The sequence below is a fragment of the Rhizobium sp. CFBP 8762 genome (assembly GCF_014841565.1).
Lineage (GTDB): Bacteria > Pseudomonadota > Alphaproteobacteria > Rhizobiales > Rhizobiaceae > CFBP-8762.
This window is the reverse complement of record NZ_JACYUD010000006.1, coordinates 1-57671: the sequence shown is the minus strand read 5'-3', so window position 1 is coordinate 57671 and position 57671 is coordinate 1. Positions and strand designations below refer to the sequence as shown.

At 53.5% G+C, this 57671-nt stretch carries 52 protein-coding genes, 3 tRNA genes and 1 pseudogene (1 of these 56 running past the window's edge); 38 read left to right on the top strand and 18 right to left on the bottom strand.

From position 1 onward, the window contains the following. The 17 genes from IFT84_RS14330 to IFT84_RS14250 all read left to right on the top strand — a co-directional run. Positions 1-103: the final stretch of an NAD-dependent epimerase/dehydratase family protein gene (locus IFT84_RS14330; RefSeq protein WP_192120534.1), read on the top strand. Its footprint begins 887 nt before the window's first position; only the last 103 of its 990 coding nucleotides appear in the window; its start codon lies beyond the left edge, outside the window; it ends in the stop codon at positions 101-103. Positions 104-106: 3 nt separating this feature from the next. Continuing rightward, a complete protein-coding gene (locus tag IFT84_RS14325) occupies positions 107-1537 on the top strand; it encodes an aspartate aminotransferase family protein (RefSeq protein WP_192120532.1) in 1431 nt (476 codons plus the stop codon). A gap of 57 nt (positions 1538-1594) precedes the next feature. Further along, positions 1595-2365, top strand: coding sequence for a triose-phosphate isomerase (gene tpiA, locus IFT84_RS14320; RefSeq protein ID WP_192120523.1), 771 nt, complete (start codon positions 1595-1597; stop codon positions 2363-2365). Positions 2366-2461: 96 nt separating this feature from the next. Next, positions 2462-2884: a preprotein translocase subunit SecG gene (gene secG / locus IFT84_RS14315; protein WP_192120521.1), complete on the top strand. Its 423-nt coding sequence runs from the start codon at positions 2462-2464 to the stop codon at positions 2882-2884. 145 nt (positions 2885-3029) lie between these two features. Beyond that, positions 3030-4658, top strand: a complete 1629-nt coding sequence (locus IFT84_RS14310) for a CTP synthase (protein WP_192120519.1) — start codon at positions 3030-3032, stop codon at positions 4656-4658. Between the two features lie 91 nt (positions 4659-4749). Continuing rightward, positions 4750-5607 (top strand): VOC family protein, encoded by an 858-nt coding sequence (locus tag IFT84_RS14305; protein WP_192120517.1) that lies wholly within the window; start codon positions 4750-4752, stop codon positions 5605-5607. A 3-nt stretch (positions 5608-5610) separates the two neighbouring features. Beyond that, on the top strand, positions 5611-6450 hold the full coding sequence (gene kdsA / locus IFT84_RS14300) for a 3-deoxy-8-phosphooctulonate synthase (protein ID WP_192120515.1): 840 nt from the start codon (positions 5611-5613) through the stop codon (positions 6448-6450). 92 nt (positions 6451-6542) lie between these two features. Further along, a complete protein-coding gene (eno, locus tag IFT84_RS14295; protein ID WP_192120513.1) occupies positions 6543-7820 on the top strand; it encodes a phosphopyruvate hydratase in 1278 nt (425 codons plus the stop codon). Between the two features lie 133 nt (positions 7821-7953). After that, positions 7954-8262 (top strand): FtsB family cell division protein, encoded by a 309-nt coding sequence (locus IFT84_RS14290; RefSeq protein WP_192120510.1) that lies wholly within the window; start codon positions 7954-7956, stop codon positions 8260-8262. 146 nt (positions 8263-8408) lie between these two features. Continuing rightward, complete coding sequence (gene pdhA, locus IFT84_RS14285; RefSeq protein ID WP_192120508.1) at positions 8409-9452, top strand: pyruvate dehydrogenase (acetyl-transferring) E1 component subunit alpha; 1044 nt, start codon at positions 8409-8411, stop codon at positions 9450-9452. Between the two features lie 18 nt (positions 9453-9470). Next, a complete protein-coding gene (locus IFT84_RS14280; RefSeq protein ID WP_192120506.1) occupies positions 9471-10868 on the top strand; it encodes a pyruvate dehydrogenase complex E1 component subunit beta in 1398 nt (465 codons plus the stop codon). Between the two features lie 13 nt (positions 10869-10881). Beyond that, positions 10882-12240, top strand: a complete 1359-nt coding sequence (locus IFT84_RS14275) for a pyruvate dehydrogenase complex dihydrolipoamide acetyltransferase (RefSeq protein WP_192120504.1) — start codon at positions 10882-10884, stop codon at positions 12238-12240. 63 nt (positions 12241-12303) lie between these two features. After that, the gene (locus IFT84_RS14270; protein WP_192120502.1) at positions 12304-12951 is read left to right on the top strand and encodes an SGNH/GDSL hydrolase family protein; all 648 of its coding nucleotides are present in this window, start codon (positions 12304-12306) and stop codon (positions 12949-12951) included. Between the two features lie 74 nt (positions 12952-13025). Beyond that, positions 13026-14471, top strand: a complete 1446-nt coding sequence (gene lpdA / locus IFT84_RS14265) for a dihydrolipoyl dehydrogenase (RefSeq protein WP_192120500.1) — start codon at positions 13026-13028, stop codon at positions 14469-14471. A gap of 83 nt (positions 14472-14554) precedes the next feature. Next, positions 14555-14806, top strand: coding sequence for a GlsB/YeaQ/YmgE family stress response membrane protein (locus IFT84_RS14260; protein ID WP_192120498.1), 252 nt, complete (start codon positions 14555-14557; stop codon positions 14804-14806). 118 nt (positions 14807-14924) lie between these two features. Continuing rightward, on the top strand, positions 14925-15893 hold the full coding sequence (gene lipA / locus IFT84_RS14255; protein WP_192120496.1) for a lipoyl synthase: 969 nt from the start codon (positions 14925-14927) through the stop codon (positions 15891-15893). Positions 15894-15989: 96 nt separating this feature from the next. Further along, entirely contained in the window at positions 15990-16439 is a 450-nt protein-coding gene (locus tag IFT84_RS14250; RefSeq protein ID WP_192120951.1) for a type II toxin-antitoxin system RatA family toxin, read from the top strand. Here IFT84_RS14250 and IFT84_RS14245 read toward each other — a convergent pair. Next, positions 16427-16927, bottom strand: coding sequence for a CinA family protein (locus IFT84_RS14245; protein WP_192120494.1), 501 nt, complete (start codon positions 16925-16927; stop codon positions 16427-16429). The genes IFT84_RS14250 and IFT84_RS14245 overlap by 13 nt on opposite strands. Continuing rightward, complete coding sequence (locus IFT84_RS14240) at positions 16927-18129, bottom strand: bifunctional 2-C-methyl-D-erythritol 4-phosphate cytidylyltransferase/2-C-methyl-D-erythritol 2,4-cyclodiphosphate synthase (RefSeq protein ID WP_192120492.1); 1203 nt, start codon at positions 18127-18129, stop codon at positions 16927-16929. The genes IFT84_RS14245 and IFT84_RS14240 overlap by 1 nt, the downstream gene beginning before the upstream one ends. A gap of 126 nt (positions 18130-18255) precedes the next feature. On the opposite strand from IFT84_RS14240, the gene dusB reads away from it, so the two are divergent. From dusB to hflX, 8 genes are all read left to right on the top strand, one after another. Next, positions 18256-19296: a tRNA dihydrouridine synthase DusB gene (gene dusB, locus IFT84_RS14235; RefSeq protein ID WP_446737604.1), complete on the top strand. Its 1041-nt coding sequence runs from the start codon at positions 18256-18258 to the stop codon at positions 19294-19296. After that, entirely contained in the window at positions 19293-20432 is a 1140-nt protein-coding gene (locus tag IFT84_RS14230) for a two-component system sensor histidine kinase NtrB (protein WP_192120490.1), read from the top strand. The genes dusB and IFT84_RS14230 overlap by 4 nt, the downstream gene beginning before the upstream one ends. A 5-nt stretch (positions 20433-20437) precedes the next feature. Beyond that, on the top strand, positions 20438-21892 hold the full coding sequence (gene ntrC / locus IFT84_RS14225; protein WP_192120488.1) for a nitrogen regulation protein NR(I): 1455 nt from the start codon (positions 20438-20440) through the stop codon (positions 21890-21892). 94 nt (positions 21893-21986) lie between these two features. Further along, entirely contained in the window at positions 21987-24260 is a 2274-nt protein-coding gene (locus IFT84_RS14220; protein WP_192120486.1) for a sensor histidine kinase NtrY-like, read from the top strand. After that, a complete protein-coding gene (gene ntrX / locus IFT84_RS14215; protein ID WP_192120484.1) occupies positions 24250-25614 on the top strand; it encodes a nitrogen assimilation response regulator NtrX in 1365 nt (454 codons plus the stop codon). Before IFT84_RS14220 ends, ntrX begins: the two co-directional genes overlap by 11 nt. 2 nt (positions 25615-25616) lie before the next feature. Continuing rightward, a complete protein-coding gene (gene trkA, locus IFT84_RS14210) occupies positions 25617-26993 on the top strand; it encodes a Trk system potassium transporter TrkA (protein WP_192120483.1) in 1377 nt (458 codons plus the stop codon). Between the two features lie 183 nt (positions 26994-27176). Further along, positions 27177-27416: an RNA chaperone Hfq gene (gene hfq, locus IFT84_RS14205; protein WP_192120480.1), complete on the top strand. Its 240-nt coding sequence runs from the start codon at positions 27177-27179 to the stop codon at positions 27414-27416. A gap of 160 nt (positions 27417-27576) precedes the next feature. Continuing rightward, complete coding sequence (hflX, locus tag IFT84_RS14200; protein ID WP_244651229.1) at positions 27577-28899, top strand: GTPase HflX; 1323 nt, start codon at positions 27577-27579, stop codon at positions 28897-28899. Between the two features lie 19 nt (positions 28900-28918). Here hflX and mazG read toward each other — a convergent pair whose 3' ends face one another. Further along, positions 28919-29752 carry a nucleoside triphosphate pyrophosphohydrolase gene (gene mazG, locus IFT84_RS14195; protein WP_192120478.1) on the bottom strand — a complete coding sequence of 278 codons (834 nt, stop codon included), beginning with the start codon at positions 29750-29752 and terminating at the stop codon, positions 28919-28921. 234 nt (positions 29753-29986) lie between these two features. Here mazG and cysG point away from each other — a divergent pair, with 234 nt between their 5' ends. The 5 genes from cysG to IFT84_RS14170 all read left to right on the top strand — a co-directional run bounded on the left by cysG (position 29987) and on the right by IFT84_RS14170 (position 34832). Beyond that, the gene (gene cysG, locus IFT84_RS14190; RefSeq protein WP_192120476.1) at positions 29987-31414 is read left to right on the top strand and encodes a siroheme synthase CysG; all 1428 of its coding nucleotides are present in this window, start codon (positions 29987-29989) and stop codon (positions 31412-31414) included. Position 31415: 1 nt separating this feature from the next. Next, positions 31416-31730 carry a DUF2849 domain-containing protein gene (locus IFT84_RS14185; RefSeq protein WP_192120474.1) on the top strand — a complete coding sequence of 105 codons (315 nt, stop codon included), beginning with the start codon at positions 31416-31418 and terminating at the stop codon, positions 31728-31730. A gap of 9 nt (positions 31731-31739) precedes the next feature. Beyond that, a complete protein-coding gene (locus IFT84_RS14180; RefSeq protein WP_192120471.1) occupies positions 31740-33413 on the top strand; it encodes a nitrite/sulfite reductase in 1674 nt (557 codons plus the stop codon). Then, the gene (locus tag IFT84_RS14175; RefSeq protein ID WP_192120469.1) at positions 33413-33925 is read left to right on the top strand and encodes a DUF934 domain-containing protein; all 513 of its coding nucleotides are present in this window, start codon (positions 33413-33415) and stop codon (positions 33923-33925) included. The genes IFT84_RS14180 and IFT84_RS14175 overlap by 1 nt, the downstream gene beginning before the upstream one ends. A 94-nt stretch (positions 33926-34019) precedes the next feature. After that, positions 34020-34832, top strand: a complete 813-nt coding sequence (locus IFT84_RS14170; protein WP_192120467.1) for a ferredoxin--NADP reductase — start codon at positions 34020-34022, stop codon at positions 34830-34832. Positions 34833-35010: 178 nt separating this feature from the next. Here the strand turns inward: IFT84_RS14170 and IFT84_RS14165 are convergent, their stop codons facing one another. From IFT84_RS14165 to IFT84_RS14150, 4 genes are all read right to left on the bottom strand, one after another. Next, a complete protein-coding gene (locus IFT84_RS14165) occupies positions 35011-35649 on the bottom strand; it encodes a GntR family transcriptional regulator (protein ID WP_192120464.1) in 639 nt (212 codons plus the stop codon). A 461-nt stretch (positions 35650-36110) separates the two neighbouring features. Beyond that, positions 36111-36185, bottom strand: a tRNA-Glu gene (locus IFT84_RS14160). Positions 36186-36341: 156 nt separating this feature from the next. After that, positions 36342-37541, bottom strand: coding sequence for a D-Ala-D-Ala carboxypeptidase family metallohydrolase (locus IFT84_RS14155; protein WP_192120462.1), 1200 nt, complete (start codon positions 37539-37541; stop codon positions 36342-36344). A 326-nt stretch (positions 37542-37867) separates the two neighbouring features. Next, complete coding sequence (locus IFT84_RS14150; RefSeq protein WP_192120460.1) at positions 37868-38308, bottom strand: VOC family protein; 441 nt, start codon at positions 38306-38308, stop codon at positions 37868-37870. A gap of 194 nt (positions 38309-38502) precedes the next feature. On the opposite strand from IFT84_RS14150, the gene IFT84_RS14145 reads away from it, so the two are divergent. The 6 genes from IFT84_RS14145 to IFT84_RS14120 all read left to right on the top strand — a co-directional run bounded on the left by IFT84_RS14145 (position 38503) and on the right by IFT84_RS14120 (position 42870). Next, positions 38503-39081 (top strand): cold-shock protein, encoded by a 579-nt coding sequence (locus tag IFT84_RS14145; protein WP_192120458.1) that lies wholly within the window; start codon positions 38503-38505, stop codon positions 39079-39081. Beyond that, a complete protein-coding gene (locus IFT84_RS14140; protein WP_192120456.1) occupies positions 39082-39564 on the top strand; it encodes a DUF192 domain-containing protein in 483 nt (160 codons plus the stop codon). Positions 39565-39637: 73 nt separating this feature from the next. Beyond that, positions 39638-39714, top strand: a tRNA-Pro gene (locus tag IFT84_RS14135). Between the two features lie 164 nt (positions 39715-39878). Continuing rightward, a complete protein-coding gene (locus IFT84_RS14130) occupies positions 39879-40184 on the top strand; it encodes an NADH dehydrogenase ubiquinone Fe-S protein 4 (RefSeq protein ID WP_192120454.1) in 306 nt (101 codons plus the stop codon). 44 nt (positions 40185-40228) lie between these two features. After that, positions 40229-40305 (top strand) — tRNA-Arg (locus IFT84_RS14125). Between the two features lie 612 nt (positions 40306-40917). After that, positions 40918-42870, top strand: a complete 1953-nt coding sequence (locus IFT84_RS14120; RefSeq protein ID WP_192120452.1) for a hypothetical protein — start codon at positions 40918-40920, stop codon at positions 42868-42870. On the opposite strand, the gene IFT84_RS14115 is transcribed toward IFT84_RS14120, so the two are convergent. The 5 genes and pseudogenes from IFT84_RS14115 to IFT84_RS14095 form a co-directional block, all read right to left on the bottom strand. Further along, a complete protein-coding gene (locus IFT84_RS14115) occupies positions 42845-44035 on the bottom strand; it encodes a hypothetical protein (protein WP_192120450.1) in 1191 nt (396 codons plus the stop codon). The genes IFT84_RS14120 and IFT84_RS14115 overlap by 26 nt on opposite strands. Positions 44036-44088: 53 nt before the next feature. After that, the gene (locus tag IFT84_RS14110; RefSeq protein ID WP_192120448.1) at positions 44089-45165 is read right to left on the bottom strand and encodes a hypothetical protein; all 1077 of its coding nucleotides are present in this window, start codon (positions 45163-45165) and stop codon (positions 44089-44091) included. Next, positions 45146-45853 (bottom strand): GDSL-type esterase/lipase family protein, encoded by a 708-nt coding sequence (locus tag IFT84_RS14105; RefSeq protein ID WP_192120446.1) that lies wholly within the window; start codon positions 45851-45853, stop codon positions 45146-45148. Before IFT84_RS14105 ends, IFT84_RS14110 begins: the two co-directional genes overlap by 20 nt. A gap of 11 nt (positions 45854-45864) precedes the next feature. Further along, a pseudogene (locus tag IFT84_RS14100) lies at positions 45865-46501 on the bottom strand (SOS response-associated peptidase). Positions 46502-46564: 63 nt separating this feature from the next. After that, entirely contained in the window at positions 46565-48217 is a 1653-nt protein-coding gene (locus IFT84_RS14095; RefSeq protein ID WP_192120444.1) for a glycosyltransferase family 61 protein, read from the bottom strand. An 88-nt stretch (positions 48218-48305) separates the two neighbouring features. Between IFT84_RS14095 and IFT84_RS14090 the strand changes: the two genes are divergently transcribed. Next, on the top strand, positions 48306-50159 hold the full coding sequence (locus tag IFT84_RS14090) for a polysaccharide pyruvyl transferase family protein (RefSeq protein ID WP_192120442.1): 1854 nt from the start codon (positions 48306-48308) through the stop codon (positions 50157-50159). A gap of 652 nt (positions 50160-50811) precedes the next feature. On the opposite strand, the gene IFT84_RS14085 is transcribed toward IFT84_RS14090, so the two are convergent. From IFT84_RS14085 to IFT84_RS14060, 6 genes are read right to left on the bottom strand one after another with little or no spacing between them, the layout of a single operon-like run. Further along, a complete protein-coding gene (locus tag IFT84_RS14085; RefSeq protein WP_192120440.1) occupies positions 50812-51561 on the bottom strand; it encodes an ABC transporter ATP-binding protein in 750 nt (249 codons plus the stop codon). A gap of 2 nt (positions 51562-51563) precedes the next feature. Further along, positions 51564-52412: an ABC transporter permease gene (locus IFT84_RS14080; RefSeq protein WP_192120438.1), complete on the bottom strand. Its 849-nt coding sequence runs from the start codon at positions 52410-52412 to the stop codon at positions 51564-51566. 2 nt (positions 52413-52414) lie between these two features. Beyond that, a complete protein-coding gene (locus tag IFT84_RS14075) occupies positions 52415-53422 on the bottom strand; it encodes a WavE lipopolysaccharide synthesis family protein (RefSeq protein ID WP_192120437.1) in 1008 nt (335 codons plus the stop codon). A 32-nt stretch (positions 53423-53454) separates the two neighbouring features. Next, a complete protein-coding gene (locus IFT84_RS14070) occupies positions 53455-54465 on the bottom strand; it encodes a hypothetical protein (protein WP_192120435.1) in 1011 nt (336 codons plus the stop codon). A 56-nt stretch (positions 54466-54521) separates the two neighbouring features. After that, the gene (locus IFT84_RS14065) at positions 54522-55412 is read right to left on the bottom strand and encodes a phosphotransferase (RefSeq protein ID WP_192120433.1); all 891 of its coding nucleotides are present in this window, start codon (positions 55410-55412) and stop codon (positions 54522-54524) included. A 5-nt stretch (positions 55413-55417) separates the two neighbouring features. Further along, positions 55418-56416 carry a WavE lipopolysaccharide synthesis family protein gene (locus IFT84_RS14060; RefSeq protein WP_192120431.1) on the bottom strand — a complete coding sequence of 333 codons (999 nt, stop codon included), beginning with the start codon at positions 56414-56416 and terminating at the stop codon, positions 55418-55420. Positions 56417-57316: 900 nt separating this feature from the next. Here IFT84_RS14060 and IFT84_RS14050 point away from each other — a divergent pair. After that, positions 57317-57631 carry a hypothetical protein gene (locus tag IFT84_RS14050; protein ID WP_192120427.1) on the top strand — a complete coding sequence of 105 codons (315 nt, stop codon included), beginning with the start codon at positions 57317-57319 and terminating at the stop codon, positions 57629-57631. The last annotated feature ends 40 nt before the right edge of the window (positions 57632-57671 follow it).

Genomic DNA, 57671 nt, shown 5'->3' with positions numbered 1-57671 from the left:
AAATGATCTCGGCTGGACGCCGCGTTTCAACGATGGCGATATGCTGATCGCGGCCTATGATGAGTACAAGGCCGCTGGCAATTTGAACACAAAGGCGGCGTGAAGAATGGCTTTGACGGACACACAGGTTTCACCTTCGCCCCGAAAGCCCGATCTTCTGACCGTCGAGCAGGCCAAGGCGATGACGCTGGCCGATATGACGTCGTTGTTCAAAGACCATTTGAACCCTGGCCAGTTGCATTTCATGAAGCTGCTCGGCTTTGCCAAGGTCAAGATCGAAACAGCTGAGGGAATGTATTACACCGACCAGAATGGTCGGAAAATTCTGGATTTCTTCGGTGGCTTCGGGTCATTGGCGTTCGGCCACAATCATCCCCGTATTCTGGCCGCCAGAAAGCTGTTTCAGGATGAGCACCGCCATGAGATTGCAATTGCGTTCATGTCGCAATATGCGGCAGCCCTAGCCAAAAATCTGGCTGCAATTGCACCGGATGATCTGGATATGGTGTTTTTGGGCTCGTCTGGCTCCGAGGCCATGGAGGCGGCAGTCAAGGTGGCCGAGCGGGCAGCGGGACCAAAAAAGCCAAAGATCGTCTATGCTGAAAACTCCTTTCACGGAAAGACAAAGGGGGTTCTGTCGCTGACGGACTCACCGCTTTACCGGGGGGAGTTTCAGCTCGTTGAAAACAATATTCGCATACCCTTCGGTGACGCTGCGGCGCTGGAGCTTCTGTTGAAAGCTGACCCTGAAATCGGCGTTCTGGTTCTGGAAACCATACAGGGAGGCGGGGGCATCATAACGGCGCCGCCGCAATACTGGCAGGCCGTGCGCACACTCTGTGATCGCTATGGCGTGTTGTGGGTTGCAGACGAGGTGCAGTGTGGCATGGGCCGTTCCGGCCGCTTTTTTGCGTTTGAACATGCCGGTGTGGTTCCGGATGTCACCGCGCTTGCCAAGTCTCTTGGCGGAGGAAAAAGCGCGATGGCCGCCATGATTGCGCGCCGTTCGGTCTACATGAAAGCCTATGGTACGCCGAAGACGGCGCTCATTCATGGTCCCGCAACATTCGGCGGCATTGGCGAGGCGTCTATCACCGCTATCGAAGCCCTGAACATCATGTACGATGAAAACCTCATCGAGAATGCAGCGATACAAGGTAAGTATCTGCTGGATCGTCTGCGGGACCTGCAATCGAAATATCCGAAAATCATCAAGGATGTGCGCGGGCAGGGGCTTATGGTGGGTCTTGAATTTGATGATTTCAGCCAGACCCTGCCGATGGTCGTGCGGCCACTGGTCGCCATGCTGGACGAGAAATTGAAGGGTTCGCTTTCCGGTTTCATCGGCGCGTTGTTGCTGCGCAATTATAACGTGCTGGTGGCCTTCACCGAATATAACCGCAATGTCATCCGGCTTGAGCCGCCTTTGATCTGCGAGGCAAAACATGTGGACCAGTTTATTGATGCGCTCGATGATCTTCTGTCGCGGGGCATTGTGCGCATTGTAAAGGATTTTGTCGGCAGTCAGCTCGGCTAATGCTTTTCCTCACCACGTATTTTTGTTAGGCCTCTCTCACAAAAGTGGAGGATGATCATGACACCGGAAATACGACCGCTTGTCGCGGGCAACTGGAAAATGAACGGGACCCGCGCGTCTCTCGATCAGATCAAGGCAATTGCAGAGGGCGTGAAAGGGGAGCTCTCAGCGAAGGTCGATAGCTTGCTATGCCCGCCCGCAACGCTCACCTATGTGGCAACCGCGTTGGCGGATGACAGTCCATTGCAAATCGGTGGTCAGGATTGCCATGAGAAGGCATCAGGCGCGCATACGGGCGATATCTCAGCCGAAATGCTGGCGGATTGCTTCGCAACCTTTGTCATCGTCGGCCATTCGGAGCGCCGAGTGGATCACAAGGAACCGGACGCGCTGATCCGAGCAAAAGCTGAACAAGCATGGGACAACGAGCTGACAGCGATTATCTGCATCGGTGAAACAGGCGATGAGCGGAAGGGCAACCAGACTTTGGATGTGCTGAAACGTCAGCTTGCGCAGTCCATTCCTGATGGGGCAACAGCCCAAAATACGGTTATCGCGTACGAACCTGTTTGGGCGATCGGCACGGGCCTCACCCCCACGGTTGCGGATGTAGAAGAAGCGCACGCCTTTATCCGAAGCGAGCTGGTGGAGCGATTTGGCACTAAGGGTGCCTCCATGCGGCTGCTCTATGGTGGTTCGGTCAAGCCATCGAACGCGAAGGAATTGATGGGAGTGACCAACGTTGATGGCGCGCTGATTGGTGGTGCGAGCTTGAAAGCCGACGATTTCCTTGCCATTTATGGCGCCTATGAAGGTTTGATAGACTGAGGTAGGGGCTTGGAATACGCCTGAGCTTGGTATAAACAGCCGCAAACCTATCCTCTTGCGGCCTGCATCTCAGGTACGCGCAGAACTGGACACCAGATGCACACCGTATTGATTGTCGTTCACCTCATGATCGTTCTGGCGCTTGTCGGCGTCGTTCTTATCCAGCGCTCAGAAGGCGGTGGCCTGGGCATTGGTGGTGGCTCCGGCTTCATGTCAGCGCGCGGCGCAGCCAATGCGCTGACCCGGACGACAGCGATTCTGGCAGCTTTGTTCTTCGCCACATCGCTTGGTATGGGCATTCTCGCCCGTTACCAGAGCAGCCCGACCGATATCCTGGATCGTATTCCCGGCACCACGAACAATGGCAATGGCGTGCTTGATTCTCTGGGCGGCGCGCCGACGCCTGCTCCCGCCGTGCCGACAACCGGCGCTCCTGCGGCACCTGCTACCGGTGCAGCCACACCTGCAGCGCCTGCTCAGCCAGCTACGCCTTCAACAGACGTTCCAAGCGGCCAGTAATCGACAAATATCCATGAACAGGCCCATCTCACGCGTTGAGATGGGCCTGTTCTTTTGCATGACTTTCGCAATGCCCGTGAAAAGCTGAGGACAGCTTGTTTTTTTGCTGGCGGAATCAAACTTATAACTGTATCCGGTGAAGCCCATGGCGCGATATGTATTCATCACTGGCGGCGTGGTTTCTTCTCTCGGAAAAGGAATTGCAGCCGCCGCTCTCGGAGCGTTGTTGCAGGCCCGTGGTTATCGGGTGCGGCTTCGTAAACTTGACCCCTATCTGAACGTTGATCCGGGCACTATGAGCCCAACGCAGCATGGTGAAGTGTTTGTGACGGATGACGGCGCGGAGACCGATCTTGATCTCGGTCATTACGAGCGCTTCACCGGCCGTTCAGCAACCAAAACCGACAACATAACCACCGGTCGGATTTACAAGAACATCATCGACAAGGAACGGCGCGGGGATTATCTCGGCGCAACGGTTCAGGTCATTCCGCACGTTACCAATGAGATCAAGTCCTTCATTGTTGAAGGCAATGATGAGTATGATTTCGTTCTGTGCGAAATCGGCGGCACAGTCGGCGACATCGAAGCGATGCCGTTCATGGAAGCCATTCGTCAGCTTGGTAACGATTTGCCGCGCAATTCGGCTGTCTACGTTCATTTGACCCTGATGCCGTTCATTCCGTCTGCGGGCGAATTGAAGACCAAGCCCACCCAGCACTCCGTCAAGGAGTTGCAGGCCATGGGTATTGCACCCGATATTCTGCTGGTGCGCGCCGACCGGGAAATTCCGGAGGCTGAACGCCGCAAATTGTCTCTGTTCTGCAATGTTCGGCCATCCGCCGTCATACAGGCGCTGGACGTTGCCAGCATTTACGATGTTCCGGTCGCCTACCACAAGGAAGGTCTGGACTCGGAGGTTCTGGCTGCATTCGGTATCGAGCCTGCGCCCAAGCCCAAGCTTGAGGACTGGGAAGAGGTCGGCAATCGCATTGATACGCCGGAAGGCGAGGTGACCATTGCCATCGTCGGAAAATATACCGGCCTTAAGGACGCTTACAAGTCGCTGATCGAAGCCCTCAACCACGGCGGCATTGCCAACCGGGTCAAGGTCAAGCTGGAGTGGATTGAGTCGGAAATCTTCGAAAAGGAAGATCCTTCGCCCTATCTTGAAAAAGTCGATGGCATTCTGGTGCCCGGTGGCTTTGGTGAGCGGGGCGCCGAGGGCAAGATTCAGGCCGTGCGTTTTGCGCGGGAGCGTAAAGTGCCGTATTTCGGCATCTGCTTCGGCATGCAAATGGCGGTGGTGGAAGCCGCCCGTAATCTTGCAGGCATTGAAAAAGCGTCGTCGACGGAATTCGGTCCAACATCCGAGCCGGTTGTTGGCCTTATGACAGAATGGGTCCGCGGCAACATGCTGGAAAAGCGCGCTGCAAGCGGCGATCTTGGCGGCACTATGCGCTTGGGCGCTTATAAGGCAACGTTAAAGGGCGGAACCCGCATTGCCGACATCTATGGCTCCGGCGATATTTCCGAGCGTCACCGTCACCGTTATGAGGTGAATATCGACTACAAGGATAAGCTTGAAGCGGCAGGTATGGTGTTTTCCGGCACATCACCGGACGGTGTCTTGCCGGAGACGGTCGAGTATCCAGATCATCCGTGGTTCATCGGTGTGCAGTATCACCCGGAACTGAAAAGTCGTCCACTCGATCCGCATCCCTTGTTTGCGAGTTTTATCGAAGCGGCACTTGAACAGTCTCGATTGGTTTGAAATTGAAATGGCGAGGTTTTCCTCGCCATTTTTCTTGAAAAGGATCAGGAAAACGCGCACAGAACCAACATCCAGATCATTAGGATCCAGCATGTCCGCGCGCCTTCGTTTTCCGGGGATCGTCGATCATCTTGTTCTCCCGGTCAATAGCCTGAGAACAGCCCGCAAGAGGCTGACACAGTTGGGCTTTACTGTCGCGGCCGATGCGCAGCATCCGTTCGGTACAGAAAATGCCTGTGTCTTTTTCGCTGACCAGACGTATCTGGAGCCGCTCGCCATCGCAAGCAAACCCATCTACGAACACGCAGCCTCAAATGGAAACGCTTTCGTTGCACTGGACGCGATGTTTCGAGACTGTCGGGACGAGGGGCTCTCGTCTATAGCCTTTGCCAGTCAAGACGCTGTTGCCGATCATCAATGGTTTTCCCAACAGGGCATCTCCGCAGGGGATCTCTTCGAGTTTGCCCGCATGATGGTTCTGCCGGATGGCCGTCAGGGCGAGGGACGTTTTCGTCTTGCCTTTGCCAAAGACGAGAATATGGCGCAGTTCTTTTCCTTTACTTGCCAGCGCGTCCAGCCATTGCCATCAGATCGCGGCTCGCTCGAACGTCATGCAAACGGCGTCACGGGCCTTGCGAAGATAGACTTCAGAGCCGCAAAACCTTCGCTGTTCGCGGGCTATTTTGAAAGGATTTGCGGGCCGGTGCAGACCGAAGAGGTTGGATTAAGTGTTGAGGCGCAGAATCTTCATCTTACCATCCGCGCCGCACCGGCCACCGAACCTTCAGATGGTGGACTGATTGCCTCCCGGCTTGTATTCAAGGTCGAAGATCTCGACATGGCGCAAACACTCTTGCGCACCAACGGTGTTGATTACACACATAAGGACCGGCAGTTGCTGGTACGCCAAGCGCCCGGACAAGGCGTTGATTTTGCTTTTGAGGAGTAGACCGTGAAGACAAATGCATCCGTGGTTGTGGGAGATGCCAGCGCGTCCGTCACCTTTTCCAATTCGGCAAAACTATCGCTGATCGCCGGACCGTGCCAGATGGAAAGCCGCGAACACGCTTTCATGATTGCCGGCAAGCTGGTGGACATGTGCAGTGCGCTCGGCATCGGACTGGTCTATAAATCATCTTTCGACAAGGCCAACCGCACATCCCTGTCCGGTAAGCGCGGCATCGGGCTGGAGCAGGCATTGCAGGTGTTTGCCGACCTGAAAGCGGAATTCGGCTTTCCCGTGCTGACCGACATTCATACGGAAGACGATTGCGCTGCCGTTGCCCCGGTGGTGGATGTGTTACAGATCCCGGCATTTCTTTGCCGCCAGACCGACCTTCTCGTGGCTGCGGCCAAAACAGGGCGGGTGATCAATGTGAAAAAAGGACAGTTTCTGGCACCCTGGGATATGAAGAACGTTCTGGCCAAACTGAACGACAGCGGTAATCCGAACGTGCTGCTCTGCGAGCGCGGCGCTTCGTTCGGGTACAATACACTGGTGTCCGATATGCGATCCCTGCCGATCATGGCGGATATGGGTGCGCCTGTTGTATTCGATGCCACGCATTCGGTTCAGCAGCCCGGCGGACAGGGCGGCTCGACGGGCGGGGAGCGTCGGTTCGTCTCCACGCTGGCGCGTGCTGCCGTTGCCGTTGGTGTATCCGGTGTCTTCATCGAAACGCATGAGGATCCCGATAATGCTCCGTCCGACGGACCGAACATGGTTGCGCTGGAAGACATGCCGGAGTTGCTGGAAAAGCTTCTGGCGTTTGACGCCGTTGCCAAAGCTTAAATAAACCTTGGCCTTTGGGCCGCCATTGTAATTTCCGTGTCATGGATTACAGACATGCTCGGACAGTTTGAAACAGCAAGTAGGATGGGACAATGACCGCAATCATCGACATTATCGGCCGTGAGATTTTGGACAGCCGTGGAAATCCAACCATCGAAGTGGATGTTCATCTCGAAGACGGTGCCTTTGGTCGTGCGGCTGTTCCGTCCGGCGCATCGACCGGCGCACATGAAGCGGTCGAACTGCGTGACGGCGGCTCCCGCTATCTGGGTAAAGGCGTGGAACGCGCTGTTGAAGCCGTCAACACGGAAATTTTTGAAGCCGTGGGTGGCCTTGACGCCGAAAACCAGATCGAAATCGACCGTACGATGATCGAACTGGACGGTACGCCGAACAAGTCGCGCATCGGCGCAAACGCCATTCTTGGTGTATCGTTGGCAGTGGCTCGCGCAGCAGCCGAATCCGCCGGTCTTCCGCTGTATCGCTATGTTGGTGGTGCTAATGCCCATTTGCTACCAGTGCCGATGATGAACATCATCAATGGCGGCGCGCACGCGGACAACCCCATCGATTTCCAGGAATTCATGATCATGCCCGTTGGCGCTGAAACGCTCCGCGATGCCGTGCGCATGGGCTCGGAAGTCTTCCACACCTTAAAGAAGCAGCTGTCTGCCGAAGGCTTCAACACCAATGTCGGCGACGAAGGTGGTTTTGCGCCAGGTCTGGAAAGCGCACCGGCTGCTTTGGACTTCATCATGAAGTCCATCGAGAAGGCGGGCTACCGTCCCGGTGAAGACATGTATATCGGTCTGGATTGTGCATCTACGGAGTTCTTCAAGGACGGCAAATACGTGCTGGAAGGTGAGGGCCGCACGCTTGAGCCCGGTGCGATGGCAGAATACCTCAACGATCTGGTTAATCGCTACCCCATTATTTCGGTTGAAGACGGTATGGCGGAAGACGATTGGGATGGCTGGAAGGCGCTGACCGATCTTGCTGGCAAGCGTTGCCAGCTGGTGGGTGACGACCTGTTCGTGACCAACTCGGCACGTCTGCGCGATGGCATTAAAATGGGCGTGGCCAACTCTCTTCTGGTAAAGGTCAACCAGATCGGCACGCTTTCGGAAACACTCGATGCCGTAGAGACCGCGCATAAGGCTGGCTACACCGCCGTCATGTCGCACCGCTCCGGTGAAACCGAAGACTCCACGATCGCAGACCTTGCTGTTGCAACCAATTGCGGCCAGATCAAAACCGGTTCGCTTGCCCGTTCTGACCGGCTTGCAAAGTATAACCAGTTGATTCGTATTGAAGAGCAGTTGGGTCCACAGGCCCGTTACGCAGGCCGCAGCATTTTACGCGCGTCTTAAGCATTTATACCTGAAAAAAAGACCAGCCCGCATCCGGAAACGGATGCGGGTTTTTTTATCCCCGCGCGTATGGTCAACCGTCGGTTAATGAATGCGGACTATGCTGGCTCCAGTAATGCGTTGCGAGGCTTGCATGTGGACCAGACATCATAAGAAACGTAGACTTGGCCGGCTGACGCTGCCTTTGATTACAATCGCGTTTCTCTCTTATTTCAGCTATCATTCTGTTCACGGCGATTATGGATTGATCGCGACGAAGGAATTCGACCGGCAACGCATTGAGCGTCAGGGCCGGTTGGACAAGCTTGTGGCCGCACGTCAGACGCTGGAAAAAGAAGTGGAGTTGTTGTCGGACGGTTCGCTGGAGCGTGATATGCTGGACGAGAAAGCCCGATTTGCGCTGAACATGTCCAGGGCAGACGAGATCGTTATCTTTAACTAAACTCAATTAACCGAAATCTGGTTAACTGTTTTTTGTTTTGTAGATTCAATGGTTTGCACAGAATGCAAGCTATGCAAATAATTCATTGCTGAAACCGGATTCCTGCCTTATGGTGCGTTCAAATTTCGAACCTTAGGGAGGATTGAATGGCTCCGCGACCAAACGCGCCCGTTTCAAACCGTAAGACGTCCGGCAAAGCCGTAAAGAACTTCAACGGCGAGACCTTCGTCGAGTTCGACCGTGATACGGAACTTAAAGCTTACCGCGAAATGCTGCTCATCCGCCGCTTCGAAGAAAAAGCTGGCCAACTCTATGGTATGGGCTTCATTGGTGGCTTCTGTCACCTTTACATCGGACAGGAAGCCGTCGTCGTCGGTATGCAGATGGCTCTTAAAGAAGGCGATCAGGTTATCACCGGTTACCGCGATCACGGCCATATGCTGGCCTGTGGTATGAGCGCGCGTGGTGTGATGGCCGAACTCACCGGTCGTCGTGGTGGCTTGTCCAAGGGTAAGGGCGGCTCTATGCATATGTTCTCGAAAGAGAAGCATTTTTACGGCGGTCACGGTATCGTGGGCGCGCAAGTGTCGCTCGGCACGGGCCTTGCCTTTGCCAACCGGTATCGCGGCAATGACAATGTCAGCCTTGCCTATTTCGGCGATGGCGCCGCAAACCAGGGCCAGGTCTATGAGAGTTTCAACATGGCGGCGTTGTGGAAGCTGCCTGTGATCTACATCATTGAGAACAACCGCTACGCTATGGGTACATCTGTTGCCCGCGCCTCGGCGCAGGCAGACTTTTCGCAGCGCGGTGCATCTATCGGTATTCCGGGCTTCCAGGTCGATGGCATGGATGTGCGCGCGGTCAAGGCTGCGGGTGATGAGGCCGTCGAATACGCCCGGTCCGGAAAAGGCCCGATCATTCTGGAAATGCAGACCTACCGCTATCGTGGTCACTCCATGTCGGATCCTGCGAAGTACCGTAGCAAGGACGAAGTGCAGAAAATGCGCTCCGATCACGATCCGATCGAACAGGTTCGCGCGCGCCTTCTGGAAAAGTCCTGGGCCAGCGAAGATGAACTGAAAGCCATCGACAAGGATGTCCGTGACATTGTTGCCGATAGCGCGGATTTTGCGCAGAACGATCCAGAGCCGGATGCATCCGAGCTCTACACCGATATTCTGCTCTGATCCGGGAAGGGACCGAACATGCCCATAGAAATTCTCATGCCTGCCCTTTCTCCAACCATGGAAGAGGGCACACTTAGCAAATGGCTGAAAAACGAAGGTGACAAGGTTACCTCCGGCGACGTGATCGCGGAAATTGAAACCGACAAGGCGACAATGGAAGTGGAAGCTGTTGACGAAGGCGTCATCGGCAAGATTCTGATTCCGGCTGGAACGGAAGCCGTAAAAGTGAACACGGCCATCGCTGTGCTTCTACAGGATGGCGAGACACAAGCTGATATGGCGGCCCCAAAGCCTGCAGAAGCTCAGTCGACATCCGGCGAGACGGCTGCTCCCAAGGTGGAAGAGGCTGAAAAGCCAACATCCGGTGCAACCGCTCCGGCGCAACCGCGCGCCGTTGAAGTCGCTCCTGATCCGGATATCCCAGAAGGCACGGAAATGGTGCCGACTACGGTGCGCGAAGCGTTGCGCGACGCTATGGCTGAGGAAATGCGTGCCAGTGACGACGTTTTTGTCATGGGTGAAGAGGTTGCCGAGTATCAGGGTGCCTACAAGATCACTCAGGGCTTGCTTCAAGAGTTCGGTGCGCGCCGCGTTGTCGATACGCCGATCACGGAGCACGGATTTGCCGGTATCGGTGTAGGTGCTGCCATGGCGGGTCTGCGTCCCATTGTGGAGTTCATGACGTTCAACTTCGCCATGCAGGCCATTGACCAAATCATCAACTCTGCTGCTAAGACATTGTACATGTCCGGTGGTCAGATGGGTGCGCCCATTGTGTTCCGTGGTCCAAGCGGTGCTGCCGCACGCGTGGGCGCACAGCATTCGCAGTGCTTTGCGGCCTGGTACAGCAACATTCCCGGACTGAAGGTTGTCATGCCGTACACAGCGGCGGACGCCAAGGGTCTGTTGCGGGCAGCGATCCGTGATCCAAATCCCGTGATTTTCCTAGAGAACGAAATTCTCTATGGACAGACCTTCGATGTACCGAAGATTGACGATTTTGTTCTCCCAATCGGTAAGGCGCGGATTCATCGTCAGGGCAAGGATGCAACGATTGTGTCTTTCGGCATCGGTATGACTTATGCGGTCAAGGCAGCCGATGAACTGGCCGGTCTGGGCATCGATGTGGAAATCATCGATCTTCGCACGATTCGTCCAATGGACCTGCCGACGGTTATCGAGTCGGTCAAGAAGACCGGTCGTCTGGTGACGGTTGAAGAGGGCTATCCACAGTCGTCGGTTGGTACGGAAATCGCCACACGCGTTATGCAGCAGGCATTCGATTACCTCGATGCGCCGATTATGACGATTGCCGGTAAAGACGTGCCAATGCCATACGCAGCCAACCTTGAAAAGCTGGCGCTTCCAAATGTCGGTGAAGTTGTCGAGGCGGTGAAAGCCGTCTGCTACAAGTAAGCGGGGCCGTACCATGCCAATCAACATCACCATGCCTGCGCTTTCACCAACCATGGAAGAGGGCAATCTCGCCAAGTGGCTGGTCAAAGAGGGCGACAAGGTCGGTCCCGGAGATGTCATCGCTGAGATTGAAACCGATAAGGCAACCATGGAAGTGGAAGCCGTCGATGAAGGCACGGTTGCCAAGATCGTCGTTCCGGCTGGCACTGACGGGGTCAAGGTCAATGCGCTAATCGCCATTCTGGCTGCTGAAGGCGAAGATGTCACTGCTGCGGCTGCCGGTGGCGCACCGTCGCCGGAAAAGGCAGAAGCACCCAAGGCTGAACCTGCAGCGGCGGCACCCGCGGTTCCAGCACCGAAGGAGCCCGTTGCCGAGCAAACAAAGGCACCAGCGGTCGCGCAAGCCCCTGCGGGTGATGCAGGCGAGCGTGTGTTCGCTTCTCCGCTGGCACGTCGTCTGGCGAAGGAAGCTGGCGTTGATCTCGCATCGGTTTCCGGCTCGGGACCGCACGGGCGGGTGGTGAAGAATGATATCGAAGCCTTTGTCTCGAGCGGTGCGAAGGCTCCAGTCGAGCAGCCAGGCCAGAAGCCAGCCGAGGCAGCGCCTGCTGCTCCAGCAAGCGCACCAAAGGGCATGTCCGAAGACGCGGTTTTGAAACTCTTTGCAGAAGGGTCGTACGAACTCGTTCCACACGACGGCATGCGTAAGACCATTGCCAAGCGCCTTCAGGAATCCAAGCAGACCATTCCGCATTTCTACGTCACGGTGGATTGCGAACTGGACGCCCTGATGGCATTGCGCGCGCAGTTGAACTCTGCGGCTCCTCAAAAAGACGGGAAGGCTGCCTACAAGCTTTCCGTCAACGATCTGGTGATCAAGGCACTGGCCTTGTCGTTGCGTGATGTTCCGGATGCAAACGTGTCGTGGACAGACAACAATATGGTGAAGCACAAACATGCCGATGTTGGCGTGGCCGTGTCTATTCCCGGTGGTTTGATCACTCCGATTGTGCGTCAGGCAGAGCTGAAAAGCCTGTCGGCTATCTCGAACGAGATGAAGGACCTCGGCAAGCGCGCCAAGGAGCGCAAGCTCAAGCCGGAAGAGTATCAGGGCGGCACCACAGCTGTGTCCAATATGGGCATGATGGGTGTGAAGAATTTCGCGGCGGTCGTTAATCCTCCACACGCCACCATTCTGGCTGTTGGCGCTGGCGAACAGCGCGTTATTGCAAGGAACGGCGAAATGGTCATTGCAACGGTGATGTCCGTCACGCTTTCGACAGACCATCGTTGCGTCGATGGCGCGCTGGGTGCCGAGTTGATTGGAGCGTTCAAGCGCTATATCGAAAACCCGATGGGCATGCTCGTTTAATACGGTCAGGGCCGGGAATGATCTCGGCCCGATCACAGATCAAGCCTTTCCGGGGTTGAATTCATGACAAAAACAATAGTTTGCTATGGAGACAGCCTCACTTGGGGTTTTGATGCTGCGACGCCGGGCGGTCGTCATTCGTTGCGTGACCGCTGGCCAAAGGTTTTGGCCGATGCGTTGGGTTCGGACGTCGACGTTATCGTCGAGGGTCTGAATGGTCGAACAACTGCCTATGACGACTATCTTGCCCCGTGTGATCGAAATGGTGCGAGAATTCTATCGACCGTGCTGCACAGCCATTCGCCTCTGGATCTCATTATCATCATGCTGGGTACGAATGATCTGAAGCCGGTTGTGGCCGGTACAGCATTCGCCGCATGTCAGGGGATGGAACGGCTGGTCGAGATCATACGCCACCATCCGTGGACCGATGGGAACGCACCGAAGCCCGAAATTTTGATTGTTGCGCCACCCGTTATCTGTGAAACGGCCAACGCACAGTTTGCGGCGATGTTTGCCGGTGGCGTCGAGCAGTCTGCCTTGCTGGCGCCGCTGTATGCGGATCTGGCAGATGAACTGCAATGCGGTTTCTTCGATGCAGGCTCGGTTGCCAGAACAACGTCGCTGGATGGTGTGCATCTGGATGCAGCCAATACCGTGGCTATCGGTCGTGGGCTTGAGCCGATGGCACGTTTGATGCTGGGTCTGTAACGGGCGGCTTAAGTAGAATTAAACGCCTGTGGCGATTGTTTGCGCGCCGGGGCGATTGAAAGAACGGAAAAGCAATGGCTGAAAATTATGACGTCATCATCATCGGTTCCGGCCCGGGCGGTTATGTGTCCGCTATCCGGTCTGCCCAGCTTGGCTTGAAAACGGCCATTATCGAGCGCGAGCATCTCGGTGGTATCTGCCTGAATTGGGGGTGTATCCCCACCAAAGCCTTGCTGAGATCAGCGGAAATCCTGGATCATGCCAACCACGCGAAAGACTATGGTCTGACTTTAGACGGCAAGATGACAGCCAATGTGAAGGATGTCGTTGCGCGTTCACGCGGCGTATCGGCACGCCTGAATGGCGGTGTCGCGTATTTGATGAAAAAGAACAAGATCGATGTCATTTGGGGCGAAGCAAAGCTCAGCAAGCCGAATGAGGTGATCGTTTCAAAAAACACCAAGCCGGTTGTTGAGCCTCAAAACCCCGTACCTAAGGGCGTGAAGGGTGAGGGCACCTATACGGCAAAGCACATTATTGTTGCGACTGGCGCACGGCCCCGTGCACTGCCGGGCATTGAGCCCGATGGAAAGCTGATCTGGACCTATTTCGAGGCGATGAAGCCGTCCGAAATGCCGAAGTCGCTTGTGGTGATGGGGTCCGGGGCCATCGGTATCGAATTTGCGAGTTTCTACCGCTCCATGGGCGTGGACGTGACGGTCATCGAGTTGCTGGCGAATATCATGCCGGTTGAAGATGTCGAAATCTCGGCCATCGCCCGGAAGGCGCTGGAGAAGCGCGGGCTTAAAATAATCACCGAAGCCAAAGTCTCCAAGGTTGAAAAAGGTGCCAATGACATCACGGCTTTTGTCGAAACCAAGGATGGCAAGGTTACGCAAATCACAGCCGACCGATTGATTTCTGCAGTGGGCGTGCAGGGAAATATTGAGAACCTCGGTCTGGAGGCGCTCGGCGTGAAGACGGATCGAGGCTGCGCGGTGATCGATGGTTACGGCCGAACCAATGTCGAAGGCCTTTATGCTATTGGTGACGTCGCCGGTCCGCCGATGCTCGCACACAAGGCGGAGCATGAAGGTGTTATCTGCATCGAGAAGATTGCAGGGCTTCCCAATGTCCACACCATGGACCGGCTGAAAATACCGGGCTGCACCTATTGCAACCCGCAGGTTGCTTCCGTTGGTTTGACAGAGGCAAAGGCGCGGGAGCAGGGGCGTGATATTCGGGTCGGGCGCTATGCGTTCAACGCGAACGGCAAGGCCATTGCGCTTGGTGAGGACAATGGTCTGGTGAAGACCATTTTCGACAGCAAGACCGGCGAACTGATCGGTGCGCACATGGTGGGTGCCGAAGTGACCGAGTTGATCCAGGGATTTGTTGTTGCGATGAACCTGGAAACAACCGAGGAGGAACTGATGCATACGATCTTCCCGCACCCAACTTTGTCGGAAATGATGAAAGAAAGCGTGCTGGATGCCTATGGTCGGGTTCTAAACGCCTAAATTTTGCGGTTCATGGAACCTTTTGGCCTCCAATTCATTGATATGTATGCGGAATTAGCATCCAGTCAGGATCGGAGAGCAAAATGGACTTGAACGGCGTTGGTTTTCTAGCCGCCATCATCATTGGCGGATTTGCAGGGTGGCTTGCTGAGCAGTTTATGAAGAGCAATATGGGTCTCTTCATGAACATCTTTTTGGGGATCGTTGGCGCAGTGGTGCTGAACTTCCTCTTGGGGTTGCTCGGCGTGGGTTACACGGGTTGGTTGGCCTATCTCATCGTTGGCTTTATCGGGGCGTGTATCCTGATTGCCGTCGGACGCGCGATACGCCGTTAAACCTCCAACTCCTGTTATTCCCGTCAGGTCACCCCGTGAAAATGGTGGCCTGACTTTTTTGTCTGGTCGTTTATAAGCGCTGCAATAGCTTCTGTTGGTGACCAGGGAATAACGCGATATGGTAACTATCCTCGATAGAACAACGCTGGATCCAAAGCGCGTTCGGCATCCGGAAAAGGCCCATCGCCCAGATACCGAGGTCCTGCGCAAACCTGAATGGATACGCGTTCGGGCACCGGTTTCCAAAGGTTATCAGGAAACGCGCGAGATCGTGAAAAGTAACCGTCTTGTGACGGTCTGCGAAGAAGCGGGATGTCCCAACATCGGTGAATGTTGGGATAAGAAACACGCGACATTCATGATCATGGGTGAGATTTGCACACGTGCCTGTGCGTTCTGCAACGTGTCGACCGGCAAGCCGAATGCGCTGGATATGGCGGAGCCAGAGAACGTGGCTAAGGCCGTTAAACAAATGGGCTTGTCGCATGTTGTGATCACCTCGGTTGACCGCGATGATCTTGCCGATGGTGGGGCGGAGCATTTCGAAAAGGTGATTTGGGCCATTCGAGCAGCGTCGCCTCTGACGACGATCGAGATTTTGACACCGGATTTCCTGCGCAAACCTGGCGCCTTGGAGCGCGTTGTTGCCGCCAAGCCCGACGTGTTCAATCACAATCTGGAAACCGTGCCATCCAACTACCTGACGGTCCGACCCGGCGCGCGATACTTCCATTCGATCCGTCTTCTTCAACGCGTGAAAGAGCTGGATCCGACGATGTTTACAAAATCGGGCATCATGGTCGGCCTTGGGGAAGAGCGTAACGAAGTGTTGCAGCTCATGGATGATCTGCGTACGGCCGAGGTGGACTTCATCACCATCGGTCAGTATTTGCAGCCAACGCGCAAGCATCACAAGGTCGTCAAATTCGTAACGCCGGATGAGTTTGCCTCGTATGAGACGGTCGCCTATACGAAGGGCTTTCTGATGGTGGCATCCAGCCCACTGACCCGGTCGTCTCATCACGCCGGTGATGATTTTGCGCAGTTGAAACAGGCACGGGAACGCAAACTTTTGCTGGCATCCTGAGCGACCTATAAAAGATCAGGACAAATCAGGGGACAGCTGTTGTTTACGAGCAGCCTGTCCCTTGATGTTAGTCAACGGGAATATTACCTCCAGACCATGCCAAAGTTTGAAACCCGCCGCATCGTTCCCCACACCCCCCGCCAGATGTACGAACTGGTTGCAGATGTAGAACGATACCCTGAATTTTTGCCCTTGTGCGAAGCTTTGGTGATCCGCTCCAGCAAGGAGCGGGACGGCAAGACCTTGCTGATTGCCGATATGAGTGTCGGCTACAAGGCCATTCGGGAAACGTTCACCACGCAGGTTCTCTTGAACGATGCGGAGAATGCCATCGACGTAAAGTATGTCGACGGACCGTTCCGCTATCTCAACAATGAATGGCGGTTTGAGCCGGTCGACGAAAACAGCTGCTCGGTGAACTTCTTCATCGATTATGAGTTCAAGAACCGTATTCTAGGCGCTTTAATGGGATCGATGTTTGATCGCGCATTTCGGATGTTCACGGACGCATTCGAAAAGCGCGCAAAAACAATTTACAAGTCCTGAAGTGCTTCCGAAAGAAGATCCAGCGCCGTTTCCACGGTCGCAAGACGAACGTTCAGGCGACCGCTATCGCCAAAACGCCTTTCTTTGTGAAGCAGGGTTCCAGACCGCGTAAACGCAGCAAAGTGAACCAGTCCCACGGGCTTTTCGGCGGATCCACCTGTCGGCCCGGCGACGCCGGTAACTGCGACGGATACATGGGCCCGAGAGTGGGACAAAGCGCCCCGTGCCATTTCTTCCGCGACCTCTTTGGATACGGCACCGTGTCTTTCAAGGATCGAACGGTCAACCCAGACCAGTTCCATTTTGGCCTCGTTCGAGTAAGTAACGAAACCGCGCTCGACCACAGCGGAAGAGCCGGAAATTTCCGTCAGAGCAGCGGCGATAAGCCCTCCGGTGCAGGATTCAGCTGTAACCAGTTTCACGTTGTTCTGTTTGAACTGCTCGATAACGCGCTTGGACTTTTGTTCAATTGTTTCCGGCCAAAACATCAATCCATTCCCTTATAAATAACTGACGCCGTCGCGATGGCGGCGATACCTTCGCGGCGACCGATAAAACCAATTGTCTCGTTTGTGGTGGCTTTCACTGAGCACCGATCTAGAGAGATTTCCATCAGGTCTGCAAGGTTTTGCCGCATCTCCAATCGGTGTGGACCGATTTTTGGAGCCTCGGCGATCAGCGTCACGTCTGCGTTCAAGATCGTACCGCCATGTTCGCGGACAATTTGAACGGCGTGTTTCAGAAAGATCCCGGAGGCTGCGCCTTTCCACTGCATATCGGAGGGGGGGAAATGATCCCCGATATCGCCAGCACCACAGGTGGCGAGCAACGCATCGGTCAAAGCATGAAGAGCAACGTCCGCATCGGAATGGCCGGATAGCTTCTGGTCATGAGGAATGTATATGCCACAAAGAGTTACCCCATCGCCCTCAACCAGCTGATGAACGTCGTAGCCGTTGCCGGTTCGCACATCAGGCAAGGTTTGGATTAGCTTTTCGTCGGCCATGGCAATGTCTTTCTTCAATGTCAGCTTTACATTTTCGGCTGAACCTTCGACCAGCGTAACCGGTATACCGGCCCATTCGGCAATTGAGGCGTCGTCAGTGAGATCGGAAACGTTCTCACGGTCTGCATCGCTGTGGGCCTTCAATATTTGACGATAACCGAAAGCTTGGGGCGTTTGCGCTGCATATAATGCGGCGCGGGAAACCGTCTCCAGCACAAAGCCGCCATTACCGCGTTTCAGCGTATCGGTAACGGGCATTACAGGAAGGACACCCTCTGCGCCGTTCTGTAGGGTCTCCACAACCCGCTGCAAAAGATCATTCGACAGAAAAGGGCGCACGCTATCTTGAATCAACACATGGCTGACGCCGGTGTCTTGCAACGCGCGCAGTCCTTCAAGCACGGAGCGCTGTCGCGTTGTACTCCCGAAAACATATGAAACTCTACGCGGTGGACTGAGCTGCGAACACGCATCTTCAAACAAAGCTTCGTCATCCGGGTGAATGACCACGACCAACGGGGAGTCCGGCATAGCATCAACGAAGCGCTGCAATGTGTGGGTGAGGACGGGTTTGCCACCGATGGTTCGATATTGTTTGGGTCCGGCCTCCGGGTCGCCCGCCCGCTCACCTCGTCCTGCCGCGACGATGACGACACCACACAGGATATGATCGTTAATCTTCATGCATTTGGTCCGGTTACCGCTATGGAGTGTCTCTAGCGGTAATGCTACGGGAATTCCAGCTTTCGCGTTATTTTACGGAAGCCGCATCAATATGCTTGGCAAATGCGCCGATACTGGCTAAAAATAATGCAGTTTAATTCTTGCCTGAAAGATATGCGTTTGACTGGTGTTGATCTTTCGCAAGCGCTTGGCCTAGGCAGCGTCGGACTGCGAAACCGGGTGGTTCTTGCGCCGATGTCCGGCGTGACGGATTTGCCGTTCCGGCAGCTTGCTTGGCGATATGGTGCCGGGCTCGTGGTTACGGAGATGGTGGCAAGCCGTGAACTGGTTGGCAATGCCAGTGAATCCTGGGCGCGTTTGCGCAACGCCGGAATCAGCCCCCATATGGTGCAGCTTGCCGGTCGTGAAGCCTATTGGATGGGTGAGGCGGCGCGTGTGGCTGTCGATAACGGCGCTGATATAGTCGACATTAATATGGGGTGTCCGGCCAAAAAAGTGATTGGCGGGTATTCCGGCTCAGCATTGATGCGCGATCCCGACCATGCCCTGTCGTTGATCGAGGCGACGGTGAAAGCTGTCGACGTTCCCGTCACGCTGAAAATGCGGTTGGGCTGGGATGACGACAGCATCAACGCGCCGGAAATTGCAAAACGGGCGGAAGAAGCTGGCGTCCGAATGATCACCATTCATGGACGCACCCGCATGCAGTTTTACAAAGGGCGGGCGGATTGGGCCGCAATCGCGGCAGTGCGCGATGCTATAACCATTCCATTGATTGCCAATGGCGATGTGGAAACGCATGACGATGTGACGCGGATACTGGCACTGTCCGGGGCAGATGCGGTGATGGTGGGGCGCGGAGCCTATGGCCGCCCTTGGCATCCGGGCTACCTGGCGGGTGCAGTTGCGCATCCTGCAATGGCGGAGATCGCTGAAATCGTGCGTGAGCATTATGATATGATGCTGGAGTTCTACGGCATAGATATTGCTGTGCGCCACGCACGCAAACATATCGGCTGGTATCTGGAGCGTTTTGCGCCGCATCTACAGGCTGAGGAAAAAGCGTCCATCATGACGTCGCTCAACCCGGACGACGTTATCAACAGAACTGTCAGCGCGTTGCGCGACAGCGATAGCCAGGAAGCCCGAAAGGTAATAGCTGCATGACGGGCGACCGAAACCGACCTTCCGCAGACATGAGCGAGCTTGCCATGTCTGTACTGAACGCAATCCAGAACCCCGTTCTCATGGTGGATGCGGATGGCTATGTTGTGTTTGCCAACTGGGAAGCTGAAGCGTTTTTGGCCAGCAGTGCCGTTTCGCTTGCCAAACATCGGATCGACTATTTCATACCGTTCGGCAGTCCGCTGTTGACGCTGATCGATCAGGTACGGGAACGCCGCGCGCCGGTGAACGAATATCGCGTCGATCTGAGCTCACCCCGGTTGGGGGCGGATAAGCTTGTGGATCTCTACGTGGCGCCGGTGGCAGTAGCGCCGGGGTCGGTGGTCGTCGTGTTTCAGGAGCGGACGATCGCCGACAAGATTGACCGGCAGTTGACACACCGTGCTGCGGCCCGCTCGGTTACAGGGCTTGCCTCCATGCTGGCCCATGAGATCAAAAACCCGCTTTCCGGGATCCGCGGAGCGGCGCAACTACTTGAAACCTCGGTTGAGGGCGACGACCGTGCTCTGACACAGTTGATTTGCGACGAAACGGACCGCATCGTATCGCTGGTTGATCGTATGGAAGTATTCTCCGACGAGCGACCGGTGGATCGCATAGCGGTCAATATTCACTCGGTGCTGGATCATGTGAAGGCGGTCGCAAAAGCGGGATTTGCCCGCCACATCAAGATCACGGAAAATTACGACCCGTCGCTGCCACTGGTGTATGCCAATCGGGATCAACTGGTTCAGGTGTTCTTGAATCTGATCAAGAATGCGGCCGAAGCCGTGAACGACAGGCCGGATAGCGAGATTGTTCTCACCACAGCTTACCGACCCGGCATCAAGCTTTCGGTAGCAGGGACGAGAGAAAAGATATCGCTTCCGCTGGAATTCTGTGTTGTCGACAACGGGCCAGGTGTTCCGCTCGACCTGCTGCCGCATCTCTTCGATCCGTTTGTCACAACCAAAACCAATGGCTCTGGACTTGGTCTTGCGCTGGTCGCCAAAATCATTGGCGCGCATGGCGGTATTATCGAATGCGATAGCCAGACAAACCGCACCATATTTCGTGTTCTCATGCCAGTGTCCAAGGGCATGATCGACGATTCAGAAACCTCAACGACAAGAGGATAAGAACGATGACAGCCGCAACCATTCTTGTCGCCGACGATGATGCCGCTATTCGCACAGTTCTCAATCAGGCTTTGACCCGCGCCGGATATGATGTGCGCATCACATCGAACGCCGCCACGTTGTGGCGGTGGATCGCAGCCGGTGAGGGCGATCTGGTGGTGACGGACGTGATCATGCCGGATGAAAACGCGTTCGATCTGCTGCCTCGCATCAAGAAAGCCCGCCCGGACCTGCCGGTTCTTGTCATGAGTGCGCAGAACACATTCATGACGGCCATCAAAGCGTCGGAGAAAGGTGCCTATGACTATCTGCCGAAGCCCTTCGACCTGACAGAGCTGATCGCCATCATCGGGCGGGCGCTGGCTGAACCCAAACGCAAGCCGGTGCGTGCGGAAGACGATATGCAGGACGGAATGCCGCTGGTCGGCCGCTCCGCTGCCATGCAGGAAATTTACCGGGTGTTGGCGCGTCTTATGCAGACCGATCTGACCCTGATGATTACCGGGGAATCAGGTACGGGAAAGGAACTGGTTGCCCGCGCGCTGCATGACTATGGCAAAAGGCGCAACGGACCATTCGTTGCCATCAACATGGCAGCGATTCCACGTGATCTGATCGAATCCGAATTGTTCGGCCATGAGAAGGGCGCGTTTACGGGCGCACAGAATCGTTCATCCGGCCGCTTCGAGCAGGCCGAGGGCGGCACGCTGTTTCTCGACGAAATCGGCGATATGCCGATGGATGCACAAACGCGGTTGCTGCGGGTGCTGCAACAGGGCGAATATACGACAGTCGGTGGACGAACACCGATTCGCACCGATGTTCGTATCGTCGCTGCAACCAACAAGGATTTGCGCCAGTCCATTCATCAGGGCCTGTTTCGCGAAGACCTGTACTACCGCCTGAATGTGGTGCCCCTCCGGTTGCCGCCTCTGCGCGACCGTGCGGAAGACATTCCCGATCTGGTGCGCCACTTCGTGCAGCAGGCGGAGAAGGAAGGGATGGACGCCAAACGATTCGATCAGGAAGCGTTGGAACTCATGAAGGCACATCCATGGCCCGGCAATGTTCGGGAGTTGGAAAACGTGGTTCGACGCCTGACGGCGCTATACCCGCAGGATGTGTTCACCCGTGAGATCATCGAGGCTGAACTGCAATCGGAAATTCCTGATAGCCCCATCGAAAAGAACAACGGCAAGGGCGGAAGTCTGACAATTTCGCAGGCGGTGGAGGAGAACATGCGAAAATATTTCGCAGGTTTCGGAGAGGCACTGCCACCACCGGGGCTTTATGACCGCGTGCTGGCGGAAATGGAGTATCCGCTGATCCTGGCCGCCCTGACCGCCACCCGTGGAAATCAGATCAAGGCCGCAGATCTTCTCGGCCTGAACCGCAATACGCTGCGCAAGAAAATCCGGGAACTTGGGGTTTCCGTCTATCGCAGCGCACGCAGCGCTTGACTTGCCTGCCGGAAGCGTTGCATTTTCGCCACAATGCCTTGGTTAGAGGCTGTTCAGTATGGTGAACGTGCACCGTCTCCTGAAGGAAGTTTGAATGACGGCGGACGTAACCGCACCAACCCCGGCCAAGAGCAGTTTGGCGCTGACACAGGACAGACGGGCATCGTTTGCCTTTCCGGGCCTGTTGCTGGCAACCGGCGCACTGATTTCCGCAGTCATCTCGCTGTTTATTCTGCTGGGCGTCACGCCGATCCGTCCAGAGACCAACGTGGTGATCGTGTCGGCGGTCGTCAACGCGTTGTTTGTGCTGGGCCTGCTCGTTCTGATTGGGCGGGAAATTATGCGGCTCTTAAGGGCGCGCAAGCGTGGCCGGGCGGCCGCGCGGCTTCATGTGCGCATCGTCGCCCTGTTTTCCATCGTGGCCATTACGCCGGCCATTCTTGTGGCGATCTTCGCTATTATTACGCTCGATGTGGGGCTCGACCGCTGGTTTTCGCTCCGCACCCAGTCGATCGTCAACTCGTCTTTGAACGTCGCGCAAGCTTATATGCTGGAAAATGCAAGCTATTTGCAGGGCCAGAGTGTGGCGCTTGGCAATGAGCTTGAGGCACAGCGGCTGCTCTACAGTCTGGATCGCACCAGCTTCATCGAGCTTTTGACGCGTCAGGCAAGAGGCCGGGGCATGTTGGGGGCGTTCATCGTGCGCAAGGATGGAACGCAGATCCTGCAGGCCGATATACCCACCGAACGACCGCTGCCCGCTATCCCGCAGGATGCGTTGAAGGCCGCGGTCTCCGGCCAGCCAACGCTGATACCGCCCGGCGTTACGAACCTCGTTGGGGCCGTGATCGCCCTCGATGATATCCCCGGCACCTTCCTCTACACCGTGCGTGCCGTGGATGTTGAAGTCATGCGCTCCATGCGGCTGATGGAGGAAAACACAGCCGAATACAAGAATCTTGAGGCCGGACGCACACCTCTGCAAATTGCCTTTGGTGTGCTGTATCTGGGCTTTGCGCTGATTGTGTTGCTGGCCGCCATCTGGACAGCTATTGCAGTCGCTGACCGTATTGTGAGACCCATTCGACTGTTGATCGGAGCCGCCGACAGCGTCGCGTCCGGCAATCTGGATGTGATCGTTCCGGTGCGCACAGCCGATGGTGACGTTGGCAGCTTGTCGCGTACCTTCAATAAGATGATTGCCGAAATCCGCACACAGCGCAACGAGATCCTTGAGGCAAAGGACGAAGTTGATGATCGCCGTCGCTTCATCGAGGCGGTGCTGTCAGGGGTCACGGCAGCTGTTATCGGCGTTGAGGATGACCGCCGCATTACCATCGCCAATTCATCGTCCGAGCTGTTTTTGGGCCGTAGCACGACAGAGCTTGTGGGTAAGAAGCTGATTGATGTGGCACCGGAAATCGACAGCGTGCTGACCGAGGCTGCAACCCGGCACCGGAACGACTACCGAAGTCAGGTCAATATCCTCCAAGGGGGCAAAGAGCGGACGCTGAACGTGCAGGTGACCCGAGAGGAAAGCCACGAGGCGCGCGAATCCTATGTCATTACTATCGATGACATTACCGACCTTGTGATTGCTCAACGATCCACCGCCTGGGCGGATGTTGCCCGCCGCATCGCGCATGAGATCAAGAATCCATTGACCCCGATCCAGCTTTCGGCAGAGCGCATCCGGCGACGCTATGGCAAGCAGATCAATCAGGACGATAAGGCCGTCTTCGAGCAGTGCACCGATACTATCGTGCGTCAGGTCGAGGATATTGGTCGCATGGTGGATGAGTTCTCGGACTTTGCGCGTATGCCGAAGCCTACCAAGGAAGTGTCCGATCTGCGCACCATTCTCAAGGACGCCGTATTCTTGCGGGAAATGGGCAATACACATGTGAAATTCGTCCGCGATTTCGGCGAGGAGCCGTTGAACGGTATGTTCGATGTGCGGATGATGGGCCAGGCGTTCGGGAACATCATCAAGAATGCCGTGGAAGCCATCGAGGCGCTGCCGGCTGACAGTGAGCGCGGCCCCCTGACGGTCAAAGTGTCAGCAGGACGAAAAGCGGATGGCACAATGGTTGTCGACATTATCGACAATGGCCGGGGGCTGCCAACCGAAAACCGGCACCGCGTTCTGGAGCCTTATATGACAATGCGCGAAAAGGGCACGGGGCTCGGTCTCGCCATTGTGAAGAAAATCATTGATGACCACGGCGGTCATCTGGAATTGCACGATGCACCGGCCGATTTTGACAACGGCCATGGTGCCATGATCCGCGTGATCCTGCCTCAAATGGCGCAGGTTTCCGGCAGTGATGAACGATTGAAAGACAGGAACATACACCATGGCGTCTGATATTCTGGTCGTTGACGATGAGGAAGACATCCGCGAAATCGTATCCGGCATCTTGTCCGATGAGGGGCATGAGACGCGCACGGCCTTCGATAGCGATAGCGCCCTTCAGGCCATCAGCGACCGGGTGCCGAGGCTCGTGTTTCTGGATATCTGGATGCAGGGAAGCAGGCTGGATGGACTGGCCCTTCTGGATGAGATTAAGAACCGCTATCCGGACCTGCCCGTTGTGATGATTTCTGGCCACGGCAATATTGAAACCGCTGTCTCTGCCATTCGCCGGGGCGCCTATGACTTCATCGAGAAGCCATTTAAGGCCGACCGTTTGATTTTGATTGCCGAGCGCGCCCTGGAAAACTCCAAGCTGAAACGGGAAGTCACGGAGCTCAAAAAACGGTCCGGTGACCCTGTCGAGTTGATCGGCTCGTCTGTGGCAGTGTCGCAGTTGCGGCAGACGATTGAGAAGGTTGCGCCAACCAACAGCCGCATCATGATTCAGGGTCCGTCCGGTTCCGGCAAGGAGCTGGTAGCGCGCATGATCCACAAACGCTCCAGCCGGGCCAACGGGCCGTTCGTAGCCTTGAACGCAGCCGCCATCACGCCGGATCGCATGGAGATTGCGCTGTTCGGCACAGAGGGGACGCCCGGACAACCGCGCAAGACCGGCGCCCTGGAAGAGGCACATGGCGGCATTTTGTATTTGGACGAAGTTGGTGAAATGCCGCGTGAGACGCAAAGCAAAATCCTGCGCGTGCTGATCGATCAGCAGTTTGAGCGGGTCGGCGGCACCAAGCGGGTGAAGGTGGACGTGCGCATCATCTCGTCCACGGCCTACAATCTGGAAAGCCAGATTGCGGAAGGCGTTTTCCGCGAAGACCTCTACCACCGTCTGGCCGTTATCCCCGTGCGGGTGCCAGCACTCGCCGAACGGCGGGAGGATATCCCGTTTCTGGTCGACATGTTCATGCGGCAAATCAGCGAGCAGGCGGGCATCAAGAGCCGCAAGATTGGTGAGGATGCGTTGGCCGTTCTGCAAGCGCACGATTGGCCGGGCAATATCCGCCAGCTGCGCAACAATATCGAGCGACTGATGATTCTGGCGCGCAGCGATGGACCGGACTCCCCGATCAGTGCCGATATGCTGCCCACAGAGGTGGGTGATACCTTGCCTAAGATATCAACGCAGGGCGATCATCACATCATGACGCTGCCACTGCGCGAAGCGCGCGAGCGGTTTGAACGTGATTACCTGATTGCACAGATCAACCGGTTCGGTGGCAACATCTCCCGCACGGCCGAATTTGTTGGCATGGAGCGCTCCGCGCTGCACCGCAAGCTGAAATCGCTTGGCGTCTGATTATGAAGGTCATCATTTGCGGTGCCGGTCAGGTCGGTTACGGTATTGCCGAACGGTTATCGCAGGAGGATAATGACGTCTCCGTCATTGATACGTCCGCCACGCTCGTCGCCAATATTACCGAGACACTGGATGTAAAGGGGCTGGTCGGCCACGGAGCGCACCCGGATGTTCTGGCCAAGGCCGGCGCCGATCAGGCTGATATGATCATTGCCGTGACCCTCCATGATGAAATCAATATGGTGGCGTGTCAGGTCGCGCATTCGCTGTTCAATGTGCCCACTAAGATTGCCCGCATTCGCGCACAAAGCTATCTCGCCCCTCATTATGCCGACCTGTTTTCGCGCGAAAACATGGCCATCGACGTAACGATTTCGCCCGAGGTGGAAGTGGGGCGGATGGTGTTGCGCCGCATCTCGTTTCCAGGTGCGACGGATGTGGTGCGATTTGCGGATGACAACATCGCGATGGTGGCGATTGAGTGCATGGAAGATTGCCCGGTGGTCGATACGCCGTTGCACCAGTTGAGCGAGTTGTTCCCGGATTTGCGGGCCACCGTTACCGGGATCGTTCGCAAAGGTGTTTTGTCCGTGGCGCACTCGGCAGACCAGCTTTTAACCGGCGATCTTGCCTACGTGATTTGTGAGAAGAGCCATATTCGCCGCACACTCGGCTTGTTTGGCCACGAAGAGCAGGAAGCCCGCCGCATCATCATCGCGGGTGGCGGCAATATCGGCTACTTCGTTGCGCGCACGATCGAAGAGCACCAACCGAAAACCTCCATCAAGATCATTGAACACGACCGCGAGCGCGCTGTCGCCATTGCGGACAAACTGCGCAATGCGGTCGTCTTGCATGGCTCGGCGCTCGACCAGAAAATTCTGAGCCAGGCGGACGTTCAGAATGCAGACCTGTTCGTTTCGCTGACCAACAACGATCAGATCAATATTTTAGGCAGCGTCATGGCCAAAAAGCTCGGCTGCGCGGCCAATCTGGTGTTGATCAACGATCCTGCCTATCAGGACTTTACCCGGACGATCGGCATTGATGCCCATATCAATCCCCGTGCCGTCACGATTTCCCGAATCCTCCAGCATGTGCGTAAAGGACGCATTCGCGCTGTTTATGCCGTGCAGCGCGGCTCAGCCGAAGTGATCGAGGCCGAAGCGCTTGAGACGTCGCCGCTCGTCGGCAAATCATTCCGTGAGTTGAATTTGCCGCCCGGTATCCGCATTGGTGCGGTGTATCGGGACAAAACTGTTGTCCGCCCGAACGGTGACACCAAGATCAAGGCGGGCGACCGGGTAGTGCTGTTTGCGACAGCAGATGCTGTGCGGTTTGTTGAGCAAATGTTCCGCGTGAGTATCCAGTATTTTTAGCAGATTCAGCGGTTTTACCGTCTAACAATTGCTTTTAGCGGGTGTGGTTTGCTGATTGCGTACAGGCTGTTGATTTGATACCAAAAAGCGTTGGGGGGCAAAACTCCCCCTCTCATCGAATGAATACACTCAATATAATCAACCAGCCCAATGGAGGCTGGCCAATAAGAAAGAAGCGGCGCTATGGCGGAACGTTCTCAAAACCTTCAGGATCTCTTTCTCAATACGGTCCGCAAACAAAAAATCTCCCTGACGATTTTCTTGATCAACGGCGTCAAATTGACAGGCGTTGTCACGTCTTTTGATAATTTCTGCGTCTTGTTGCGGCGTGATGGACATGCGCAGCTTGTGTATAAACATGCCATATCAACCATCATGCCGGGCCAGCCGATCCAGATGTTTGAGCAGGAAGACGCTGCCTGAGCGAGAGAGACCTTTTAAACGAACGAAGCCTTTCCTATCTTGACGGTACGGCGCACACGATTTGCCGTCCGAAACACCACCGATCAGGACACGAGCCATTACAAAAAAAGATTCAAAGCCCGCCTCTATCGTTCCCGAGATTGAAAAATCCCGCGACGATATGCGGGCGGTTGTCATTATTCCCGTATTAAAGTCCGCAGGTCGCAATGCACCTGAGGGGCAGGGTACGTCCACCCGGTCTGATGAAAGTCGGCTAGAGGAGGCCGTTGGTCTGGCGCTGGCCATTGATCTCGATGTGGTCCGCGCGCTGATCGTGCCCGTCAGTCAACCCAAGCCCGGCACGTTAATGGGCATCGGCAAGATTGCAGAAATTGCAGCGACGCTGGACGAGCAGGACGCCGGACTGGTGATCGTCGACCACCCGCTGACCCCAGTTCAGCAGCGCAATCTGGAGAAGGAATGGAACGCCAAGGTCATTGACCGGACAGGCCTGATTCTGGAAATTTTCGGTCGTCGGGCAACGACCAAGGAAGGCAGCTTGCAGGTTGAGCTGGCGCATCTGAACTACCAGAAGGGCCGACTGGTTCGCAGTTGGACCCACTTGGAACGACAGCGCGGCGGCGCCGGTTTTCTCGGCGGTCCCGGTGAAACCCAGATCGAAGCCGACCGCCGGATGCTGCAAGACAAGATCATCCGTCTGGAGCGGGAGCTTGAGCAGGTGCGCAAGACACGCCAGCTTCACCGGTCAAAACGTCGCAAGGTTCCGCATCCGGTTGTGGCTCTCGTTGGCTATACAAACGCGGGCAAGTCGACACTGTTCAACAGGATTACCGGGGCGGGCGTGCTGGCAGAGGATATGCTGTTTGCCACGCTCGACCCGACCTTGCGACGGATGAAGCTGCCGCATGGCCGCACGGTCATTCTGTCTGATACGGTTGGTTTTATTTCGAACCTTCCGACACATCTGGTTGCTGCATTTCGCGCCACACTGGAAGAAGTGCTGGAAGCAGACCTTATCCTGCATGTGCGTGACCTGTCCGACCCGGATAATGCGGCGCAATCGGCGGATGTGCTCCGCATTCTGGCTGATCTCGGCATTGACGAGAAATCAGGATCCGAGCGGATCATAGAGGTCTGGAACAAGATTGATCGTCTGGAGCCGGAAGCGCGCGAGGTGATTACGCAGAAGGCGGCAAACACGGCCAACACCGTAGCGGTGTCTGCAATCACGGGTGATGGCATTGACGCACTGCTGGATGAGATTGGCGCACGGATTTCCGGCGTTCTTCTGGAGCGGACGGTGCGCTTGCAGCCCGAACAGATGCAATTGCTGCCATGGATCTATGAACGCGCCATTATGGACGGGCGTGAAGATGAAGAGGATGGCTCCATCAGCCTCGATGTTCGCCTGAGCGAAAGTGATGCAGGTGAACTGGATCGGCGAATGGGCAACGGACCGAAGGCTGAAGCCGACCTTTGGTAAGTCGTAAACATATTGAGCGTCAGATCAACTGACGCTCAATATTCTTGGCAGCTTGCCACAGCGCCTCCATACGCTGCAAAGTTGCATCTTCCAGCTTTTCTCCGGCCTCTTCCAAACTGGTTTCGATGTGGGAGAAGCGGCGACGAAATTTGGCGTTGGTTCCGCGCAGCGCCGTTTCAGGATCGGCATCAACATGGCGACCGATGTTGACAACGGCAAACAGTAGATCACCCAGTTCATCCCTCACCTTATCGTTCTGTCCTTCTAAAAGGGCTTCCCGCAACTCGGCAATCTCTTCTTCGATTTTGGCGAGAATGGGTTCCGACGATGACCAGTCGAAGCCAACCTTTGCGGCGCGTTCCTGTAGTTTTAAGGCCTCTACCAAGGCGGGGAAGCTACGCTGAACCGAACCGAGATAACCAGCCTTGTCATCCAGCGGCAGCCCGCGTTTTTGCCGACGCTCCACACGGGCCTGCTTTTCCTGCTGTTTGATGGTATCCCATTGCAGCTTGACCGCCTCAGGCGTATGGGCATCTGACACCGCAAACACATGCGGATGGCGTCGGATCATCTTGGCGGTGACAGCCTGTACGACGTCGCCAAAGGAAAATTCACCAGCCTCCTCGGCTATCCGCGCATGGAAAACCACCTGTAGCAAGAGATCACCAAGCTCATCGCACAGATCGTCCATGTCTCGCCGCTCAATCGCATCGGCGACTTCATAGGCCTCCTCGATTGTGTAGGGAATAATGGTCTCGAACGTCTGTTCCACATCCCAGGGGCAACCGGTTACGGGTTGGCGCAGGGCCTCCATAATCTCGAGCAAGCGCTGAATGTCGGTGGATGGTTGCATGGTATGCCTCGACTGTCACAGGAGCGGGACCAGATGCCCCGGAAGTGACAGAAGCTTTAGCGAAATTTACCCGTGGGTTCCATTCGGAAATCGTATGGGCATATTTCCTAAAATGTAGGTGGAGCAGAGGAAAACTATACGCAGGACACTGTCCGTTCGATATACTGTTTCTTCACGCAGACACGCTTTGCGAGCATAGTGCGCATCAAATTGGTATTGGACATAAGAATCACCATGCAAGACCAGCTTTCGGTATTTCCGGCTTTTTTCCGCGTCGCGGACAAGCGCGTTGTCGTGTTTGGCAATGGCGACGAAGCCTATGCGAAAGTTCGGTTGCTATTGAACACGCAGGCGCGGCTCGTTGCCTATGCAGATGATCCGGAAGACGATTACCGGGCATTCCTGACAGCCAAAGGCGTCGAGTTTGTCTATGAAGCGTTTGCTCCAGGCTTGCTGCAGGGGGCGACTCTCGTTTTTGCTGCCACTGGCGATGAAGCGCTGGACCGCACCATTGTGGAAGCAGCCCGCGCACTGAAGATTCCCGCTAATGCTGTCGATCAGCCCGATGTTTGCGATTTCTACACGCCAGCTCTGGTCAACAGAGCGCCTCTGGCCGTTGCCATTTGCACCGAGGGAGCCGGTCCAGTGCTTGGACAGATGGTTCGGGCGCGCGTCGACCAAATGCTGTCTCCGTCTCTGGGCAAGCTTGCGCAACTGGCCGTGCACTTTCGTCCCATGGTCGAAGCCATGATTCCCAAGGGGGTTGCGCGCCGTATATTCTGGAGACGGTTCTTTTCCGGGTCGGTTGCGGAAGCGGTCGCTTCTGGCAATGAGGCACTTGCCAAGAACAATGCCAAGTCGCTCGTGGAATCCATGGATCGTGTGCCGGGCCATGTCTGGCTGGTGGGGGCGGGTCCCGGCGCTGAGGACCTGCTGACGCTGCGGGCGCAACGCGTGATGATGGAGGCCGATGCCATTGTGTATGATGCGCTGGTGCCGATGGCCATTGTGGACATGGGACGGCGCGATGCAGAACGTTTGTCGGTTGGGAAGCGCAAAGGCTGTCACAGCAAACTACAAAGCGAAATCAACGATTTGTTGGTGTCTCTTGCATTAGAGGGTAAGCGGGTTGTGCGCCTGAAATCGGGCGATCCCTTGGTGTATGGCCGCGCAGCCGAGGAAATGGCGGCACTTCGTGAAGCGGGTATCAGTTACGATATTGTCCCCGGCATCACATCCGCATTTGCAGCGGCAGCCGATTTTGAACTGCCTTTGACATTGCGCGGCGTTGCCTCATCCTTGATCTTCACAACGGGTCACGATCTGACGGGGGACGTGTTGCCGGACTGGGCGAGACTTGCCATCTCCGGTGCAACGATTGCCGTCTATATGGGCCGGACGGTGGCAGCCTCCGTTGCAGCCCGCCTTATGGAAGCCGGTTTGCCGGCAGAAACCACGGTGGCGGTTGTCGAAAATGCTAGTCGCGTTGAAAAAAATTTGCTGCATGGAACGCTGCGGGACCTGCCGGGTCTGCAGCACAGGGACGATCTGAACGGACCGGTGATGGTGATTATCGGCGACGCGGTGGCGGGTGCGAATTTCGAGCGGTCCGTCCCGTTGGCCCAACGCCAACCAGCCGATGCAACGTTAGTGAGGGTTTGATATGGCCGACAAGGTGTTAACAGCAAATCGCTTATCGGACGGCATCGCTGTGTGGCTGGATGCGGCTGGCAACTGGGCGGAAACCTTGCAAAGTGCGTTCGTTGCCCGTCACGCCGAAGCCGTATCGGCTTTGGAAGCGACCGGCAAGGTCGCCTTTCAAGACAATAAGGTCGTTGACGTTAACGTCATCGATGTTGAAGATGTCGATGGCGTGCTGCGGCCTCTTCGAATGCGCGAGCGCATCCGGGCGGATGGACCTACGATTGATTATGCGCCCCATTATGACGTGAAGCGCGCGCAGCCCCTATCTGCTTAAGGAATACCCATGTACCGTTACGATGAGTTCGATCACGCCTTTGTTGCCGAGCGCGTATCCCAGTTTCGCGATCAGGTCGGCCGGCGTCTTGCTGGCGAGTTGGAAGAGGATGCGTTCAAGCCTCTGCGTCTTATGAATGGCGTGTATTTGCAGCTTCATGCCTATATGCTGCGTGTTGCCATTCCCTATGGTACGCTCAGCAGCAAGCAAATGCGCATGCTCGCCCATGTGGCGCGCACCTATGATCGCGGCTACGGTCACTTCACCACACGGCAGAACATTCAGTACAACTGGCCCAGTTTGAAGGATACGCCGGATATTCTGGCCGATCTAGCAACTGTGGAAATGCACGCCATCCAGACGTCGGGCAACTGCATTCGCAATGTCACGGCGGACCATTTTGCAGGCGTTGCGGCTGATGAAGTTGCCGATCCTCGTCCCTATGCCGAAATTTTGCGGCAATGGTCGTCCGTCCATCCAGAGTTTTCGTTTCTTCCACGCAAGTTCAAGATAGCCGTTACCGGCGCGGAACGTGATCGCGCGGCCATTCAGGTGCACGATATCGGCCTGCATTTGAAGAAGGACGAGAATGGGCGGCTCGGCTTTACTGTCTATGTCGGCGGCGGGCAGGGGCGAACTCCAATGATCGCGAAAAAAATTCGCGACTTTCTGCCGGAGGAGGACCTGCTCTCTTACACCACGGCTATCATGCGCGTTTACAATCTGCATGGGCGGCGCGATAACAAGTACAAGGCGCGCATCAAGATTCTGGTTCATGAAACCGGTGCAGAGGAATTGGCGCGTCAGGTTGAAGTCGAATTTGCCGAGTTGCAGCATACCGAGCTGAAACTGCCGGAGGCCGATATCCAGGCCATTACAGCCTATTTCGCCCCACCGGAGCTTCCGCTACGCGGGGAAGGCTGGGCCAATCTGGCTGCCTGGAAAAAAGCCGATCCGGAGTTTGCGAACTGGGTAAACCAGAACGTGAAGCCGCACAAACATCCCGACTATGGCATGGTGACGATTTCCCTCAAGCCAATCGGCGGTATTCCCGGCGATGCCAGTGATGCGCAGATGGATCTGGTCGCGGACATTGCACAGGAATATGCCTTCGATGAAATTCGGGTAACGCATGAGCAAAACCTGGTTTTGCCACAGGTTGCCTTGGCCGATCTCGAAGCTGTGTATCGCGGTCTCGCATCCGTGGGTCTGGTCACTGCAAATTCGGGCTTGATTACCGATATCATTGCCTGTCCGGGGCTCGACTACTGCGCGCTTGCCAATGCACGTTCCATTCCGGTTGCTCAGGAAATTTCCCGTCGTTTCGGCTCGCAGGAACGCCAGCAGGAAATTGGTGAGCTGAAAATCAAGATTTCTGGCTGCATCAATGCCTGTGGTCACCACCATGTGGGCCATATCGGTCTATTGGGCGTGGAAAAGAAGGGCGAGGAACTCTACCAGATTACGCTCGGCGGCTCCGGCGATGAGCATACATCCATCGGTGAGATCATCGGGCGCGGGTTCGAGCCTGACAAGGTGACCGACGCCATCGAAAAAATAGTGGACACCTATCTCGGCTTGCGCGAAGGACCGTCAGAGATATTTTTGGACGCCTATCGTCGCGTCGGTGCGCAACCGTTTAAAGACGCACTGTATGGCGAAAGTCCCGCAAAGGCAGCATGATGAGTGATGGTACGGCAACACGGCTTTGGACAGAAGCCGGCTTTAAACAAGACGATCCATGGGTTATTCCGACGGAAGATACGCAGCTTGGTGTGAACGAGAAACTGCTTCTCGATCTCGATAGCTTTATCAGTGAAGCAGCAGAGGGCAAAACCTTCCTCGGTGTCTTGATCAAGCCCGCTGACGACGTGCGCAAATTGGAGCCGTATCTCTCGCAGATCGCTCTGGTTGCCGTATCCTTCCCAGCGTTCAACGATGGCCGTTCGTTTAGTCATGCTTCCCTTTTGCGCTCCCGTTTGGGCTATACCGGCGAACTGCGAGCCGTGGGCGATGTGCTGATCGATCAGATCCCGCTGATGCTGCGGTGCGGGATTGACAGTTTCTCTGTTACGAATGCAACGGCTCTTCAGCGATTGAGCGAGGGGCGGCTGCCGGGTATCGATCATCATTACCAGCCGACGGCCAAACCTGCTGGCGAGGTGCCGTCCTACAGTTGGCGGCGGCTCTGTTGATGGGCTTGCTGTCGGCTGCGACAATCCGTATTTTGACAGCGCCTTTCCCATTCAGTAGAAGATAACACTTCATCATGACAGGATTACATACGCGATGAATGCCCCGGCCAAATCCGAAGACTTCGCCGTTACGGCGCCTGCGGGCGTTTTCGTTGAGACTGTTACCAGCGTTACCCACTACACGGACCACCTGTTTCGCTTTCGTATGACACGGCCGAGCGGTTACCGATTCCGCTCCGGCGAGTTCGCGATGATCGGCCTGATGGTTGATGGTAAGCCTATTTACCGCGCCTACTCAATTGCAAGCCCGTCCTGGGATGAGGAGTTGGAGTTCTTTTCCATCAAGGTGCCGGACGGCCCGCTCACGTCGCACCTTCAAAAGATCAGGGTTGGTGACCGAGTCCTGATGCGCAAGAAGCCTACCGGCACGCTGGTGCTGGATGCGCTGACACCCGGAAAACGCTTGTACATGTTTTCGACGGGAACCGGTATTGCGCCATTTGCGAGCCTTATCCGTGATCCCGAAACCTATGAGAAGTTCGATGAGGTCATCCTGACCCATACGTGCCGCGAAATTGCTGAATTGAAATACGGGTTCGATCTGGTCGAGGAAATCCGGAACGACGAAATGCTATCGGAAATTGTCGGTGACAAACTTCGCCATTACGCCACGGTTACCCGCGAAGCATACAGTCATCAGGGCCGCATTACGACGCTGATGCAGAATGGCAAACTCTTTGCCGACCTTGGAGTGCCGGCGCTGGATGCGCAGGTAGACCGCGCAATGATTTGCGGCTCATCGGCCATGCTGAAAGAAACCAAGGAAATTCTTGAAGCAGCTGGCATGGAAGAGGGCGCCAACAACAAGCCCAGCGAATTTGTGATCGAGCGCGCTTTCGTCGGTTGATTCATACACAAAGTGGTTACCGGGGCGCGTCAGTGATGGCGCGCTTTTTTTACATGTGAGTGCCAATGTTCGGATTGCGAATGAAGGGCGTGGACGTTGGTGTGAGCAAGAAGGTCTAAAAGCCCTTGCGAACTGTCCATGAATCACAAAGCTAACAGTCAACCCGCATTGAACATGGTCACGCAGTCAGGTCTTCTGCCAGGCTTTGCATCCGCGCCACCGTCGCATTGAAAGCGTCTACAGCGTTCTGCTGCTGCACAGCACGAATGACTCGGATATGGCCTTGCACGGCACGATCCATTCGCTCCACCGATGCCTTAATGAACCAAAGCCGGCGCGTATGCGACTGGGCTGATCTCACCGCCGATATCAAAAATCGGTTCGGGCAGGCCGTTTCAAAAATTTGGCTGAAGTTCTGATCCGCTTGAAGGTATGCCTCGATATCACCCGTGATCAAACTGCTTGTCAAAACCTGTTCGCAGGAAAGCAAATTGCGACGCGTAGATTCAGATCCATTTGCGGCAACCAAAGCGGAAATACTCGGCTCCAGCTGCTTTCGGACGTCCATACTGAACGCCGCATCGTGTTCCTCCGGTTTTGTGACCATCAAGCCAACACGCGGCTTGACGACAACCAGACCCTGCCACGATAGCTGGAGTATCGCCTCTCGAACGGGCGTCCGTCCCAGCCCCACAAGCTCGAACAACTGTCTTTCCGTCACCAACTCCCCGGGTTTCAGCTTGAGAGTCACGATCATGGCTTCAAGGATCGTGTGAGCTTCGTGCGTCTGCGATATGCCGCCATCTTCAATGATCATTCAAGGCTCTCCAATGCTGATATATCAGTGATTAACGACTGAAGGGTTTTTGTCCTATCTGATATATCAGATTTAAATTGCCGCGTAAGGATTTATGGAAGCACAAGCGTTCAGGATTGATCCGCTGTAGGGGTGCACTGGACTGACACGCTAGGTCGCGGATATGGCCGGTGTAAAACAACCGCTCAATTTATCGGTTACGTGAACAGTTGCTGAGCGTAGAAATCGTGCGCACAGGGTTACGGGACTGCGCCAAAAATGAGCGGAGGAATCGCACAGATATTTGTTTATTGAAAAGGGTTGTATGGCTGACGGAAAGCCAACCCGGCTTGCTAGGACGTGGGTGCGTCCACGGAGTCCAACTCGTTGATCACCCTCAATCTACGGAAGGACAAATCAAAATGGGCAGAACTGAAGTTCTGTAACGAAGTGACATCGTAGAAAATCAAACCAATAGAAAGTGGCACGCCCTAGGGGAGTCGAACCCCTCTTTCCAGAATGAAAATCTGGCGTCCTAACCGATAGACGAAGGGCGCGTGCGGCTTGTGTGGGCGCGTTATATGCAGACTGAAAGATTCTCGCAAGCGCTAAATAGCAAAATATCGGAAAAATTTGCGAGAATTTTCAATGGTATCAATGGGCTGAAAACAGGCCAATCGTTATGAGGTTCTGCAGGCACTATTGAATGTCTGTCAGCCTGCTCGACGGCGACAACGCCAGTTCCAATCACGTTGTTCGCCAATATCGATGTGCACGGATTCGGTATGGCAATAGGTACCAACGCCGCCCCGGCCAGGAATAGAGCGCAAAAACTCGGCCAATTCCCACTTATCGACGCCTTGAATTTGGATATCTGCTGCCTGGCACGATGTGTGCAGCGAGTGTTCCGCTCCGCCAGCAGACGCGTTCTGCACCTCATTACGGTAGCCGGAGGTCACAGTCAGTTTTTTGCCGTAATGCGATTCAACCTGCTTGAGGATGGTCATCAACGGTGGCGTAAAACATCCCGTCTCAACCTTCTCGGTCTGCACGATCAGCCCGTTGGGTGCCAACCGAGCCAAACCGGATAGAGAGGCAACCTCGATGTTGCGCGACGGCATGCCGTTGACAGACGGATAAGCAGCGCGTGTGCCTGTCGAGAACATGGCATTTGCGTGTACGCCGGGAAGCCCCTCATAGCCCGTAGAAGCTCCTGCTCGATTCGTCTTTCCGCTTGTCGCAGATGAAAACCGATTTTCATTAAAAGCGGCTTTGGCTGGTTGCGCTTTGCTGGCAAACAAACTGGCCAGTGTCAGCCGCCTTTTTTCCTGCGGTGCGGGAGCGGTCAAAACCGGCTCTGTTGGCGTCAACGAGGAAGAGGCCACCTGCGCAGACTGTACCGCTGGCGATGGCAGGGGCACTGGAATTGTGCTTGTTACCAAGGTGGTATCCGGTGTGTCATGCACGTTTTTCGGCATGACGCCCGCGCCCTTCAAGGGAACGGAATTGGCCTCATCAGCACCTGTTGGTTGGGTGGGTTTGTACAGGCTGTTGACCGCCGGGTTGACGCCTGGAACAGGGACGGAGGCGGGAGCCGTTGGCTGGCCTGCTACCGGGGCGACGGGCGCATTTTGAACAGCGAAAATACTGCTGTTGCTCGCCTGAACGCCGGTCGACTGGAGCGCAATATTGGCCGGTTCGGACGGTCCGGATTTCGACGATGCCTGCGCTGGGGTCGACGCTATCGTCGATGTGGCTGCAGCGTCCGCCGTTTGCTTCGGCTGCGCCGAAGGATTTTCAGCTGCAACCGCGGGCGTAGTAGTCGGCGTTGGCAACGCCAAAGCGCTTGTTTCAGGATCAGAGCCGACTGCGGAAACGCATCCCGAAAGCGTCGTTACAGAAACTGCCAGCATCATCCCACACGTAAGATGTCGGTAATGCCGCGAGCGTTTCTGAATGAGTTGCAAAGTCAGTGCTCCAATATCGTCCGTGCTGCATCCGCGATCGGAAAGCATGCACTTTTGCAAGTTATGACACGCGATATGCCACTCAACGAGAATGCCGATAACCATTCAATAGTTAACGGCGCCTTAACGATTGCATCATGCAGACTGCATTCAACGCCCGCTGTCATGAAACGACAACCATAACATTGATGCGCTTTTTCCCACCTAATGCGGCAAAACTGTGTTTTACAAAACAGATTTGCCTGTGGCTTACTGAATATGGCACACCAACCTTACCAGGAGCCTGTGTTTTCCATGGAAGCCCAAGGCTCCTGAGGGGGCAGGCGGTCGCCTTTCTGTAAGATCTCGATTGAGATACCATCAGGCGAGCGAATGAAAGCCATGTTTCCATCGCGTGGCGGCCTGTTGATGATGATACCTTGCTGCATTAAATGCGCGCAATAGGCATAAATATCATCCACTTCATACGCCAGATGACCGAAATTGCGTCCACTCTGATAGTCTTCTGTATCCCAGTTGTATGTCAGTTCCAGGCAGGGAGACATGCCAGCCTGTGCCGTTGTCAGATCATCGGGTGCGGCAAGAAATACAAGTGTGTAGCGGCCCTTCTCGTTCTCCGAACGCCGAACTTCCACCAGACCCATCAACGTGGAATAAAAGTGAAGGGCATCGTCAAGATTGTTGACCCGCACCATCGTATGTAAGTAACGCATTGCTAACATTCCTGATTTGCTTCGCTTCGATAATGGTAGAAGATGGGGGCAGAGGCAAGCCTGCAACAGTAGAAAGCAATAGTACGGAAACGGAAACTAAGGCTTGCGCAGCGATGGTGGGCCAATGTTATCTTGCCCGTCAAGAATCAGTTAACCGTACCGCGGGTGCGAGTGATATCAAGGGTTGGCGGCTAATGGTGGACAGGACTGTATCCAAAGAGATCGCTGATGACAGTGATTTCAATGGCGACCCCGCTGAACTCATCGAAATTACCGGCGTCATCAAATGGTTTGATGTCGGTAAAGGCTTCGGTTTTATCGTGCCGGACAACGGTATGCAGGACGTGCTGGTTCACGTCACGTGTCTTCGGCGGGATGGACATCAGACGGTGCTGGAAGGCACGCGGATCGTCGCACTGATTCAAAAGCGTGATCGTGGCTATCAGGCATTCCGCATTTTATCGATGGACCAGTCCACCGCCGTACACCCTTCGCAGATGCCGCCTGTTCGTACCCATGTACAGGTTACGCCGACAAGCGGTCTCGAGCGTGTTATCGTAAAGTGGTTCAATCGCACAAAAGGTTTCGGCTTTGTTACGCGGGGCGAGGGCACAGAAGACATTTTTATCCATATGGAAACGCTTCGGCGCTTCGGGCTGACCGAACTTCGTCCCGGCCAAGTTGCACTCATCCGATTTGGAAACGGCGACAAGGGGTTGATGGCTGCTGAGATTTATCCCGATATCGGCGCACCAACGGGTAGGGCACATTAGATGATGACTCGTTTTTTTTCGTTCTTGAAAAGCGCCCCTGTGGCGCTTTTGCTGTTTTTGATGCCCTTCGTTCAAGGTCATGCAGCAGAGTCATTCAATCAGGAACAACTCACCGTCACCTCTCCGGAGGGAGTGGTTCATAAGTTTACTGTGGAACTGGCTTTAACGGATAGTCAGCGTCAGCAAGGTTTGATGTTTCGTCGTCATATGGCGGATAACGCGGGCATGCTGTTCGATTTTGATGAGTCCCGCCGCGTAACCATGTGGATGAAAAATACGTTTATTCCGCTTGATATGCTGTTCATCAATGAGGATGGGACTGTTACCTCTGTCAAACACAATGCCGTTCCACAGTCTGAAACTGTAATTGATTCCGGCGGTTTGGTGCGATTTGTGCTGGAACTGAACACTGGCATCGCAAAAAAACTGATGCTGAAACCGGGTAGCCGCGTTGAAAGCGCGCACATTAAAAGATTGAATTAAATAGTGGTTGTAAAACGAATTTAGCTGTTGCACGGCGCTGAGGAAATGTGTATCTCCCCCTCATCGACAAAGACGGAGTGTAGCGCAGCCTGGTAGCGCATCTGGTTTGGGACCAGAGGGTCGGGAGTTCGAATCTCTCCACTCCGACCACGTCTTGGTATCAAAACATCTCTTGTAGTTTTGAGCAGACCCTTTGTTGATGACCTCCATGACAGTTTGTCGAGGCCAGTGTTTGGCAATTGATGAGTGTTGATCTCTTTGTAATTTCGGGCTAATTAGAATTACAAATTTGACCGTAGCGGGAGTATCAAAACGTGTCAGCGAAAATCTATCGTCCGGCGAAAACTGCAATGCAGTCTGGCAAAGCTAAGACGCATTTGTGGGTTTTGGAATTCGACTCGAATTCGCCGCGTTCGATTGATCCGATGATGGGTTACACAAGCAGCACGGATACACAGCAGCAGATCAAACTTACGTTTGAAACCGAAGAGCTTGCTGTTGCTTATGCACAGCGTAACGGGATTGAGTACCGGGTCATGGTTCCCAAGGAGCCGACCCGCAAGACGGTATCTTATCCGGACAACTTTCGTTTCAACCGCCAGCAGCCATGGACACACTGATCGCTTTTCTCTAAGCGGTATTGTGTTTAGAATGTGCTACCAACGGCCCCTTAGCTCAGCTGGATAGAGCACCTGCCTTCTAAGCAGGTTGTCGCACGTTCGAGTCGTGCAGGGGTCGCCAATCTTCTTGTAAGTATCGATTTGTATAACAGTGAGACCGACTTAGGATTATAGTGCGATCAAACTTTTTCAGGAGTCGCCGCCCCGCTTATCCGTCTCCTTTTCGAGTTAACCCTTTCGGGACATCGTAACTTTCAGAGATCAGTTATGCCAAATACGGCAATACTTCTCGGTTAGTGAATGTCGGGGATATTAAGAAACTCGAACTTTCTTGACGTCGAACTCGGCCTCAAAAAGAACGCCTGTATCATAGGCAGCTTTTGCCAGGCAGTTCAAATCAGCCCGCCAGATTCTCGCTCTCGCAATTATCTCCGATCTCGCAGCGCTAAATATTGATTTAATTGAAAGTCAGATAGTGTCCTACCGGCATGCAGAACTGATAATTGCCAACCTGCAAGATTTGACCCAGTCCACTGAAAAGCACGCAAGCCAGCCTGATGGGCGTATAAGAAAGGGTCCGGCGGCACTGATAAATTTAGAAACCCCGCCCGCTGTGGCCCTAACCGGCTGTGGGGCTTTTTTTACATTTTGGCTGTGCAGTTAAGTTTGACCTTGAAGGCGATAGGCCGTTATGTAAGGCAGATGATGTTTTAAGTAATTGACGAGGCGGATAATGAACACTTCATCGGAAATTAGTAATATATCTGCCAGTGTTAAATCAATTCTTAGCCGTCACAGTGCCAGACATCCAATTAATCAGGAAATAGCTAAAACCGTTGCAGGCATAAAGCAGATCGACTTCAAGCCAGGGGCAGATAAAGCGCAGGCAGAAATTCTTTTATCGCGGCTTTACAGAGCAGTTAATAGCCCAATTGACGCTATAGAACACCTTCATTCCGCACTTACCGCGACGAACGATGTTCAACTGCAAGAAACCAGTCTACGGCTGGTCAACGAGACTGCAAAGGAACTTCTAACTAAAAAATACAGTCGGCAGGTCAAGGATGCATCCGCGAACAAAAAGGTTGCGAACGCCCTGAAACAAGTTGTCGAAGTCGCGGGCCACCTGCCTGGCAGCGCGCAGTTGCGAATCTATCTGTCCTTGCTGACCAGAAAGGCAGTCTCCGCCATTGAGCTGGCGAAGACCGCCGCGCAAGATGACCCGCGCTTTCTTCGTGATTTCATTGCTACAATTAACAAGGTAATGGCTCGAAGCGATTTTGCTTCTCTCGCTGCACAGGTAGCGGAGGCCGTAAAGGATCTTGCGCCTTCGCTCGCAAGCAACGGATATTTTTCCTTCCTCATCGCTGTCCGAATAAAATCCCAGTCTCTGCTAGTGAAGGTTGGCAGGCTCGCGCCTGTGAGCCTTGAGGAGGTTCTTGTCTTTCTGCGGACTGCGAAATCGAAAGACATTAGTGCTCTGGCAAGAGACAAGACCATCTTCCTCTACAGCTATCCCGATGACGAGGAAATCAAGCTGGCAGTTCTCCGATATTATTATTCGAAGATTGTGAAAAAACGAAAGAACGCTCAGGTGGCAAAGGCTTATCTTGAGCAGTGCGCGAAAACAATACGCTTTTGGGCGCATGCAAAGTTTCAAGCTAAGGTTATAGAGCATGTTTCCGCGTGCTTGGGCGACGACGATGGTCCAGACGCAAGTATCGTACGAGGTAGCATCTTGCTCCTGGAGCAGAAAGAAGCTCTCGCTGCGCAAGCGTACGGAAATAGCATTCTCAGTGGCACTTTGTACGCGGAGACCGGTGCGACCAGTTTTTACGATCATTTGTATGCCTATCATAGAAAGTCGTTCACTGATCGAAGGGCCGACTTTTCCGGGGTTCAGCATACCGATACTGCATTTGTGGTTTGTGCGGACGTGAAGTACTTTGAACGATATGCACTGCTCTACTCCAATTCACTACGAAATTCAGGCAACCAAACTCGCATCCATTTCCATCTCTCGGCATCATCTCATCAGGAAGCACTGGATGCTGCGGACAAGTGCCTGTCCGGTGTTAAAAACGTCTCTATCTCCTCTGAAAGCAACGACCTCAAATACACGCGGATGCCAACCTATTATGCCAGCATGCGGTTTTTGCAGGCTCCAAAGTTTCTCAAGCACGTTGCTTCCCGCGTCTTTTTGACGGATATCGACGTACTGTTTCGAGTTAACCCGGATGAAGTCATCAATGCGAAAGCCTGGGATGCTGCAGACGTCGGGTTTCGCATCTACGATCATGTGCGCGTTCTAAAACAAAGCCGCTTTCCCCATGATACAATTTATCGATACCCCAGATTATTGCCTTGGTCACAAATCAACGCGGCGTTTCTTGCATTGTTCGATACTGAACGCGGCCAGTTGATCGCAGAGCGTATTTCAGACGACATGCATCGTCATCTGGGGCGCGCCTTAATCAACGCGAAATCCGCGTGGTGGGTCGACCAAAACTCTCTCAGAAAATCTCTAATCACAATTGTGAATGACGAGCTGGGGAGGGTCGTTAATATTGAAGATGTTGGAATGCCGTATGGTGGCTTCCTTTACGACGGCCTTCAAATAATGACGGGAGACTTGGGTACGTTCAAACGGAAAAACCAGTTCACTGATGAGCACGAAATTGTCTGAGGAAGTTTCGACCGAACGTATCCTCGTTAACCTTGTCGGTGGGCTTATAAGGAGCGACCGCTATCACTTTGCTAAAATCGTGACAGCCGGTCATGTACCATTTGTGTGATGTAGCTACACCGCTGACATTCTTTGTGGTGATGGTCTGCAGATAGACTCCTTCGACAGGGTCCTCTACTACTGGGCCAACCGTAAGGTGTTCAGTCACGTTGCCTTCCACAGTCGCTGGAAGAGAGCAGTTTTGATTTGCGTACGCTTTTTTCGCCAAGCCCATCACATCCTTGTTTCCGTCTTCCCGCGCCCAGCTTTCCCAACGTGTCACATAACCCAGCTCGCGCGTTAGATAGAAGTGCTCCGATCCTCTCGTCTCCCCAGGAGCATCGCCGGTCGTAGAGATCTGGGTGAAGGGTATATGCAAAAGTGTACTCAACGGTTTTGTGCGATGATCAGGTGTTCCATAAGCATATTCAATATGCTTCCAAAACTGTATCGTTCTGGTCAAAGGGAACTTTGGATCGTTTGCGGGGAAGTCTTTTTCGTCAAAGGCGTCCGATGAAAACGGTTTTGTCTTGCGGTCAAATACCCCCCAGCCCACAATCCCCAAAGGTGGTACTGTAGCGGGGAACGACCACGTCCCCAGAAATCGGCCTACACCCTTCGTTTCAAATGAACGGTAGCCATTTCCAACCGTCAAGAACCAGCGTTTATGGTGAAAGGCGCCGATGAGACTGGCAAAATCATCCGCAACTGTCAAAACAGTGGCCGTATCTCTGCTGTCAAAATTGCCAAAACCGCAGGGCTGTTTTCGAGGTGGGTAATCCGTCCAAGCTACAATCAAAGGGTAACGTTTTCCAGATTGATCTTCGCCATAGCTTTGGAGTGGGAAGGCTGCGCGTTGCGATGGGCCAAAGTCTTGGCATCCCACAGTTTTGGTCTTTTCGGGATAATCCGAATGGACATAAGATAAGTAATCACTTGGAGTTACATCCCGCTGTGCTGTTATATCGCATTCTAAGGGACTTTCGGAAGTTGGGTTTCCTTTAACATCTAAGCATGTGTTCATCACTAGATAATCAAAGATATTTGAGGAAGTAGCATGCGCTCCGCTACACCCAGCAACGACAATAAGGACTCCAAACAATGAAGTTAATAGATTATTTTTCATCGGAGTTCCCATTCCTGCGGTTGCTTTCTGACAACAGAAATTGACCCACAGGGCTATATGTTCGACTGGCGCTTCAAAATTCGTGAAATACGTGCAATGAGCATTTGGTCCTCGAGCTTCTCAGCGGCGCTCATCAGTGAAGCAACGTGCGTATTTAAGTTTTCCTTATTCATCGCGATGAACCGGCTTATTAAGCGTAGCGCTCTTCTTTTGGCGTCCTCATTTTTTGTGCGTTCGTACAGCGCTGTCAAAAATTTGACAGCCTTCAACGGTTGATTAGCCCGGATAAAGACCTTCGCTACTCGTTGAAGGTCACCAGCTTTTGAAAACATCGATTCGTCCACGATATTTGCATGACGGTGGATCAACTTTGTCTTCCCCTTAGCTACAAGCGCCTCACTTGCGAGAAGTAAGAGTTCTGGATCATGGCGTCGCAGGCTCCGTAATGTTCTTATAAAGCCCGGTACATCAGCGTCGCCCTTTAGGATATCTTGAACCAAGGGGGACAGAATTTTGAGCCGAGCTAAGTATCGAGTGACACTATGTGTGGCAAAAGAGGCTGGTATCCGATTGAATCGACGGTCCTTGTCAATGAGACTTACATGTCGCGTATCGGGTTTGAAGAGAGGATCGTAGAGCAGGTACACATTGCTTCCGTCGAGAAGACCGTCCGTAAGATTGTCAGATAGGAAGGTCAGCCTTCTTGCGAAGTGTGCCCAGCGTTGTTCATATGGTTCCTTATCAGGGTCAATGGTAAACTGAGGAACCGCTGCAATAACCGTTTGCGCTCCAAACTGCTTGGAATACAGAAGCGCTCCATAGCCTCCCATGCTTACGCCATAAGTCACAACATTTGTGTATTGTTTGGACAAACTTGCAGCAAGATCTACAGCCTCTCGCATTGAAGGCACTTGCCACCAATGATTATCGTTTGAGATAAAGCAGATCGTATCGTAACCGAGGTTGCTCAGAAATCGCTCACCAAAGCCAATTTTGGTCGAGGTTTCACCCCGTTCGATTGCAGGAGAAAATGTAATGACGAGCGTTTTGGAAGCTGGATCTAATTTTCGATAGGTGACGATCAGACGTTCAGACTCGTGGATAGTTTGGCTAGTTCCTAGGCTGTCCAATACTTTCTATCTCCAATGCCAACTGCAAGGATTTTCCGAGGAATTCATATCCATCTTCGTTCAGATGTATTTTGTCGTGATATAATTCTTTCGGATCAGTTTCGCAGCTCGAGTATAATTTTTCGTAAGACCTAACCAATGTATAAGGCTTGTCACGTAAAAACAAATCCAACATGTCGTTAGCTTTTTTAATATTATTATTCCGTTCAATATCGCCGCACCACGGGAATATTTCACTAATTAAGATATCGGAATTCGGCGATTTTTGTTGGATTACATCTAGGCCCGCTAGTATCTTCTCAACAATGATTTCGGGTTGATCAGTTGTCTTGAAATTATTAGTTCCCATCAATACAAAGATGAAAGGGGCATTCGCTTTCTGGATGTCATATTGGTTCACTCTCCATAAGATGTTTTCAATGCGATCATTGCCCACGCCTAGGTTCACAAAATCAGTTCCAAATTGAGCAATCTGCAAAGCTGCAGGCCAACGTGCAGCTTGCGAATCGCCGAGTACAATAGGACGGCCCGGTCTAACGCCCAGCTTAGCACCACGGATTTTAGAAACGCGCGCCCATTTTTCGTCTCGGGGCTCCATAAAATTTTGGTCGAAAGAACTGGCTTCGGAAGAAAAGCACGATAACCAAACGAAGAATACCGAAAAAAATTTTATAAAAAATTGGCTCACTGTTTACCTGCTTAGATGGTCCAACCATCGTCGTTTGTCAGCAACTTCAAATCTGTCTTACTCAACGGGCGCTGCAAATGCGAGGCCTGTGACCATTCAGCGGTCAGCCACGTTTCGATTTCATCCTGCGTGGTGAGAATAACCGGCATCGCCTTAGGGTGGATCGGCTTTACTACCTCGTTTGCGTTGGTTGTCAAAAACCCGAATATCTTATGATCCATCGGCCCTTCGGCCTTCTTGCGCTGGCCGTGCCATTTGGTCCAGATCCCCGCGAAGAAAAACAAGAGACGATCCTCATTGATCGCAAACCAGCGCTTGGTTTTTCTTCGGCTTGGTATCTTCCCACTCGCTGAATGTTGTTGCAGGCACCACGCACCGGTTCTGCGGCCCCAGCCAGTGCCGCCAGTGCGAGGATGCGGTGTTGCGAATGTTGGTGATCGGTGGGCCTGCATATTGCGGGGGCAACGGCATACCCCAGCGCAGGTTGGCGAGTTCGCGCTTACCATCCTCGCCAGTGCGAACAACCGGGGCAGGGCAGTCCGGGTAAACATCAAGGGACGGGGGCAGGTTGCCTGTCATGTCTCGGAACGTCCGTGTCAGTGCGCAAATTGCTTCCTGATTGGTGCTGACATTATAGAGATTGCACATGCGAACTCGCCTTCGTTTACACGAGTTAACTGGTGCTGCAGCGCTTGGTTTCCAGTGAGAAGGCTATGATACGGCATGCTTAATTTGGGTGTCACCCGTTACAGACATCTTATTATCCCATTGCTCAAAGAAATTGGAGAATGAATCGAAGTCTACACTCCAAGGCTCAGTGAGGGGCAGCTGGGGTTCGAGCCACGCTTGATAGTCATGTCCCAAAACCATGGATAGCCGAGCATAATTAAACCGGAGCAAATAGCTTCCATCTTTAATCGGAAGAAGTTCGAGTATCTTCATTCCGGGCTTGGAGAAGATGATATGCGTGAGACCCGCACCATGAGGTGCAACAATGCTTTTCGCTTTTGTGGCAATGTGAATCTGCTTCCATAGCGGCAGCTCGGACATCGTTACAACTGTATAACCCTTCGTATGCATATAGCGTTCAACTTCAGTTTCGTTGGTCAACGGGCGCCTTACACCGTCACGTCGCGAAATATAAATCTTCGTCGGCGCGTCAAATGCATTTTTCTCGGCCAGCAAATTCGCTTGGCGCGCGATAGCTTCGTAGATACCTCCAATTTTGGGCCAATAACGAAGCGTACCGAGGCTAATTCTTGGCAATAATAGGCGACGCACAAAGACGACATCTGAGACGAAGTGTATCTGCTCGCTACTGAATCCGGCCAGATGCAGACTGTCCTGCTCAAAGCTCGGCCCGTCTTTTGCCATTAATACAGTAAGACCAGAATGTCCCAGTGCTGGATTAACCCATGCGAAATGCGGCATGTCATCGACTAGCCAATGATATATTCCCCGGGTCCCACGTAGACCGCTAACCGCCAAGTCCACAGTGACGCATTGTTCACGATCAATTGCTGGTTTTGGCTGACCCGTTGTTAGAATGATGTCTTCATTTTCAGACCATACCTGACCATGGCGATCAATAAATACATCGCGATACTCGGCAATCCTAGGCTGGCGCGGTTGCTGGGCTCGTTGGTAATAGGTATTCCTCTGTGAGAGCAGACCTTCAACGTGCTTCTGTTCCACCTGCGGGGATCTGAAAACATCAACGGTTCCAAATGCGCGCGACGTCAAATGAATGTTGTCTTCATAAGTATAAGCCGACTTCCGCGGCCAAATCGTTGTCGGTAGTATACCGATGAGACAGGCGCGAATGGCAGTCTGAAGGGAACGATGACCCTTCGCAAACCTTAGAACCCGGGAAGCCTGTTTCACAAAGCCGGGATGTGACCGGATTTCCAAATCAGCCGACAAAACAGTCCACGCTTCAGCGGGACGTGTGAATTTTAGAAGGGGTCGTATCGTCGCATAGCGTTGCTCCGCACGCATCCTGGCAACTGTTGCGATCTCCACCGCATGGTTTACAGCACGATCGTCTCCCGCTTCCAGTGCCGCTTCTAGTCTGAGCGATATGATCCGAGGCTCACGTTTTAGAAGTTCGTCGTCGGCAGTAGCTGAGATGATATCTCGCCACCGTTGTTCCGCTGCGATTTGAGTTAGTTCATAAAGTGTGCGCTTTGACAAATCTTTTATCACCCATGGGAAGGCGACCAACGTAGGTTGTTTGCAGTATCTTGGCAACGAGTTCGACGAGCGCTGCCAAATTGTAAGAACAGAAAGAAAGCTTGGCAACAGCAGCAATTGCAGAATGAGACAAAAATGCTCCAAGAGCTCAACAGGTTTTTTGAAACGCAACTAAATCGCCGTTTCAACAATTATTTTTTTAAATTAACTTCTACCTTGTCCCACGCATTTCACCCATCCGATGATGAAAAGAATTAATATGCCAGAAGACTTTGATGCGACTGTCAAGATGGACGCGTCTGGCTCACCGGAGCCGACAACACCGATTATTATTAGCGCATGCGCTGGAGGTCGTCGTCGGGACAGTGCAAAGGTTCTGGCTGAGGACTGCAGCAGGTTTGGATTAAAGTATGATTTTGTTGAATGGCCAATTGGCGACGATGAAACATGGGATGACATCTGCAGTAGAAAAATACAATTCTATAGGGATTCGCTTGAGAAACATCGAGCCCCTGTTTTCTGGATGGACGCGACCAGCCGGATCGTCCGCAAGCCACGTTTCCTGGAAAATGCTGGCTGTGATTTCGGCGCATTCCTACACGGTTTTACGTATTTAAACGGCTTCGACAGTGAACAAACGAGTAGGTATTTTGCTTCAACACTAATATATTTTGGATACAGCGAAGCGTCCCTGAACTTCATTGATCGGATGTTGGAAATCCAGCAACAAGATCCGGGACTGCGCGCGACGGACGGTTATTTTCTGGAGGAAGCATGGCGCTCCCATTCCCGCCAGCTGGACATCACAATCTTTGCGCCTAAACACGTTGTGTGTGTAGGAGAAGACCTAAAGCCCGACGCATCTATCGCAACTCTTTTTAGGGGCAACGCCGATAATCGCGTGTCGAGATTTAAACGGCATGACGTCAGAAACCTCAGCATATCTCGGCAAGTCCACGTTCTAAAGCATCTCACAGCTGAGGCCCGTCTTGCCAAGGATTTGGGCAGTGCGAAGGTTTTGGCCGGAACAACGCTTAAGTTGGATCCAAGCAATCAGAATGCCGCCATTGAACTGAGTAAGACATTCACAGGGAAAGAAAAAGTTGAGGCAACCCGTGACCTGATGCAGCGTTACGAACCACACTGGACCGGAGAGCTGCCCGCAAAACGACGTTGGGTTGATATCGAACTGCAGCAGGGCGATTTGGCCATAGCACGGCGGGTCTGCGACGATTTACTGCGGTCGGCATCGCCTCTTGATCGTGGTTTCGCAGAAAGCAGTCTTTATCGGATCGGGCTCGAAGAACGGGCGAATGAACAGGGTTTGACAAAAGCCCAAAGGCCGAAATTGTGGTGGATGGTATCACCGTATCCTGGAAATTTCGGAGATGTCCTCAACCCCTACATCGTAGATAAGCTAACAGGCCTACCGCCTGCGATGGTACCCCAGGGCACCCATAATCTGGTCATCGGGTCCGTGATCAAATTTGCAAAAAAGGGAACGAAAGTGTGGGGGACTGGTACGCCGCGGATGACGGATCAGCTTGCCCCAGATGCTGACTACCGGGCAGTCCGTGGTCCGAGGACCAGGCAATTGGTTCTGAGCTCTGGTGGATCAGTAGACGAGGTCTTCGGTGATGTTGCGGCGTTCCTGCCCGCGTTATACTTTCCCAAGATCGACAAAACCCATTCTGTTGGTTTGATACGACATACTGCTCATCAGCGCCGCCCGCTGGCAACAAACGGGATTAAAGAGATAGAAATTCTTTGTGTTGGGGATGAGGGGATCGAGCGCTTTATCCGTGATGTGCTATCGTGCGAACGCATCATTTCAACGTCCCTGCATGGTTTGATAGTGGCACATGCCTACGGGATTCCTGCGGAGTGGGCGACGTTCAAAGATGATAACATCCCGATGGTGGGGGATGGCACCAAATTTCACGATTACTTCGAGTCGATTGGTTTGGAAGCTCATGAGCCTATCAATTTTACTGGATTTGGCTCACTAACCGCGGCGATCGCCAAAAATATAACCAGACTTCCTGAGCGTCCAATCGATCTTAAGCGGTTGGCTTCTGTTTCACCATTTCAGTTGAAAGCTGAGTATCTATGACTACATCGGTACTTAAACTAAAGCACTGCAACGGCTCACCCACGAACGAAGCTTGTCTAAAAATTGAGTTTTGTTATCTTCGGGCGTAACGCATTACTTTTGGGGATAAGTCTGATGCAAAGCTTCAAAAAAAGCGTGTTCTTTCCAATAGTCCTGTTAATTGCTGGGGTGGCCGCGTTCTTTCTCTTTCTGTTTGTTACTGGGCACGATCCCGATAAAAAGCCTTTGACGCTAATTCATTGGGTGATCGGAGGCATGCTGATTGGTCCGGGCTTTGGATATCTTATTCGGTGGCGAAAAATGAGAGATGAGTCGCGTCCGTAGATAAGCGCTGTTGAAGGCGTACTGGGCTGGATTTCTGCTGAGGTATGTCATCAAACAATCTTGAAGGTTCTAATTGTACGACGAACGCAGGAACGGGCGGGCGCGTTACGATCTGATCATAAGCAGGAAAGAATCAATAAGCGCGATGTTTGAAGTGATTCATGCGTCTTCTCGGCGCCGTCTGCAGCCCCGGCAAGGTAAGACCCGGCTTTTCAGTAAGCTACTCGGCCCCACCCTGTTCGATTTTTGTTGAGCTAATTCAAATCCCCACTCGTGCAGGGGTCGCCAATCTGTTTGCAGGCCTGGCGCTGAATGCGTCAAACATCTGTTAGTCCACCGCGTCATGATATGCGCGCAACACATCTTCGATTTCGCCATGCATCCGCATTTTACCATGCTCCATCCATATCCCCGTCGTGCACCATTCGCGCAGGAGATCGTCGGAATGGGATGCCACGACCAACAAATTCGCACCGCCAACAAATTGCTGCATTCGCACCTTGGCGCGGGCCAGAAATGCTGCATCGCCGGCACCAATCCCTTCGTCTACCAGCAAGATATCCGGGTCGATGGAGGTTGATATCGCGAATGCAAGCCGGGTCGTCATGCCGGAGGAGTAGGTACGGATCGGCATGTCCAGATATTCGCCGAGTTCACTGGCCTCGGCAATGTCGTTCGCCCGTGCCTTGATTTCCCTTGGTGAGTGTCCGAGGATCCTGCCACGCAAATTGATGTTTTCCCAACCTGTCGCATCCTCATCCATGCCAAAGCCGATATCGAACATCGTTGCTACGCTCCCCTGAACGTCTACGGTTCCTGCAGTAGGTTCGTAAATCCCGGCAATCACCCGCAGAATAGTCGACTTTCCGGCTCCGTTATGACCAATCAGGCCAACACGAGTTCCGTTTTCCAAGTGGAGATTGAGGTCATCAATGGCGCGAACGTTCCGTTTTTTTCCGCCTTCGGATTTGATCCGGCCCCCAGTAGCAGCGGACACGATATTGCTGCGTAATGATCGCTCTTTTGCGTTGAAAATCGGAATCTCAACGGTGACATGTTCCATTCGAATGGCGGCCATGATTATACCCAGTAAGCTATGCGAGAGCGAACACGCGCAAAAATCCAAAAGGCGACAGTCCCGTGAACAGCCGTAATCATCAGGCAAACAATCCATGACGAAATGTGGATTGGTCCGCCAAGAAGTGGCGCGCGCGCGATCTCCAGAAAGTGGTAAAATGGATTGAAACGTACAAAATATGCCCGCTCAGGCAAAAGGTCGGCACGCCAAAGGATTGGCGTTAGAAAGAAAGCGACCTGAACGAGACTGGCGATGATCAGCGGTACATCGCGGTAGCGGGCGCATAATGGGCCCAATATCATGCCGGCGAACAGGCAGTTGATCGCAATGATCAGTAGCGCTGGCAGCAACAGAAGAATAACCGGCCCCGGCCAGATTTGAAAGATCAGCGCTACCACAATGTAGATGATGAAATTGTGCGCGAAGATGATCAACTGCGTGCATACGGTGCGCAAGCTGTAGATTGTCAGGGGTAGATTTGTCTGACGAATAAAATGCCCGGAGCCAGAAAACACATGACACGATTCCGTAATTGAACCGCCAATCAGGTTCCAGAGAATGAAGCCCACAGCCAGAAACGGCAGGTATTCCGCCACGTTGATCTTGTAAATCTGAGAGTACAACAGGCCAAGGCTGAGTACCATCACCCCCATGGACAACGTGAGCCACAAGGGTCCCAAGACCGAGCGGCTATAGTTGCGCGCAACGTGCCGCCAGCCCAGGAAGCTCCACAGCGAAACCATGGCAAGGCCGTCTTTCATATCGCGGAAGGCTTTTGCTATCACGCCACCTGCGCCGTATCGGCTGTTGACAGGTACGGCGGACGACACACCGCGTTTGATCTCAGCCATAGTCAAAGCCTGTACAATCGTTGAAATGCGGAACGCACAAAAGGAATATGCCGAACCCATCGCAAACGCTGCTTCGCCAAAACGTAGCGCTGCTTGCCTTTCAACGACAGGGGCCACTGCACAAAACCCAGATCGTTCGTCGCCGTCGCACCACGGCTCACAGCAAGCTGTTTCCAGCTTTCATAAGAGTGACAAATCGAATTGAAATATCGGCTTTTGTAGATGTAGTTGTGCTTTGGCATGTGCAGATCAATGTCGAGCGGGTGGACCACAATAAAGTTGTCTGCAAGCTGTGCTTCGAATTCGTTGATAATGTCCTCGCTCGTATCATTGTGGAAGCGGACTGGAAACTTTTCAGGGCCAAAGAGATAGTTCAGAGTCAACCATTGTTCGGTGGCAAAACGGGATCTGAATTCCTTCTCGCGGTATAGCGACTCCGGCGCATAGTCATTGCGTTCATACCAGGTGTTATCGTCGAAGTTCATCAACGGGCACTGCCAGAAGGCCCGTAAGTCCTCCGTCGTTCCGAACTGAACCCAGTCGCTCAAGTGATAGCTCAGCCGCTCATCGAACCGGGGGTTAAGTGAGAAAATGGACGAGATCAAAATACGCGACGCACCACGCTTCTTATTACCCGACGGTTGGTCCGCCCAGTAGCCCCAGATATCGAGCGCTCTGCGGGATGTAATATAAGCGTCGGTCCTCAGCTTCATCGCATACTTGGTTGTTACAGCATTCATTCCTGCGGCAGCCGACAAAATTTGCCGATTGACGTTATGTGGTCCTCCGCCAAGTTTGACAGATGGCAGATGGCCCGGGTCTTCGGTAACAACAACCTTGTCGAACGAGGCGTGCCCCTCAAATGATTTCAAGGCGCTGTTCTGTGTCGCTAGAATAATGGTGACGCCGGGCAAAACTTTGCGCATGTAGTCCGCACTGTAACGAACGTCCCACCCAACATCGATCCCGCCTTGCATGACGATTGTTATATCCGAATTGTCTATACGCATCGCTTACGCCTTAGTCTTACGGGATAACCGCATCAGGACCGCAAAGAGCCAAACAGGCTCTCAAGATCATCGGAATTGCGGGGCAAATTCACGGCGCGCGCCGACGGATACGGATTGCTTTTGGCAAAATCATTGATCAGCGTTCGGTGTGCGTGTTGTACGCCGAAAATCGCCGCATGCCACGTCAACCCCAGTGCGGTCAAAAACGATTCCGTTTTGGCTCGGTAACGCTCGGGCCGTGCTGTTACCAGGATAACCTGCGCACCCTTGGCAATCATCTTTTTCATGGTTTCGATATTGGGCGTTATCGCTACATCCATATCATCCCAGAACGGCGCGGAATATTGCCCTGCGTTGCGAAGCAGCACGCCGTCTATATCAACAATGTACAGGGCCTGATCATTGCGGAAGTTATTCCAGGCCTCGACCGTGCCGACATCGACGTAGTCCGTCACCTGCATACCGCTGAAAACAGCGCCGGTGCGGATAGCCTCGAGGATGACGTGTGACACAAACTGTTCATCACTAGCATCGTTTGTCTGATTGGCGTCATATGCGTCCAGAAAAATTTCTGCGTCATGAAAACCATACCCGCCAACTGAAATGAAGTTTGACGAAACGTTCTTTTCGATGATGCCAAGCAATAACTCGTTCTCATTCATATGGAGAAAGCTCTTACCGGGGATATTTCTGACATCGGGACATTTGCGTAAGTCGGCATAGCAAACGCAATCACGAAATACATCATCGTCCACGCAAAACCAGCTGTCACAATCCTTGATGAAAATCGGACCCGTGATGGACGCACGGCGTATGATTTGCTCCACCGTTTCGGCTGGTCCGCTGGTAACATCACTAAACCGCACGATTTCAACCCCGTCACCGAATGCGCGCTGTAACGCGGTCATTCCGCCCTGGCCATCCAGATGGTCATCCAGTGCTCCCACAACGACGCGGCGATTGCGCCAATCGGGCACGGATTCCAGCGACTTTTGCAACATCAGTTCCCCGGTCGGGGCCGTCAAAAGCCATTTAGGGCGCATTCCCGGAAACCGAGACGAACGTCCAGCGACGGGCAAAATGATTGTTCCAGAGTGGTTCATACAAATTCTCTCATTTTGGTCAGATCTTTCAGCCCTTTGACGACGTGCGAATAGACTGCGCTGTCCTTTACGTAGGGCAGCACCCGCAGTGCCTGTACAGCGCGTAGTTCTTGAGACACTGCGCTGAACTGGGGAAGGGTTCTGGCTATCTGTGTTTCAATCTCGTCCGCTAGGTAGTGGGTCAGCGTCCGCAGCAGTCTGCTCGATGGCGCAGTTTCGCCGGCCCATAGCAGGGAGCGCAAAGACCAGCCACTACGCAGATCTTGCAGCAATTTGGCGATATCGAGCCAGATGCTCTCCAGTTCACCATCCAGCATGTCGATGAAGACAATAGCGCCGTCATCGGTAAGCAACATGTTTTCAACGGTCAGATCGCCGTGACAGAGGGTTTTCGGAACACCAGTCCAAGGCCGACGCTTCAAGCTGTCGATCAATGGCCGCAAAAAGCTGGAATGTGCTGCATAAAATGGGTTCAACGGCACGGTCCGTGACAGATCATCCAGCTTGGATAGAAACAACCGCGGATCAAGATCCCGCTGACGTGTTGCAGATAAAGTAGAAATCGCTTCACACAGCCGCTCTACAAGATCGCACATTGTCGTTACGCTTTGTAAAGGGGCGTACGAAACAAAACCCTGTCCTCTGATATATTCCATGTCGAAATACGCAAGATCATCTATCTTACCAACATCATAAACGTCTGGTGTCTGGATATAGCAAGACAACGATATCTGTTTTTCAATCTGTTTTTTAAGCCTGGAATTGTACTGTTGCGATGACGAGGTTTTGCGAACGAAATAAGCATCTCCTCGAAGACAAAGCTGAATTGCGCAGCCGGAATGACCTACAAGGTTTTTGACAACCTCCATACCCTGATAACTCGCCATACATCTCACCGTGCTAAATATCGTTTGGCATAAAGCTGTTTTAAAACAGGGATGCGTTTAAGGTACTCGCGTGCCACGCGTTCCAACCGCAAACGTCTCGTCAAATCCGGCGCGGACGAACCGAGAGGAGCGGGTGAAACAGCGCCCGCAAGCTCCGCCACATACCAGCTGGTAAATTCTCGGATGCCGGAACAATCGTTCAACAGGGAGCGATGTGCGCGCCTGGCAAACTTTGGGTGCCGAACCCCAAGAAGTTCAGCTTCGACCGGCAAGAAGTTATTGAAGATATAGGCTTCAGACAGTTCAGGCACAGCACCACTGACATCACCGTAATCACGAAGATCAATCGAATGCCCCTCGCGCTGCAAGAATGCCAGAAAAAGGTACTGCTCTGTTGTATATCGAAAGCTATCGAACATTTTATACCACAAAACAGGCGGATCAGGCAGCTGAAAGGCGGCTAGTGCTTCGCCTTTTAGTGGATCTGTATTCCAATACCGTTTCAGATCAGTCGTCAGGCCAAACTGGAAGAGATCGCTCGGATGATATGCGAGAGGCACAAAGGATCGCGCGCTTCTTGTAAACTCTCTTGGGATGATGAGTCGCTGATCGAACAGCGAATATTTGCCCGAGCGAAACGGGAAGGCATCGAAAAACTGCAAAAAACCACGACCAGTCACATAAGCATCGGACCGCAGCTTGACGCTGAATTCGGTCGTAACTTCCGCCAGTCCTGCCTGAGTTGCAACAATCTGCCGGTTCAGGTTGTTGGGCAAACGGAGTTTGTCACGTTCTAATACAATAGGGCCCGGATCTTGACTAATCACCAGTTGATCATAGACCAGTCCTGTAACGTCACTATCCGGCCAAGTGCTCAGCACAATTCGGCTGTCCGGGAAGTGCTGACGAGCAGAAAGGAGACAGCGCTGGGTGGACAGTCTGCCTGCGGGATAGATTGGCCCCTGCACGACAAATGTTACTTGCTTATCTGAAGATAAACTCAACTATATATCCTAGATGAAAAATCACCGATCTAATTATGCCAGTAACCTGATTTCTGATGAAAAAGTTTCAGCTGGACGAGAAATGAAATATAATATTTCGAAATCGATAGTGGGTTAATTATATAACTTAATAATATTGAAGATATATAATGTGTTTAAAATAGTAAATTATATAAATGATTTGGGAGCAATATACCTGAAGCATCAGGCATATATGTTTCGAAATGCTGGGAAGTGCGGAAGGCCGTCATACAGCGACACATCAAATTGCAATTGGGCAATGGTCGTTGCAATTGCCCAGCGTCGAACCCGTTTATCGCAAGCGAAGGGTTATGCGATCGATTGAGAACTACCGCAAATCATCACCGGTCGCTCGCACGTATCTCAGTTTATAGAAAACCTATGACATCCGGTAAACCGATGGCGGATTGGGGAGGATATAAATACGAACCCCGAAAAAATGTGGAATATCAATGTTTTGCGAACGTCATTGGTGCATCTGACTGCGGCTCAACGGCAGGGAGAACGAATTTTAACGATGCATTCAAACGGCATGTCTCAACGCCTTATCGCAAAAGCACTCGGTGTTAGCGCGGGGTCAGTATGGCGGGTGATCACATCCGCTAAAGCGCGCTCCCTCCGCGCCTGAAACTCGATCGAATAAAACTAGCAGGCTCCAAGCGCGATACCGCACAATTTTAGTCTGTATCAGTAGCATGCAAATCGTCTGATTCAAGATGCGAGTACATTGAGCCAGTTGCTCGCATTTGGAGAATGCGCTCTATTTGGCATATGGCGCGGACATTGATTCTCTCGGACAAACCTGAAGACGTAAGAAAGCTAACGGAGTCCTATATTCAGTCCGGTAATCTAAATTTCCTTATTGGGTCCGGGGCTTCAATGCCCGCGATCAAAGTGGCAGGAAACATTGAGGCGGATATCAACAACCTTCTGATCGGCGGCAATGTCGCCGATGCCGATTTAATGGCGCTCGAGTTCATCGAGGAATTGGCAGAGACCAACGTCGACCTGCTCGCCGATATAGACGACCAGCCCATCACGGACACGCTTGCGAACTACACCGACTTCCTTTCCGTGGTGGACGGTATTTTGTTCGAACGGAAGAACATCCTGCTTCCCAGGCAGGCAAACATTATTACCACCAATTACGACCTGTTTATCGAGAAGGCGGCCTCTAATACCAACCGTCATTGATCAGAACCCTTGCGCCCATTTGCGTCGACCGATCGACATG

Excerpts from the sequence above, each read along its gene's own strand:
- IFT84_RS14325 (WP_192120532.1), top strand. The coding sequence starts at position 107 with ATGGCTTTGACGGACACACAGGTTTCACCTTCGCCCCGAAAGCCCGAT.
- tpiA (WP_192120523.1), top strand. The coding sequence starts at position 1,595 with ATGACACCGGAAATACGACCGCTTGTCGCGGGCAACTGGAAAATGAAC.
- secG (WP_192120521.1), top strand. The coding sequence starts at position 2,462 with ATGCACACCGTATTGATTGTCGTTCACCTCATGATCGTTCTGGCGCTT.
- IFT84_RS14310 (WP_192120519.1), top strand. The coding sequence starts at position 3,030 with ATGGCGCGATATGTATTCATCACTGGCGGCGTGGTTTCTTCTCTCGGA.
- IFT84_RS14305 (WP_192120517.1), top strand. The coding sequence starts at position 4,750 with ATGTCCGCGCGCCTTCGTTTTCCGGGGATCGTCGATCATCTTGTTCTC.
- eno (WP_192120513.1), top strand. The coding sequence starts at position 6,543 with ATGACCGCAATCATCGACATTATCGGCCGTGAGATTTTGGACAGCCGT.
- IFT84_RS14290 (WP_192120510.1), top strand. The coding sequence starts at position 7,954 with ATGTGGACCAGACATCATAAGAAACGTAGACTTGGCCGGCTGACGCTG.
- pdhA (WP_192120508.1), top strand. The coding sequence starts at position 8,409 with ATGGCTCCGCGACCAAACGCGCCCGTTTCAAACCGTAAGACGTCCGGC.
- IFT84_RS14280 (WP_192120506.1), top strand. The coding sequence starts at position 9,471 with ATGCCCATAGAAATTCTCATGCCTGCCCTTTCTCCAACCATGGAAGAG.
- IFT84_RS14275 (WP_192120504.1), top strand. The coding sequence starts at position 10,882 with ATGCCAATCAACATCACCATGCCTGCGCTTTCACCAACCATGGAAGAG.
- IFT84_RS14270 (WP_192120502.1), top strand. The coding sequence starts at position 12,304 with ATGACAAAAACAATAGTTTGCTATGGAGACAGCCTCACTTGGGGTTTT.
- lpdA (WP_192120500.1), top strand. The coding sequence starts at position 13,026 with ATGGCTGAAAATTATGACGTCATCATCATCGGTTCCGGCCCGGGCGGT.
- IFT84_RS14260 (WP_192120498.1), top strand. The coding sequence starts at position 14,555 with ATGGACTTGAACGGCGTTGGTTTTCTAGCCGCCATCATCATTGGCGGA.
- lipA (WP_192120496.1), top strand. The coding sequence starts at position 14,925 with ATGGTAACTATCCTCGATAGAACAACGCTGGATCCAAAGCGCGTTCGG.
- IFT84_RS14250 (WP_192120951.1), top strand. The coding sequence starts at position 15,990 with ATGCCAAAGTTTGAAACCCGCCGCATCGTTCCCCACACCCCCCGCCAG.
- IFT84_RS14245 (WP_192120494.1), bottom strand. The coding sequence starts at position 16,927 with ATGTTTTGGCCGGAAACAATTGAACAAAAGTCCAAGCGCGTTATCGAG.
- IFT84_RS14240 (WP_192120492.1), bottom strand. The coding sequence starts at position 18,129 with ATGAAGATTAACGATCATATCCTGTGTGGTGTCGTCATCGTCGCGGCA.
- dusB (WP_446737604.1), top strand. The coding sequence starts at position 18,256 with ATGCAGTTTAATTCTTGCCTGAAAGATATGCGTTTGACTGGTGTTGAT.
- IFT84_RS14230 (WP_192120490.1), top strand. The coding sequence starts at position 19,293 with ATGACGGGCGACCGAAACCGACCTTCCGCAGACATGAGCGAGCTTGCC.
- ntrC (WP_192120488.1), top strand. The coding sequence starts at position 20,438 with ATGACAGCCGCAACCATTCTTGTCGCCGACGATGATGCCGCTATTCGC.
- IFT84_RS14220 (WP_192120486.1), top strand. The coding sequence starts at position 21,987 with ATGACGGCGGACGTAACCGCACCAACCCCGGCCAAGAGCAGTTTGGCG.
- ntrX (WP_192120484.1), top strand. The coding sequence starts at position 24,250 with ATGGCGTCTGATATTCTGGTCGTTGACGATGAGGAAGACATCCGCGAA.
- trkA (WP_192120483.1), top strand. The coding sequence starts at position 25,617 with ATGAAGGTCATCATTTGCGGTGCCGGTCAGGTCGGTTACGGTATTGCC.
- hfq (WP_192120480.1), top strand. The coding sequence starts at position 27,177 with ATGGCGGAACGTTCTCAAAACCTTCAGGATCTCTTTCTCAATACGGTC.
- hflX (WP_244651229.1), top strand. The coding sequence starts at position 27,577 with ATGCGGGCGGTTGTCATTATTCCCGTATTAAAGTCCGCAGGTCGCAAT.
- mazG (WP_192120478.1), bottom strand. The coding sequence starts at position 29,752 with ATGCAACCATCCACCGACATTCAGCGCTTGCTCGAGATTATGGAGGCC.
- cysG (WP_192120476.1), top strand. The coding sequence starts at position 29,987 with ATGCAAGACCAGCTTTCGGTATTTCCGGCTTTTTTCCGCGTCGCGGAC.
- IFT84_RS14185 (WP_192120474.1), top strand. The coding sequence starts at position 31,416 with ATGGCCGACAAGGTGTTAACAGCAAATCGCTTATCGGACGGCATCGCT.
- IFT84_RS14180 (WP_192120471.1), top strand. The coding sequence starts at position 31,740 with ATGTACCGTTACGATGAGTTCGATCACGCCTTTGTTGCCGAGCGCGTA.
- IFT84_RS14175 (WP_192120469.1), top strand. The coding sequence starts at position 33,413 with ATGAGTGATGGTACGGCAACACGGCTTTGGACAGAAGCCGGCTTTAAA.
- IFT84_RS14170 (WP_192120467.1), top strand. The coding sequence starts at position 34,020 with ATGAATGCCCCGGCCAAATCCGAAGACTTCGCCGTTACGGCGCCTGCG.
- IFT84_RS14165 (WP_192120464.1), bottom strand. The coding sequence starts at position 35,649 with ATGATCATTGAAGATGGCGGCATATCGCAGACGCACGAAGCTCACACG.
- IFT84_RS14155 (WP_192120462.1), bottom strand. The coding sequence starts at position 37,541 with ATGCTGGCAGTTTCTGTAACGACGCTTTCGGGATGCGTTTCCGCAGTC.
- IFT84_RS14150 (WP_192120460.1), bottom strand. The coding sequence starts at position 38,308 with ATGCGTTACTTACATACGATGGTGCGGGTCAACAATCTTGACGATGCC.
- IFT84_RS14145 (WP_192120458.1), top strand. The coding sequence starts at position 38,503 with ATGGTGGACAGGACTGTATCCAAAGAGATCGCTGATGACAGTGATTTC.
- IFT84_RS14140 (WP_192120456.1), top strand. The coding sequence starts at position 39,082 with ATGATGACTCGTTTTTTTTCGTTCTTGAAAAGCGCCCCTGTGGCGCTT.
- IFT84_RS14120 (WP_192120452.1), top strand. The coding sequence starts at position 40,918 with ATGAACACTTCATCGGAAATTAGTAATATATCTGCCAGTGTTAAATCA.
- IFT84_RS14115 (WP_192120450.1), bottom strand. The coding sequence starts at position 44,035 with ATGAAAAATAATCTATTAACTTCATTGTTTGGAGTCCTTATTGTCGTT.
- IFT84_RS14090 (WP_192120442.1), top strand. The coding sequence starts at position 48,306 with ATGCCAGAAGACTTTGATGCGACTGTCAAGATGGACGCGTCTGGCTCA.
- IFT84_RS14085 (WP_192120440.1), bottom strand. The coding sequence starts at position 51,561 with ATGGCCGCCATTCGAATGGAACATGTCACCGTTGAGATTCCGATTTTC.
- IFT84_RS14080 (WP_192120438.1), bottom strand. The coding sequence starts at position 52,412 with ATGGCTGAGATCAAACGCGGTGTGTCGTCCGCCGTACCTGTCAACAGC.
- IFT84_RS14075 (WP_192120437.1), bottom strand. The coding sequence starts at position 53,422 with ATGCGTATAGACAATTCGGATATAACAATCGTCATGCAAGGCGGGATC.
- IFT84_RS14070 (WP_192120435.1), bottom strand. The coding sequence starts at position 54,465 with ATGCGCCCTAAATGGCTTTTGACGGCCCCGACCGGGGAACTGATGTTG.
- IFT84_RS14065 (WP_192120433.1), bottom strand. The coding sequence starts at position 55,412 with ATGGCGAGTTATCAGGGTATGGAGGTTGTCAAAAACCTTGTAGGTCAT.
- IFT84_RS14050 (WP_192120427.1), top strand. The coding sequence starts at position 57,317 with ATGCCCGCGATCAAAGTGGCAGGAAACATTGAGGCGGATATCAACAAC.